General features: G+C 44.9%; 41 protein-coding genes, 4 pseudogenes and 1 CRISPR repeat array. Of the genes and pseudogenes, 16 read left to right on the forward strand and 29 right to left on the reverse strand.

What is annotated here, in order from left to right; all coding sequences use genetic code 11:
* Positions 1-121: 121 nt before the first annotated feature.
* Positions 122-475 (forward strand): annotated as a pseudogene (locus AC2VDX_RS00550) (transposase); the annotation flags it as partial.
* Between the two features lie 475 nt (positions 476-950).
* On the opposite strand, the gene AC2VDX_RS00555 reads toward AC2VDX_RS00550, so the two are convergent.
* The 6 genes from AC2VDX_RS00555 to AC2VDX_RS00580 all read right to left on the reverse strand — a co-directional run bounded on the left by AC2VDX_RS00555 (position 951) and on the right by AC2VDX_RS00580 (position 7,339).
* Positions 951-1,157 carry a hypothetical protein gene (locus tag AC2VDX_RS00555; RefSeq protein WP_378173168.1) on the reverse strand — a complete coding sequence of 69 codons (207 nt, stop codon included), beginning with the start codon at positions 1,155-1,157 and terminating at the stop codon, positions 951-953.
* On the reverse strand, positions 1,158-2,900 hold the full coding sequence (locus tag AC2VDX_RS00560; protein WP_378173163.1) for an RAMP superfamily protein: 1,743 nt from the start codon (positions 2,898-2,900) through the stop codon (positions 1,158-1,160).
* A gap of 167 nt (positions 2,901-3,067) precedes the next feature.
* Complete coding sequence (locus tag AC2VDX_RS00565; RefSeq protein WP_378173160.1) at positions 3,068-3,496, reverse strand: hypothetical protein; 429 nt, start codon at positions 3,494-3,496, stop codon at positions 3,068-3,070.
* The gene (locus AC2VDX_RS00570) at positions 3,496-4,506 is read right to left on the reverse strand and encodes an RAMP superfamily CRISPR-associated protein (RefSeq protein ID WP_378173157.1); all 1,011 of its coding nucleotides are present in this window, start codon (positions 4,504-4,506) and stop codon (positions 3,496-3,498) included. The genes AC2VDX_RS00565 and AC2VDX_RS00570 overlap by 1 nt, the downstream gene beginning before the upstream one ends.
* A 35-nt stretch (positions 4,507-4,541) precedes the next feature.
* On the reverse strand, positions 4,542-5,588 hold the full coding sequence (locus AC2VDX_RS00575) for a type III-B CRISPR module-associated Cmr3 family protein (protein ID WP_378173154.1): 1,047 nt from the start codon (positions 5,586-5,588) through the stop codon (positions 4,542-4,544).
* 44 nt (positions 5,589-5,632) lie between these two features.
* Positions 5,633-7,339 carry a Cas10/Cmr2 second palm domain-containing protein gene (locus AC2VDX_RS00580; protein WP_378173152.1) on the reverse strand — a complete coding sequence of 569 codons (1,707 nt, stop codon included), beginning with the start codon at positions 7,337-7,339 and terminating at the stop codon, positions 5,633-5,635.
* Positions 7,340-7,581: 242 nt separating this feature from the next.
* Here AC2VDX_RS00580 and AC2VDX_RS00585 point away from each other — a divergent pair, with 242 nt between their 5' ends.
* On the forward strand, positions 7,582-7,800 hold the full coding sequence (locus AC2VDX_RS00585; protein WP_378173149.1) for a hypothetical protein: 219 nt from the start codon (positions 7,582-7,584) through the stop codon (positions 7,798-7,800).
* A gap of 7 nt (positions 7,801-7,807) precedes the next feature.
* Here the strand turns inward: AC2VDX_RS00585 and AC2VDX_RS00590 are convergent, their stop codons facing one another.
* From AC2VDX_RS00590 to AC2VDX_RS00630, 9 genes and pseudogenes are all read right to left on the reverse strand, one after another.
* Positions 7,808-9,157: a HesA/MoeB/ThiF family protein gene (locus AC2VDX_RS00590; protein WP_378173146.1), complete on the reverse strand. Its 1,350-nt coding sequence runs from the start codon at positions 9,155-9,157 to the stop codon at positions 7,808-7,810.
* Positions 9,158-9,346: 189 nt separating this feature from the next.
* A complete protein-coding gene (locus AC2VDX_RS00595) occupies positions 9,347-9,832 on the reverse strand; it encodes a hypothetical protein (RefSeq protein WP_378173144.1) in 486 nt (161 codons plus the stop codon).
* An 8-nt stretch (positions 9,833-9,840) separates the two neighbouring features.
* The gene (locus tag AC2VDX_RS00600) at positions 9,841-10,155 is read right to left on the reverse strand and encodes a hypothetical protein (protein WP_378173141.1); all 315 of its coding nucleotides are present in this window, start codon (positions 10,153-10,155) and stop codon (positions 9,841-9,843) included.
* Between the two features lie 89 nt (positions 10,156-10,244).
* Positions 10,245-10,598, reverse strand: coding sequence for a hypothetical protein (locus AC2VDX_RS00605; RefSeq protein WP_378173140.1), 354 nt, complete (start codon positions 10,596-10,598; stop codon positions 10,245-10,247).
* A gap of 112 nt (positions 10,599-10,710) precedes the next feature.
* Positions 10,711-11,283 carry a LabA-like NYN domain-containing protein gene (locus AC2VDX_RS00610; RefSeq protein ID WP_378173137.1) on the reverse strand — a complete coding sequence of 191 codons (573 nt, stop codon included), beginning with the start codon at positions 11,281-11,283 and terminating at the stop codon, positions 10,711-10,713.
* Between the two features lie 888 nt (positions 11,284-12,171).
* Positions 12,172-12,963 (reverse strand): endonuclease/exonuclease/phosphatase family protein, encoded by a 792-nt coding sequence (locus tag AC2VDX_RS00615; protein ID WP_378173135.1) that lies wholly within the window; start codon positions 12,961-12,963, stop codon positions 12,172-12,174.
* A gap of 64 nt (positions 12,964-13,027) precedes the next feature.
* Positions 13,028-18,584: direct repeats of the CRISPR family, unit length 36 nt; unit sequence GTTTCCAACTAATCCGATTTAACCCAATCGGTAGGG.
* Positions 18,585-18,802: 218 nt separating this feature from the next.
* Positions 18,803-19,078 (reverse strand): CRISPR-associated endonuclease Cas2, encoded by a 276-nt coding sequence (gene cas2 / locus AC2VDX_RS00620; protein WP_378173132.1) that lies wholly within the window; start codon positions 19,076-19,078, stop codon positions 18,803-18,805.
* A pseudogene (cas1, locus tag AC2VDX_RS00625) lies at positions 19,079-20,083 on the reverse strand (CRISPR-associated endonuclease Cas1).
* 321 nt (positions 20,084-20,404) lie between these two features.
* Positions 20,405-21,394 (reverse strand): annotated as a pseudogene (locus AC2VDX_RS00630) (reverse transcriptase domain-containing protein); the annotation flags it as partial.
* A gap of 135 nt (positions 21,395-21,529) precedes the next feature.
* Between AC2VDX_RS00630 and AC2VDX_RS00635 the strand changes: the two are divergent.
* Positions 21,530-22,939 (forward strand): TIGR03985 family CRISPR-associated protein, encoded by a 1,410-nt coding sequence (locus AC2VDX_RS00635; RefSeq protein WP_378173129.1) that lies wholly within the window; start codon positions 21,530-21,532, stop codon positions 22,937-22,939.
* Here AC2VDX_RS00635 and AC2VDX_RS00640 read toward each other — a convergent pair.
* The 6 genes from AC2VDX_RS00640 to AC2VDX_RS00665 form a co-directional block, all read right to left on the reverse strand.
* Positions 22,936-23,556: a hypothetical protein gene (locus tag AC2VDX_RS00640; protein ID WP_378173127.1), complete on the reverse strand. Its 621-nt coding sequence runs from the start codon at positions 23,554-23,556 to the stop codon at positions 22,936-22,938. The two genes, AC2VDX_RS00635 and AC2VDX_RS00640, sit on opposite strands and share 4 nt — an antisense overlap.
* 47 nt (positions 23,557-23,603) lie before the next feature.
* Positions 23,604-23,789: a hypothetical protein gene (locus AC2VDX_RS00645; protein WP_378173124.1), complete on the reverse strand. Its 186-nt coding sequence runs from the start codon at positions 23,787-23,789 to the stop codon at positions 23,604-23,606.
* 155 nt (positions 23,790-23,944) lie between these two features.
* Positions 23,945-24,517, reverse strand: a complete 573-nt coding sequence (locus AC2VDX_RS00650; protein WP_378173121.1) for an HD domain-containing protein — start codon at positions 24,515-24,517, stop codon at positions 23,945-23,947.
* Positions 24,518-24,605: 88 nt separating this feature from the next.
* Positions 24,606-25,508, reverse strand: a complete 903-nt coding sequence (gene crn3 / locus AC2VDX_RS00655) for a CRISPR-associated ring nuclease Crn3/Csx3 (protein WP_378173119.1) — start codon at positions 25,506-25,508, stop codon at positions 24,606-24,608.
* A 21-nt stretch (positions 25,509-25,529) separates the two neighbouring features.
* Entirely contained in the window at positions 25,530-25,859 is a 330-nt protein-coding gene (gene crn3 / locus AC2VDX_RS00660; protein ID WP_378173116.1) for a CRISPR-associated ring nuclease Crn3/Csx3, read from the reverse strand.
* A gap of 166 nt (positions 25,860-26,025) precedes the next feature.
* Entirely contained in the window at positions 26,026-26,616 is a 591-nt protein-coding gene (locus AC2VDX_RS00665) for a Uma2 family endonuclease (RefSeq protein ID WP_378173113.1), read from the reverse strand.
* 165 nt (positions 26,617-26,781) lie between these two features.
* Here AC2VDX_RS00665 and AC2VDX_RS00670 point away from each other — a divergent pair, with 165 nt between their 5' ends.
* Positions 26,782-27,894 carry a putative CRISPR-associated protein gene (locus AC2VDX_RS00670; RefSeq protein WP_378173110.1) on the forward strand — a complete coding sequence of 371 codons (1,113 nt, stop codon included), beginning with the start codon at positions 26,782-26,784 and terminating at the stop codon, positions 27,892-27,894.
* Positions 27,895-28,282: 388 nt separating this feature from the next.
* On the opposite strand, the gene AC2VDX_RS00675 is transcribed toward AC2VDX_RS00670, so the two are convergent.
* On the reverse strand, positions 28,283-29,149 hold the full coding sequence (locus AC2VDX_RS00675) for a hypothetical protein (RefSeq protein ID WP_378173108.1): 867 nt from the start codon (positions 29,147-29,149) through the stop codon (positions 28,283-28,285).
* A 109-nt stretch (positions 29,150-29,258) separates the two neighbouring features.
* On the opposite strand from AC2VDX_RS00675, the gene AC2VDX_RS00680 reads away from it, so the two are divergent.
* Entirely contained in the window at positions 29,259-29,387 is a 129-nt protein-coding gene (locus AC2VDX_RS00680) for a hypothetical protein (protein WP_378173106.1), read from the forward strand.
* 96 nt (positions 29,388-29,483) lie between these two features.
* Here the strand turns inward: AC2VDX_RS00680 and AC2VDX_RS00685 are convergent.
* A pseudogene (locus tag AC2VDX_RS00685) lies at positions 29,484-30,314 on the reverse strand (IS1 family transposase).
* Between the two features lie 142 nt (positions 30,315-30,456).
* Here AC2VDX_RS00685 and AC2VDX_RS00690 point away from each other — a divergent pair.
* The gene (locus tag AC2VDX_RS00690; RefSeq protein ID WP_378173104.1) at positions 30,457-30,903 is read left to right on the forward strand and encodes an NACHT C-terminal helical domain 2-containing protein; all 447 of its coding nucleotides are present in this window, start codon (positions 30,457-30,459) and stop codon (positions 30,901-30,903) included.
* 42 nt (positions 30,904-30,945) lie between these two features.
* On the opposite strand, the gene AC2VDX_RS00695 is transcribed toward AC2VDX_RS00690, so the two are convergent.
* A complete protein-coding gene (locus tag AC2VDX_RS00695; protein ID WP_378173102.1) occupies positions 30,946-31,677 on the reverse strand; it encodes a carbonic anhydrase in 732 nt (243 codons plus the stop codon).
* A 220-nt stretch (positions 31,678-31,897) separates the two neighbouring features.
* Here AC2VDX_RS00695 and AC2VDX_RS00700 point away from each other — a divergent pair, with 220 nt between their 5' ends.
* Positions 31,898-33,331: a carotenoid oxygenase family protein gene (locus tag AC2VDX_RS00700; protein WP_378173100.1), complete on the forward strand. Its 1,434-nt coding sequence runs from the start codon at positions 31,898-31,900 to the stop codon at positions 33,329-33,331.
* 378 nt (positions 33,332-33,709) lie between these two features.
* On the opposite strand, the gene patX is transcribed toward AC2VDX_RS00700, so the two are convergent.
* The gene (gene patX, locus AC2VDX_RS00705; RefSeq protein WP_378173097.1) at positions 33,710-33,940 is read right to left on the reverse strand and encodes a heterocyst-inhibiting protein PatX; all 231 of its coding nucleotides are present in this window, start codon (positions 33,938-33,940) and stop codon (positions 33,710-33,712) included.
* 374 nt (positions 33,941-34,314) lie between these two features.
* On the opposite strand from patX, the gene miaB reads away from it, so the two are divergent.
* From miaB to ndk, 4 genes are all read left to right on the forward strand, one after another.
* Entirely contained in the window at positions 34,315-35,679 is a 1,365-nt protein-coding gene (gene miaB, locus AC2VDX_RS00710; protein ID WP_378173094.1) for a tRNA (N6-isopentenyl adenosine(37)-C2)-methylthiotransferase MiaB, read from the forward strand.
* A 29-nt stretch (positions 35,680-35,708) separates the two neighbouring features.
* Positions 35,709-36,314, forward strand: a complete 606-nt coding sequence (locus AC2VDX_RS00715) for a hypothetical protein (RefSeq protein ID WP_486928074.1) — start codon at positions 35,709-35,711, stop codon at positions 36,312-36,314.
* A gap of 122 nt (positions 36,315-36,436) precedes the next feature.
* Positions 36,437-37,528 (forward strand): D-alanine--D-alanine ligase family protein, encoded by a 1,092-nt coding sequence (locus AC2VDX_RS00720; RefSeq protein WP_378173089.1) that lies wholly within the window; start codon positions 36,437-36,439, stop codon positions 37,526-37,528.
* A gap of 270 nt (positions 37,529-37,798) precedes the next feature.
* On the forward strand, positions 37,799-38,248 hold the full coding sequence (gene ndk, locus AC2VDX_RS00725) for a nucleoside-diphosphate kinase (RefSeq protein WP_378173086.1): 450 nt from the start codon (positions 37,799-37,801) through the stop codon (positions 38,246-38,248).
* Between the two features lie 78 nt (positions 38,249-38,326).
* On the opposite strand, the gene AC2VDX_RS00730 is transcribed toward ndk, so the two are convergent.
* On the reverse strand, positions 38,327-39,043 hold the full coding sequence (locus AC2VDX_RS00730) for a TerC family protein (protein ID WP_378173083.1): 717 nt from the start codon (positions 39,041-39,043) through the stop codon (positions 38,327-38,329).
* A 255-nt stretch (positions 39,044-39,298) separates the two neighbouring features.
* On the opposite strand from AC2VDX_RS00730, the gene psaM reads away from it, so the two are divergent.
* Entirely contained in the window at positions 39,299-39,394 is a 96-nt protein-coding gene (psaM, locus tag AC2VDX_RS00735) for a photosystem I reaction center subunit XII (RefSeq protein WP_378173080.1), read from the forward strand.
* A gap of 247 nt (positions 39,395-39,641) precedes the next feature.
* Positions 39,642-40,028 carry a slr1601 family putative cell division protein gene (locus AC2VDX_RS00740; protein ID WP_378173078.1) on the forward strand — a complete coding sequence of 129 codons (387 nt, stop codon included), beginning with the start codon at positions 39,642-39,644 and terminating at the stop codon, positions 40,026-40,028.
* A 40-nt stretch (positions 40,029-40,068) separates the two neighbouring features.
* Here the strand turns inward: AC2VDX_RS00740 and AC2VDX_RS00745 are convergent, their stop codons facing one another.
* A complete protein-coding gene (locus AC2VDX_RS00745; protein ID WP_486928075.1) occupies positions 40,069-40,785 on the reverse strand; it encodes a tetratricopeptide repeat protein in 717 nt (238 codons plus the stop codon).
* Between the two features lie 437 nt (positions 40,786-41,222).
* Between AC2VDX_RS00745 and AC2VDX_RS00750 the strand changes: the two genes are divergently transcribed.
* Positions 41,223-41,687 (forward strand): hypothetical protein, encoded by a 465-nt coding sequence (locus AC2VDX_RS00750; protein ID WP_378173072.1) that lies wholly within the window; start codon positions 41,223-41,225, stop codon positions 41,685-41,687.
* 10 nt (positions 41,688-41,697) lie between these two features.
* Complete coding sequence (locus tag AC2VDX_RS00755; RefSeq protein WP_378173069.1) at positions 41,698-42,255, forward strand: glutathione S-transferase family protein; 558 nt, start codon at positions 41,698-41,700, stop codon at positions 42,253-42,255.
* A gap of 89 nt (positions 42,256-42,344) precedes the next feature.
* On the opposite strand, the gene AC2VDX_RS00760 is transcribed toward AC2VDX_RS00755, so the two are convergent.
* Positions 42,345-42,482, reverse strand: coding sequence for a photosystem II reaction center protein K (locus tag AC2VDX_RS00760; protein ID WP_190413748.1), 138 nt, complete (start codon positions 42,480-42,482; stop codon positions 42,345-42,347).
* A gap of 106 nt (positions 42,483-42,588) precedes the next feature.
* Positions 42,589-42,933, reverse strand: coding sequence for a hypothetical protein (locus AC2VDX_RS00765; protein WP_378173067.1), 345 nt, complete (start codon positions 42,931-42,933; stop codon positions 42,589-42,591).
* A 163-nt stretch (positions 42,934-43,096) separates the two neighbouring features.
* On the opposite strand from AC2VDX_RS00765, the gene AC2VDX_RS00770 reads away from it, so the two are divergent.
* Positions 43,097-43,171 (forward strand): helix-turn-helix domain-containing protein (locus AC2VDX_RS00770; RefSeq protein ID WP_378173165.1); only part of this gene is annotated, 75 nt, incomplete at its 3' end.

Consider the following 43,171-nt stretch of genomic DNA (forward strand, 5'->3'; position numbering starts at 1 on the left):
TTCTGACCATTTTTATTAATATGAGTTGACTGACATTCAGGGCATTGCATAATATTGCATCTTCATGAGTGTTTTTTTTGGCGCTCGCACGATCGCTCGCTTTATCATACCCTAATTCAGCAACGCCGATTATTTCAAAGCGAAACCCGTCAATATTCCTAAGATCACGATCCTGCTAGACCACGGTGATCACATTGACGCTTTGATTGAGGCGTTAGAGCAGGTTTATCCCGATATCATGACGAAAATCAGCTTTGAATTGTCAACGAAACCCTCGAAACAAGAGAAAGCAGCACAAGGCAAAGCGGGCTTTGTCCCAGCAGTGGCTCGCTGGGTCATCGAACGATCGAATGCTTGGATGGAGCGCTGTAAAAGTCTCGTGAAGAACTTTGAGCGCACTTTATCTCATGCCACGACCAAGATCAATCTCTGCTTTGTCAGGTTAATGCTGAAGCGGCTTGCAGCCCCTTCCTGAGATGTCAAATGGGTTCTATAGGCCAAGCGCTCTGTCTGCGTAGGTAAAATCTGCACTGTAACTCAGGTCGCTTTCGGGAATAGGTAGTTTAAAACCTTGATAAATATGATGGGGAAAATACCTTTCCAAGTAATGTTTAAATCGAGCCTCCGATGCTCCCTGCTGAGCCGTACTATAGCCCTGTGTAAGAACGAGCGATTGGGTTAGTCGGGCGTGTAATCTTCTTCTATGAGCGTCAATAGTTTTGTTGTCGAAAAGCAGTTGCAGTTCGTACTCTTTTTTCTGGTTTGCTTCTCGGTCAGGAAGGGATTTTGGATAAAACCGACCGACAGCAAGTTTTTTGAGAGCAACTATAAGAATGCAGCAACAGCTTAGTAAAAGCGGGAGTAATAACCAAGTAGGTAAGTTAGTAAAGAATATAGCTCCAACTAATAGCAGGAAATTGATAGCCAGCGCTAGTTGTAATAGTGCGCTGCTAATCCCCTAAATACCTAAGTTTCCTTTTTTCCAGTTCCAGTAGGAACTTTATGTTATTGCCGTAGCCAGCATCAATTAGTACGATACCTGGTCGATATCCTCTCTCTAGGCTTCGGTCAATTAACTCTCTTCTAGCTCTGGCTTTATCAATTGGCGATCGCTCAAATTGTCGCCATGACCGAAGTTTAGGTGTAGGAGATGTCACTTACTCAGCCAACTCACCCCAAAGCCTTTGAAAAGATTTTCCTGAAGAATCAATTTCAGCTTGCTGATCGAGAAAACCTAGAAAATCTTGGCATTCATCAGAATCATCAGGAAAAATCGTTAACAGTTCCAGATATTCGCGGGTTCGGCGCGGCACGTTTCTCCCATTTGGGTCATTAGGATTAGTGCCTAGAATAACCTTGGGATACATCCGATGCCAAATCCGACCCACTTGACTCATTCGACCGACAAAACCAGTTACGGATGAGCGTTTAATACTAAGTTCAGGTTGTCCTAGGCTACCGTCATTACGTTGATAAGGTTGATGAAACCATTGAATCGCCAAAGAATCATCTTCATCTTCCGCAATCCGTCCCCAAACCTCCACATTTTTAGGATGCCAGATTTCTCGCCAAGGAGCTTTATTGTTAGGTTTAGCCGTAATCCCTTGCAAACTCATCCACTCTTTTGCTGTCTGTTGCACTGCTTCAATAAAAGGTGCAACCTGGTTTAAATTTCTAACCGGAATTGCTTCAGCCAAAGAGTTTCCATGCCATTGCCAATGACAACCGATTAACGGTTTTTTCTTGTTTCGGTAATAGTTATCATAAAATTCCCGATGATCTGCCCGTCGCCAAGACTTACCAAACCCACCGAATAACATGGTAAAGCGCATCAAGCCACGAATCAGTTTCTTTAAACACTCCTGTTGTGCTGCTGCTAAAGATTGAGTCAACAACCAACGCAGTTCACCTGTCACCTGATAAGTTGGTTCACCATAGCCAGCCTGGAATGGTTCAATCTTTAAATGAGAAGATTTAAACGCAATTGCCAATAACCCTTGTGTGCCCTCTCCCCGAACACCACCAAACAACGTATCGACTAAATCCTCCGCTGTTTTATCTCCCGTCAAACCGCCAAAAATGCGTAAAGCATGACCCCGCACAGCTCCTCTAAAAATGTTAGGACGAAATTCTCCGTCTTCACTATCTAGTAACTTAGGGGCTTGTCCTTTTCCTGTTAGATGACATTTATAGAGTAAATTACCTTGAGTTGGGAGTGCTTTTTCTTCCTCTCCCTCCAAACGGGCTTGGGCTAAACCATAGCCACTACTTACCCGACACCCCAGCCCAAACCCTAATGCTTTTTCCCAAATTTGCCATACTTCATCCCAGTTAGTATCCGGCAGTAAACTAGAAATCCCAAATTCAAATGTGGGTTGATAAAGGGAAATGAGAGCAAAAGCACTTTCTCCTCTTGGTTTATCGCGGGTATCGGTTGTTTTGACTTGCCATCCTTGCTGCGGATGGACAATATCAAGCAGATTTTGCGTCCAATCATTAACGGGATAGCCCCCATGAAACCGCAATAAACTGGGTTCATCTCCATTTTTGGTCAGTCGATAACGTTCTCGTTGTTCGGACGTACAAGCTTGACAAAATATCCCTTTCATGGAGCTACCGGGATAAAACGGGAACCCATAAGCCCCCATGACTGGGCGAATAATTCCTTCATCTTGCCCGCCGTTGGTAACAAATCGCCAAGGAAAGGTATAGGTATGGGTTTTGACATCTTCGCCAAATTCTGGCTGTTTAGTATCTACCCGTTCAATCCATTCAGATACCCAACGTTCACTATCTTGTTCCTGTTTATTTTGGTCAATAAAGTGAAGTTGCGATCGCCCTTTAATTTGGGCGCGAAACATCAAAGGAATTTTCTGCTCTGGATCTGGAAGATGAGACATAGGATTTACTCAATTCTATCTGAACAAATTTAACTGAAATGGTATTGACTTAAGCAAAAACTCTGGAGGTTAGGTCAAGGAAAAAACGGCAATTTCTATAGGTGTTGGGTTTAGCTATTGCTCAACCCAACCTACAAACAACCCTGTTTGCTGTTCCCTGTTCCCTGTTAACTAGATGAGGATGTCCCTTTATAGCGTTGTGTCCACCAAACAAGGGCATCGCACAACTGACTCAACACGGCTAAGATAATGCGTTGATCTTCAAGATCGAGTTTCCACAATTTCTGCGCCATAGCTTCAACGGCTGAGGTGTTGTTGACATTAACAACATCGTTGGGAATTTTAATTCCGGCATTTTTCATTATCTCGACTAAAGCATCCCAAGTTTCTTTCCAGTAGAGAGATTTATTAAGTTCTTTAGCTTGTAGTCGTAAATGTTCTCCCCAAAACCGTTCTAATCCATAGGCGACGGTTTCTCGCATTTTAAACGCTTGATTAAGGGAATCGCGATCGCGTTTTTTCGCATCTAAAATTAGCTGTTGGGCTGTTTGGTCTATGTTAGCTGTGCGAGTTGTGGTATAAGATTTCCAAGCCATTAGTGATTAGCCTCCTGTGTTTCCGTTTCAGTTTCAGATACGTTGAATCCATCCCCTGCCAGGGTAACTTTACACCGACCAAACCCAATAGATTCCAAACCACCAAAATACAGTTCTTCTGTATAAGATTGATTGGGTTCAGAAGCCTTGAAAGGTTTCCAGCCCTTTTGTTTTAAAGCAAGGGGAAAAATTAAGATACTTCCCACAGGTAAAGCTTCTACATTGAAGAATGCACCTTTCTCTGTATCAACTTTTTTCATGTCATCTAAAAGTTTGACTCGACTTTGCCGATAGAGCGCCATATCATGTAATTGAGCGATGTCGTTGTTATGAACAACTACTAACTGATTAGGGTCTAAATCTGTCCCAGTTGGAATCCAAGGAGATAGATCAACTTCATGGTCAATTTCTAAAAAACCGAGATTGAAAAATAAGACTTTTTTCCTTTGGTTAACTCCTGGCTTGGCTTGACTAACTCCTGATTTTGCTTGATTAACCCCTGATTTTGCTTGATTAACTCCTGGTTTGGCTGGGCTAACTCCTGGTTTGGCTTGGTTAATCTCTTCGTTAACCTCTTCTGGCACAACTCTCGCTTTTAACCCTGGAGACGCAGTATAAGGAAGAGGAATGGACGTTTCAATCTTCGTAATTTGCTGATAGCGTTTCAGGAGTAAAGGACAGCTAACCCAAACAATCGGTTGACCAGGACAAAATACAGGTAGCCAAACAAGGGAAGCATATTCAAATTTAACCATAGCTTCAGTTGTGCCGCCGTCTTTTTGTCCAGGTTCAGCAATAGCTTCATGTCCGTACCACTTATTTGTTTCAGTTGAATTTTGCCCTCGCATATCTGCCCGAAACCGTCCCCGAATCGAACTGCCAGGAATTATTCCGGTTTGGGTAAATTGGTCTCGAAAAATTAGGTTGAGATTGCCGCTTTCTTCTCCCGCACTTGCACCCACATGCAAGGGCGCTTGAGTTTCAATAATTCCGTAAGCTTTATGATACATCGTTAAGTCTCCAAACTATATTAAATGCGCGATTTTTACACAGGTAAAGCTAAGCCACAGCCCCAACGTTTATAGGAATAACCTTCACAAGGGAACCAAGACTTATTCCATTCAAACCAAGGTTGGGAAATCCCCGTTTCCAAAACATAGACAGTTCCAGCGGGGACAGCGTAACGTCCCCTAGCGAGGCGTTTGGTTTCACCCGTTCCTCCTAGCCGATAACGAAAGGGAATAGGACGTTCGGTGAAAATTTGGGCTTTTTCCCATTCTGGTGCTGTTTTCCAGTCCTCTTTTTGCCCAATGGTGGGAAGTCGGTAAGATAAGCGATTAGAACCCCAGACCGCAGGCGAAATCAGGGCAAAATTACCTCCTACAGGTTTATGTAATAGTTTTAAAAGCGTTTCATTAGTAATCTCCTGACACTGTACATCTACCAAATGTCCCTCACCTCCAAAACGGTACCAACCCTCATCAATGGGTGTATTAGTCAAATAAACTAAACAAGTATCCGGATGCATTTGAATTGAATTTTCCAAGAACAAACTGCCCCGTTCTAAACTTGTATCGACCCGACGCTGGTCAATTTCTAAACGCGGATGTAAATGAGGTAAATACTGCCAAGGCACTTCAGAAACGGTCTCAGACTTCTCCCATTCGTTAATTGGTAGCCAGGTTTTAGTATCAAACTTGCCAACTTTTAGCGGTTGCCATTGCTGATTTTTGCTGTTCCAAGCTAATTTTTCGGTAATTTTCCCTTGACGAATTTCTTGCCCATCTTGCGGAGGATTCATCTCGGCTAAATAGTTAAATGGAGTTGGAACGTAAAAGTTTTGTGGATTCTCGGTATAAGCCCAAAAAGGACCCGCTAGAATTAAATCTGGTAGATCTAATCTTTGGGTAGTTTCGCCTCGTTCATTGGTTCCAGGTTTGCTGTATCTAGCAGCATATAATCCCGATACTGTTGCTGCACTGGGGGGAAAGCTATTTCCCGATCGCCCCACTAAGTTATCTGGCGAAAGAAATGGACCAGCACTGCCATATAGAAAACCGAGAGGTTGGATAATAATCAGGTGACAAAACATAATAATGAAATCTTACTTGAGGACAGAATTAAATTAGATGCAGACTAGAACAAATGGAACCCAACTTTAGCCAGGTTAATTACCCACTTATTTAAAGCTTTGATGTTTTGTTTTTCCTCGTCATGGGGTTGATTGCCTAAAATTCCAGTTTTACCCTCTTTATCCCACAGATGAGTTTCTAAACATTGGCGATTTTCTTTACCCAAGTAAATCTCAAATAGACCAAGTGCAATTTGTGTTTGTCCCTCAAAAGCATGGTGAGATTCTAAAGTCGCAACATCATTATAAAAATGCGTCCAGTTGTTTTTTTTCTTAGGGTTATTTTGCTTTTCCTTCAAAGAGACTAGTATATCTCTTTGTCTGTCTTGGTAACTTTCTAGAAAATTTTGCAAACACCACCAAGGACAAACCCATTCTAGGTGATTCCCGCTATTAAATAGGATACGGATAGCGAGGCGATCGCGTCCTTTTTTCTTAGCTGATTTCTCTGCATCTCGACAGTGTTGCAGCACATCCCGTTGAGGTACATTAGGGGCAGCCCAAACTAAGCCTACACTCACCGTAATTTTTTGATCATGCTTTTTCCAACAAGTTTCGGGGAATTGATAGAACCAATTAAGGCATTCTTGCGGCTTTAATGCAGTCTTATCCTCTCGGTAGAGGACACCAAAAAAATCATCTCCACCTGCATAAATAATTCGTCCATCCGCCGCATCTAAATTCTGGCGTTTAACTCTATCTTCTTGAGAAGGCGGTAAATAATACTTCAGCTTTTTACCCCATTCCATCATCGCTTTGCTAAAAGTCTTGAGAGATTCAGCTTCATCTTTACCTTGATCTCTCAACTGCCGCAGATACTCGCCAATCTTATCCCCATCCCCTTGAAACCATCCTGTCCATAATTTATTTTCAAATCGGTTTAATTCAACAAAACTTTCTGGAACTTCAACGCTAGGAAGATCTGTTTCTGCAAGATTTAATTGCTTGGCAATTGCATCTAAGGTGATTAACCGCTTAATTAGTTCAGGAATACTCAATCGTTCAGAAGGGTCGAGAATAGCTTCCCCTAGTTTCTGACTCAGACTTTCATGAAATTGCTTAATTTCCTGAGTTTGTTCTGCCATACTAGAGGAGAGGGGATGAGTTTTATCGGTCATGCGAGGGTATGCGATCGCTTCCGTCCCCGATAGTGTTGAACTTTCTCCCTGCCAATTAATCCCTGTCCAATTTCGTTGAGTTTTAATTTGATTCAGTTTGCGGCGGGCATGAGTAATTAGAGTGGCATCTTTTTCAGTGACTCCAGCTTCTTTTTCTTGACAGAGTTCTTCTTCTTTGCTTTGCGCCCAAAAAAACTCCCAGCCATGATTTGACCAAGCATTCCATTGTCGCTGCCATGTATAAGTAAAGGTCTTTAATTCCTTCTTGATGGTAAAGGTTTTTACTTCCTTCTCGATGTATCCACGGCAGGTTTCTACAACAGTTCGCCAAGCCGTATTAAAAACTTCCTCTGCTGTTGTTTTCGGGAAATCTCCTGCAATAATAATTTGGTTGGGTGTTCCTTGCGTCAGATTAATTAACGCTGGAGACACAACAGAACAACCATTTTTTTTGGCGGCATTGCAAATCGCACAAGCTAAATAAGAGAGGAGAAAAGAACTGCCATATAAGTCCCGCAGTTTGCGCGATTTTTCGATAAATGCTTGAATTGGAGCAAAAGTAATGATGGTGTAACACTGATTAGCTTTTTCCATGTTCAGTTACAGCGTTTGGCTATTTGCTTGTGATTGCTGATGTCATTAGTATAAACATGGCTGGAAAAACCCTTTTCCAAAGTTTGATATTCGCAGCAGCTTAAGGACTTGACCAACTGACACCCTACGAGTATATGATTCCACGATGACAGCCCTTTTCAACGAGGGTGATAGCAGCCAACGGTTGAAAGCGATTCGCCGATTAATCCATTCAACGTCAAGATTCCAATGAGGGAATGATTATGCAATCCGCCACACAGACACATCACCTCGATCCAATAACCGCTCAAGCCTTCTTGGAAAAGCTACCAGAACATATCAGGGAAGCGCTTTTAGCACGTGCTGCCGAGATCGACTATCCAATCGAGGCGGTTCTAGAGTCAGAGATCGCCTCATCCCTCGATCCAGATGCTCTCAGCTTTGCCGATTGCCTTCCCTCCTCAAGTCGCACCAACGCCTAAGCGATACTCAACCCCCACAAAAATAACAACCAGAAGTACCTAAATAGTTGGTATCTGCCTTAAGCCAATTAGACCCAGGAAACTCATAAACCCAGTCAAGACCATTATCCACATTCAGAAAGCCACTGAGCATACTGTGGATGATGCCAACTCCCGTACTCGCACACAGGCTATTCAACCAGAATACTGCCGGATTGCTGATGCCTTCTACATAACCAACTTTGGCAGCTAGATGATTAATCTCGTTTGCGGCAGACTCTAGGGCAGCGCGATGCAAGTTAATAATATTGCCGCACATTAGACACCACCCACCCCCAAGCGGTGGGACGGTGACGCGACAATACATTCGCGGTGTATTATTCGGTTGCATGTCGATGTGAGTACCCAGACAAACCAGGGGACGCATATATGCTAGGGCTAATTCTTGGGCAACTTGCCGAGAGGAGTGATTGTCAGTTGCTACGACAATCAAATCAGCAGCAGCTACTTCCTGTCTCGCCGCTGCATCAGCAATTGAGGCGGGTATGGCTTTGACAGCAGAACCAGTGGCGTAGATGCGTTTGATCAGGTGCTTGACATAGTGAACCTTATGCCACTGCTGGTCAGCCATTTCCTGGGTGGCAGCAGGTAGGCGATTGAGGTTAACTGATTCTAAGCGATCGGGGTCAATTAATATCCATTTTTTCACCCCCAAACGCCCCAGCAGTTCGGCAAAAATTGAGCCAATGCCGCCACAGCCAATCAAGGCGACGGTGAGTTCGCCAAGCTGTTTTTGCACCCCTTCTCCAAAGACTTGTTGACGGGCAAACATCAATTCTGTCCAATCGCGATTCGCCTCTTGGGTTAGTTCAAACCAAGATTGAGTGCAGTTAATGCTCTCGAATGATTTGCCTTTTCTGTCCCAAATGCGGAATTGAGAGTGTTGGAATGTTTCGTCAAAAACTCCAGAGATTAAACGCGGCTTTTTTTTGAAGTGAGACGAGAGAAATTTAGCATATGCTGATTCATAAAGGTCATCAACGCAGGAAAATTCAGGTTTGTGGCGATCGCTGTGAGTATGAATGTGAACGACATCTAATTGTTCCTTTTCCAAAAATGTCTCAAGCAAGTACTCATGAAATTGCTGTTTCATCACTAATTCACTAGCCGATTGACGTTCGTAGCAATCGGGAGAGGGAACAACCCAAGATTGAGGTAAATATCTAATTTTCTGTTTTGAGACCTGATGGCATTTACAGAATAAGAATCCAATTACTTCTTCATTGTTTGTGCGAGCATCAAGCAAGGTGTGGTGAAATTGATGCCACATTTTTGGGGGAATGTGGAGAGAAATCTGGGGAGATTTTTTGTTGTTCATGATTTTTTTCGGTAATGAGGTGTGTATCGGGAGTTGTAGTTAGGTAAAACTGAGATGTTGCACTATTCTTAAGAAAGTCAATTGTAGGGTGTTAGCGTAGCGTAACGCACCATTTTTTAGGCTTTGGTGGGTTACGGCGATCGCCTAACCCGCCCTACAATTTACTACCCATGTTGTGTTTATTTGCACTCAATCATCTGTGTTAATTGCGTGGCGGGCGGTGACAAATAAAGTTGAGAGATTGTGTCCTCGATCGGGTTGATTGCTAGGTCGCCAGGAGTTAAGCCATCTGTCTTGATTAAAGCCGCCACCCAGTCCGACGCAGTACCAGTACCAGCCTTCATCACTTAAAAAAGGTGCGCCATAGTGACTCTGGTGGGTGAAGTGATGATCTCCCTCGCCAACGGTATTCCAAGGGTAGTTAAGATAGCAGCCAATTGGGGGAAGACGCGGGTAATCTGGTGGCAGTAGGAATAAGACATCGGTATTAGAAACTGTAAATTTCCGAGAAGACAATGGCATTCCTTTAACCAGTACGGCTGTGTATTGAATGCCATCAATGGTTTTACTGCCAACGTGTACGTTTTTTGCTGCTTTTTCTAGAAGTTTGAGTTCGGCAAGTAGTCTCGTGTTGGGTTGAAAACCTGTTTGATTACGATTGATTGCTATTGTCATAATTTCTTTTATCCTTTTACAATTTTGGGAACAGTCCAAACTTTGGAACCTTCTTTGAGGGCTTCATGTTCTTTTAAGGGCTTAGTGCCGCCAAACCCTTCTTCCATAACGTCATCGTTGCCAATTTCTGGCAGTTTAGATCTCAAATCTTCAACGGTTGCGCCATTAGGTAAATTTACTAATTTACCGTTGACAATTGCTCTCACGGTAGTCTCCTTTGTGGTGTTTGAGTTAACAAGAGTTGGCTGTTGATCGCTAACTTTTTGCGGCTCATTTAACTGAGGCGATCGCCACTTTTGGATTCGCTTGAAAATTGCTTTCATTGCAATCTCGTTAATGGTAGTTGAGTTAACAAAGATGAAGAGGATGTTTGTCAAGTACCTTTTAAAACATCCTCTAAGAGAGTCGCTTACTAACGGTTTGCAGATGGTTGAGTTAAGGCGCTGTCTACTGTGGAATTTACCTGTTTAATTGGGGTTTGGTCATGATTAAAACCTAAGACAACAGACCAACTTGCTAAGCCGATAGCTGCCACAATAGTTGTCGATAGCAAGCGGTTATAAATTCGTTCTAACTTTTGTAAGGACGTTTCGACGGAAACAATTTGTTTGAGATAATCTGTTTTGTCATTTTCACTGTTCTCGCTGATTGTTGTCATCTGTAGTTCTAAGTGTTCAAACTGTTGGGTGAGATTTTCAATTTCTTGCTTAATTTTATCTAACTCGGATGGATCTTCGGTGATTAATTTACCGTTGAGGGTCTGCATAATTCTCCTTGGATGAATTGAGATAAGCTTAGAAAAAGTAGAGCGGTAGGCGGGGAGGTGGCGAGATAAAATGTTCATGTTTTGTAGAGATAGCATGGTTTTTGACTCCTTTTTAATCAAAGATATTAGTGTGACCAATTCGGTGAAAATTTTGCTGGTTTTTTTTTTGTTCAAAGCTATCGAAGACTCCAATCAAATCGACGATACTACTGGCAGCAACTTTGAGATCGTTGCCGAGAGATTGTTCGACAGAGGCAACTTCTACCCGCATTCCCCGCCTTCTCAGTTTTTCGGCAAGGTAGGCAAAGTCAGAATCTCCAGTGACTAAGACAACAATATCGGGGCGAACGTCTAAGGCGAATTCAATGGCATCCATCGCCATGACAATATCAATGTTGGTTTCATATTCATCACCCTTGGTTTTACCTTCTTTATGAACTACTAAAAACCCATTACTTTTTGCCCAGTAAATGAATTTTTCTTTAGTTTTTCGTTGTTCTTCAAATCGCTCTCTGGCTGGTGGTAAACCGATATAGATCACCATTTCAATTAGTTCTCGACCTTCTTGCGGGTCAGCAAGATAGTCTCGGATTTTCTGCCAGTCCAGCCTCCTGTTAAACCTTTGTGCAGCCAAGAAGGTATTGTCGCCATCGGCAAGAATTAGTACCCGCCGGGTTGTTCCCATAAATGTTTTGGAATCCTTTTCTTGTTTGTTATTTGTATTAAAACTCAACGGTGGAAAAGGGGTTTTCTTGTTTGAGTGGGAAGTTAGAATATAGAAAGGCTCTGTTATGCAATGTAGCGGTTTGCAGTTGAGTCTAAAAGCGATCGCTAAAAAGCTAAGATCCCCGACTTCTCCAAGAAATCGGGGATCTCCTACCTGATTTTCAGACTTCTTGCTTCAAGTCAGGAAAATCTATAGTTAATTATGTAAATATCACTAACCTACCAATTCTCCACCACAGCGACAGGAACTACCTTCTACACAACGATAGCAATAGGAGCACTCGCATTCGACACATATTGATAAGTTTTCTAATTTATAAGTTGTACTGCAACGACTACAACATTCTCGCACGTTCAGCATTTCGTGGTAATTATTATGACCGAGTGCTTGGAAATTTGCTGATCCAAGGCTGGGGATATATTCACTGAATTCTTCGGATTTTCTAGCTTCGCGACTAGACCATAAAAAAGCCCGTAGTTGATCGTACTCTAGCGGAAACACTAATACTTGTCTATTGCTTTTTCCGCTATTTATCCATTCAGTTAGTCTAGCTTCAGCTCGTTCTCTAAATGTTGCCACTGGAAGTACCTCATAAACAAAACCTGGTTAATTCCGATTTAACTCAATCGGTAGGTTCAATATAACAAGTGCTTGGAATGGGGTCTTTCTAACTAATCCGATTCAATCCAATCGGGAGAAACTTCTCATTTTCATCTACTTAAGCAACAGCAAAACCTGTAAACTGTCGCACGAAAGGAGAGCGAAAAGCTAAAACAATATCTGCTGTCGAATGTCATTGAGTCGGGATTTAGAAAGTGAGCGATCGCAAATGTAATGACTGATCGCTCAAGATGATTCCCTGACTATTTCAAGTTCAGCAGCAATGCCAAAATGGTCGGAGGGGTAAAGCCTGCGGTCATTGGGGGCAGGGGAGGTGAGAATGAGTTGGCAATGGCGCACTCGCAAATGCTGGTTGATAAATATGTAGTCTAACGTACCATGCCAAGGTTGCAAGGTGCGGTTAAGCCACGAGCTGACTAAGTATTTGCGTAACTTGTACTGCCAACTGCGTTGTTTTTTTAAGGGTGTGGGACAGGTATACTCTGGCTCACGATCGTTATATGCGGCGTAAGCTGAGGTAAATTGTTCGCGCATCAGTGCGATTGCAGGTGTTTCGGGCATTCCGTTAAAATCCCCTACGGCTATGATTGGCATATCGGGTGGTAATTTACCCAGCCAGTCGAGGAGCAACTGCACTTGTTTTACCCGTTCGGGATTGGGACCTGGATACCAGTAATAATGGCCGTTACAAAATACCAATGGCTGACCATTCACTTCAACCTGCACGTATTGTGCTATGCGTTCCTGACTTCCCAAATCAAGGGTATCTTGTTGCGTGAAGGGATAACGGCTGAGAATTGCCGCTCCATAATTGTCTGGTCCTTTGTAGGGTACTAGCTGCACGTAAGGCATATTAAGTTGCTGTGCCAACCAAGCGCTGTTGTCTTCTGGAAGTATGACCTCTTGTAGTCCAATTAAATCTGCCTGTTGTGCTGCCAAACCCTCCACCAAAAGTTCGCGTCGCTGTGCCCATGTTTCTCTTTCAAACAGAATGTTGATCGTGACAACTTTGACCACTCTACAATGCTCCTAAGTTCGGACAAAATCATAGGTCTAGAGTTTATTTATTTTCGTTGGGCAAGTTTCTAACCTTACCGATTTAACCCAATCTGTAGGGTTTATTAATGGCCGGGGTGGATGTTGCCTCTGCCCAAGAGTTTCCAACTAATCCGATTTAACCCAATCGATAGGGTCCAATGCTAACAACAACCGCACTGGTGACGTTTCTGTTTCCAACTAATCCGATTTAACCCAATCGGTAGGGATGACGGAGTGCGCCATCAGGTGCCACAGCATTTGGTTTCCAACTAATCCGATTTAACCCAATCGGTAGGGTGCTTTGGGTTTCTGTAATCTCGACAACGAGAATACGGTTTCCAACTAATCCGATTTAACCCAATCGATAGGGTCCAATGCTAACAACAACCGCACTGGTGACGTTTCTGTTTCCAACTAATCCGATTTAACCCAATCGGTAGGGATGACGGAGTGCGCCATCAGGTGCCACAGCATTTGGTTTCCAACTAATCCGATTTAACCCAATCGGTAGGGAAGTAATTCCCGGAGCGGACATGAATGTCGGTGCTTGCACTGTTTCCAACTAATCCGATTTAACCCAATCGGTAGGGTCAAGCCTCGCTCAAAGGTGGAAACCAAGAACAGGCTCAACGTTTCCAACTAATCCGATTTAACCCAATCGGTAGGGCGGAAAAGCCATTCTTTCGTCAGACAATGGCGAACGTTGGTTTCCAACTAATCCGATTTAACCCAATCGGTAGGGTTGCAACTGAAAAAAACCCCTCTTCGGAAGGGAATAAAGTTTCCAACTAATCCGATTTAACCCAATCGGTAGGGCTAAAAGTTTTCTAGTTTTTAAAAGTTGCAAAAAAGAGTTTCCAACTAATCCGATTTAACCCAATCGGTAGGGCTGATTTTCTGGGTAGGAGGTTGAGCTAGAGTTGGACAGTTTCCAACTAATCCGATTTAACCCAATCGGTAGGGTGTTTGGAAAGTTGTTGTCAAAGATTTGACTTCAGGTTTCCAACTAATCCGATTTAACCCAATCGGTAGGGCTAAAAGTTTTCTAGTTTTTAAAAGTTGCAAAAAAGAGTTTCCAACTAATCCGATTTAACCCAATCGGTAGGGCTGATTTTCTGGGTAGGAGGTTGAGCTAGAGTTGGACAGTTTCCAACTAATCCGATTTAACCCAATCGGTAGGGTGTTTGGAAAGTTGTTGTCAAAGATTTGACTTCAGGTTTCCAACTAATCCGATTTAACCCAATCGGTAGGGCGCAAGTTCGTACTCAAGCTGGCGTTGCCCAAAGTTTCCAACTAATCCGATTTAACCCAATCGGTAGGGTCCTGCGCCCAGCTCTGGAACCATTCTTTAACGTCTTTCCAACTAATCCGATTTAACCCAATCGGTAGGGGTTAGAAGCTTTCAATCCCCCTCAACGTTGAGAACTTTCCAACTAATCCGATTTAACCCAATCGGTAGGGATAAACCCATCAGGTCTCAGCGAAAGCGAGACCTGGAAGTTTCCAACTAATCCGATTTAACCCAATCGGTAGGGCTGATGACAAAGGGGCGGGTCGGCGCGATGCATGAAAGTTTCCAACTAATCCGATTTAACCCAATCGGTAGGGTAAGGGACACATTCCCCTTCGTACTTGCCCAGCCCAAAGGAGTTTCCAACTAATCCGATTTAACCCAATCGGTAGGGCATACACCTAAAAGGAGAAAAAAATGGATCTAGTACTTTCCAACTAATCCGATTTAACCCAATCGGTAGGGGGAAGAGATACTCGGGGAGGTAGAAAGACAACTAAAACTTTCCAACTAATCCGATTTAACCCAATCGGTAGGGCTGTAAAGTGACCGGCAAGGTCGATATTTCCAGCTTTCCAACTAATCCGATTTAACCCAATCGGTAGGGAATACGGCTTCCGTGAGGTCGCCTACAACAATGGCCTTTCCAACTAATCCGATTTAACCCAATCGGTAGGGGGAAACGGCATACTGTGAGTTTGCCCAGTTCTGGTTCGCTTTCCAACTAATCCGATTTAACCCAATCGGTAGGGTTTACTTTCAGGGTGTCAAGCAAAGGTAAATGAAAATCTTTCCAACTAATCCGATTTAACCCAATCGGTAGGGTTTTCACTGGGTGGACAGATTGGTGACAATTCTGTCCTATTGTTTCCAACTAATCCGATTTAACCCAATCGGTAGGGTCGAATAAGCCGATCACCACCACCTCTGGCTCCAATGCCACTGGTTTCCAACTAATCCGATTTAACCCAATCGGTAGGGTACTCAAACTTTGTTGATTTGGTTTTTCGGTTCCTCCTTTTGTTTCCAACTAATCCGATTTAACCCAATCGGTAGGGTACTGCTCCTGCTTACGGCACTGCAGATGGAAACACCGTTTCCAACTAATCCGATTTAACCCAATCGGTAGGGGCGGTCGTACTTTCCAAGCGGAAAGCACAGGTACTACGTTTCCAACTAATCCGATTTAACCCAATCGGTAGGGTTCCTCAAACTCCGTTTCCAATGTTTCCACAACTTTCGTTTCCAACTAATCCGATTTAACCCAATCGGTAGGGAAGTTTGCCGAATGTTCGAGAACAATTAGGGATAGTGGTTTCCAACTAATCCGATTTAACCCAATCGGTAGGGAATGCCATTGTGGGTGTTCCATTTATATAGCAGAGGGAGTTTCCAACTAATCCGATTTAACCCAATCGGTAGGGACTACAAAGCTGGGGGGCTTGGTCACAATTCACAAAAGTTTCCAACTAATCCGATTTAACCCAATCGGTAGGGGGCTTAATTTTCCTTGCTGGTTGCCATGGTAGTAAATCGTTTCCAACTAATCCGATTTAACCCAATCGGTAGGGTTAAATAAGCAATTTCGTTCGGCGACCACTAACAAGTGTTTCCAACTAATCCGATTTAACCCAATCGGTAGGGTTAAAAGGAACTAAAAAAATGAACGTAAGATACAACCACAACCGTTTCCAACTAATCCGATTTAACCCAATCGGTAGGGAAACATTAGTTTCTTCAAAAAGGACAAGTCCATGCGTTTCCAACTAATCCGATTTAACCCAATCGGTAGGGTGACTACCCATCGGAGTGCAACGGCGGGGATGCCAACGTTTCCAACTAATCCGATTTAACCCAATCGGTAGGGGTAAAAACAACGGGACAGCAACCGCTGCCCCCGTTAGTTTCCAACTAATCCGATTTAACCCAATCGGTAGGGGCGATTCTCAAGGCAGATTGCACAATCAATCCAGGGTTTCCAACTAATCCGATTTAACCCAATCGGTAGGGACAACGATTTCTTCAAAGGCCCTGGGTTAATCCTTTTTGGTTTCCAACTAATCCGATTTAACCCAATCGGTAGGGTTTCCCCTCGTTTACTTGGATTGAAGGCGGCGCTTACAAGGTTTCCAACTAATCCGATTTAACCCAATCGGTAGGGTTCCACTGTTGCTCTTCGGACAACTGGTGGAGGACTGAAGTTTCCAACTAATCCGATTTAACCCAATCGGTAGGGGAAATTTTTCTAGTAGAGGGCGTCCTGTCCTTACCCGGTTTCCAACTAATCCGATTTAACCCAATCGGTAGGGCACAGCTTACAAGCCTATTCCAGCTAGCACGAGCGACTCAATCGTTTCCAACTAATCCGATTTAACCCAATCGGTAGGGACCCTGATTTTAGGGATCGAGCGATCGCGCGGGGAAACAGTTTCCAACTAATCCGATTTAACCCAATCGGTAGGGACGTGGCGCAAGAAAGCCCAAGAAGCAGAATATGTTTCCAACTAATCCGATTTAACCCAATCGGTAGGGTCCAGCTCTGGACATCTGGATCTGGGAGTTGCCAGAGAGTTTCCAACTAATCCGATTTAACCCAATCGGTAGGGTTCAACACCTCCAGTGCTGAAGTTCCAAGGTGCTGTTCCTGTTTCCAACTAATCCGATTTAACCCAATCGGTAGGGGGCTAACGTAACTGTTTCCTCCGTTATTTCTGGTTTCCAACTAATCCGATTTAACCCAATCGGTAGGGCTGCATCTCAAACGGGACAGCTCAGTAGTAATTCGTTTCCAACTAATCCGATTTAACCCAATCGGTAGGGGCGCTGGAATTGAATGGTCGGGAGAAGTCCGAGGTTTCCAACTAATCCGATTTAACCCAATCGGTAGGGGTTTTGTTTACCAAGCTTCTCCACAATATAGCTTGATAAAGTTTCCAACTAATCCGATTTAACCCAATCGGTAGGGCTTCTCCACAATATAGCTTGATAAACAGACGAAAAAGTTGTTTCCAACTAATCCGATTTAACCCAATCGGTAGGGCGGTGAAAAGCAAAGCTAATTCAGTTTTGTTTACCAGTTTCCAACTAATCCGATTTAACCCAATCGGTAGGGGAAAAGCAAAGCTAATAGTTTTGTTTACCAAGCTTCTCCGTTTCCAACTAATCCGATTTAACCCAATCGGTAGGGGAAAATTACGCCTCATCGAAATGAGAAAAGTGTTTTTTAGAGTTTGTTTCCAACTAATCCGATTTAACCCAATCGGTAGGGTGGGCAGGCTTCTTTCAATCTGAAGCCCGGAATGGTGGGTTTCCAACTAATCCGATTTAACCCAATCGGTAGGGTTTGGAAGTATTAGAGGGAAATCAATGTCAATCTTAAGTTTCCAACTAATCCGATTTAACCCAATCGGTAGGGTGAAGATATAGTTATTTACAAGCATCAGCCTGGTGAAAAGTTTCCAACTAATCCGATTTAACCCAATCGGTAGGGAAAATGAAGAAAAGTGTTTTTAGAGTTTTGCTAATTGTTTCCAACTAATCCGATTTAACCCAATCGGTAGGGTTTGTGGTACTGTCAAAACTGCCGGCGAGATGTGCCGGTTTCCAACTAATCCGATTTAACCCAATCGGTAGGGAATCTTAAAGTTGAAGCCTAGTGACGAGTTAAACTTGATGTTTCCAACTAATCCGATTTAACCCAATCGGTAGGGAAGTGATATCGTTCAGTCCCAGTGGAGGATTATATCCGTTTCCAACTAATCCGATTTAACCCAATCGGTAGGGTTCTGTAACCCTCCGGGGGGTAAGGTAGATAATAAGTCACAGTTTCCAACTAATCCGATTTAACCCAATCGGTAGGGGTTTTTACATTAGGTAATTTAAATACTAACGGTAATACAGTTTCCAACTAATCCGATTTAACCCAATCGGTAGGGCGCTTCGTGTCCTTGGGATTGCGACGGTCACTGCTAATTCGTTTCCAACTAATCCGATTTAACCCAATCGGTAGGGCTTACCGCCCTTCAGTGGTAGGAAGTGGCGCAGTAGAAAATGTTTCCAACTAATCCGATTTAACCCAATCGGTAGGGCTTGATTCTTTAGCTTCACAAATAGAAAGTATCAAGTTTCCAACTAATCCGATTTAACCCAATCGGTAGGGATAACTGTTTTAGGACTTGGAGCACTATTAGCTCTGCGTTTCCAACTAATCCGATTTAACCCAATCGGTAGGGTTAACTTATTGACTGCTGCTAGTTTGCTTGCTACTGTAGTTGTTTCCAACTAATCCGATTTAACCCAATCGGTAGGGAGTTCGTCTAGCAGCCCAAACCCAGTAAAGGTTTCAGCCGCCGAATCGACACACCTCTTAAAAGAGTAACATATCTTTCCCAAAATTGCTCAAAACACATCCCTCAAACCCTTTCCCTGTAAGGCATCGACACACCTCAACGAAAAATATAGGGTTTCGACGATTTGCCGAGGTGTGTAGATGAACATCTGAAAACTCTCCTTAAAATGTCCTCAAACCTAGATAACATAATACTTTGGCGGTGGTTGGGGTGCTTCCCCACCAATAATTAACGACCTCGATACAGCTTCCTGCGATATCCAATAAAATCGCACATTATCCTCAATCGGCTTAACTAACTTTTGCACCTTTTCAAAAAGCTGCCGCATTTCCTCCAAATTTAAGAAACATTCAAACACAGAAAGTTGAACTCTTCGCCCATATCCCTCTAAAAAATTGGACAACTTAGTACGTCTTTTATCATCAGGAATATCATAAACAACAACGACTAACATTTACGTAGCTCTTAAAAAAGCTTCATAGCCAGCCCCAGATAATAAACTACGTTTATATCGTCTGACTTGTAATTGAATCGCATGACGATAGGTGACTGGAGACTGCAAATCTGGATGGGAAACTTCTTCATTCATCCGAGTTTCAAACTGTTTGAGAAAAACCCGTCTTGCTGATTGATTTAAATAGACCCCTCCCGTACTAGCGGCTACATCAAAATCTTGTGGTTTGAACACAGAATTATTAATAATCATTAAAACCAAGCCATCAACAACAACCGACCTCATTTCCTCCATCAAATCAAAAGCTAAATAAGGCTTTTGCTTTTCCCCATAATGAAAATTACCTAAATAAGGAGAAAGCCCCTCAGCGATAATAAAACTCAACACATTATTAAACAAAAGCGTGTAACCAAAACTCAATAAAGAATTAACTGGGTCTGTTGGCGGTTGACGGTTACGCAGACAAAATTCAAACTTAGAATTAGTAATTAACTTCCCAAACGCTGGAAAATACCTCGCCGCCCCTATCCCCTCATAACCGCGTAACGTATCTAAATTATCCACCAACTCCAACGACTCAATATCTTAATTGATGCCAAAAATCGCCTTCTCCACCTCCCTTAGTTTGCGCTTGCGGTTAAAACGCAACAATAGCTGCTTAGAATTCATCAACTTACCATAGACAATCGCCTTAGACACATTAAATTGAAAATCCGCATCACCGCGTTTCTCAACTTGTACCAACTCATTCTCTAAATGCCTTGACTCAGCACTCCATAAATGACCGTGATATTGACCGCTTTGACTAAGAAACAACACCGCTATTTCTGATTGCAAACAAGCTTGAATCACCGGAGTGGATAATTGAATATTGCCAAAAACCAGAATTTGCTGCACTTCTCGAATCGGTACTTCAACCTTCTGTTTTTCAGACACATGAATGATAAAACGTTGGTAATCCTTATAGATACTCGTGCCTTGTTCGATTAGATAAATAGCTGCCATTTCTCGATGCCAAATATTTTTTTGAAAAACACTATCATCCTCCTCGCTTTGAGGAAGTAATTCCGTTTCTACTTCTGCCAGAAAAGGTTGATGTAAAGTCGCAATATCTCTTACTTCCTCGTCATTGTCCTGACCTAACCCTCCAACTTCCTTCCCTTGTAGAGAAGGGGAAGAAAACTGACTTTCCTCTCTTTGTAAGAGAGGGTTTGGGGGAGAAGTTTCAGCGTTAGGACTTTTTTTTGACCTTGCTGAATGAAAGCGGTGGGGGGCAACTGCGGGAGGATTGCCCCTACAGATTTCATCCCCCAATTCAGCAACGCCTTTTTTTTTACGTTTATTCTTACGTTTAGTTAGCCCTAGAATTATGCCCTTAACTTTCTCTAAAGCTGACTTCAGACTCACTTCATTTGCATCGATAGGAAAAATAGCATTTTCAAAAAAACCATGACCTAAAAACCGAAACCCACGCTCAAAATGAGTAATTTGGGTTTTCTCGGTATGCATCGTCAATCCTATTGATTCCAATAAATTGACAATTTCTAACTTGGCTTGTAAAATCCGCTCTTGAGTCCGGGCTAAAACCAGAAAATCATCCGCATAGCGCACCAGCTTTAAATCTGTTGCCGTAACCAACTCATCAAACTCATGCAAATAAACATTCGCCAAAATGGGAGAAACAACCGCACCTTGAGGAATACCCTTTTGTGGCAATATCAACCCTTCCTCCGTTAACACCCCAACTGATATCCAAGATTTAATCAAACATAAAATTCTCGGATTATCGATGTGTAACCTAACTTCTTTTAATAATCTGTGGTGGTCAATATTATCAAAAAACTTGACAATATCTGCATCTAACACCCAACGATATCCCAGATCTCGCCACTGTGCAACTTCCTCCACCGCATTGATGTAAGATAAATTAGGACGATAGGCAAAACTGGCTTTATTAAACTTCTCCTCCATTAACGGATAGAGTACATTTAATAAAGCCTGCTGGACAATCCTGTCCCTGACGGTGGGAATTTTTAACTCTCTTTGCGTGCCATTTCGTTTAGGAATAATCACCTGCTTGCAAGGGAAAGGTTGATAAGTGACATTAGCAACCGCATCGCGTAATTGATAAATATTAAGAGTTTGATTGCGAGCAAATCTATCAATAGTTTCCCCATCTCCCCCCGCACAACCGCGATTTTCGGCTACCTTTTCCCATGCACGTTGAAAATTTTCTAAACGGAGGAATTCATCCAGGATTGCAGTTGGAGAAAATTCTCCGCTGTGGTAAGACTCGTTAGGAATTGTAGTAGTCATAAGCTGTTCAGCATTCAAACTATGTATTGTCTGTTCCCCATTCCCCGTTCCCTTTAATATGACAGGCAGTAAGAAAAGGGGCTTTCCAACACCTGAGATAATCAAAAAAAAGCAGATGGATAAAAGGATTAACTTATGTCTACCGAACAATTTTTTCCGACGGTACAACGTTTAGAGAAACTTGTGCCGGAATTACTACAAGTTTCTAATAATCTTTCCCCTCAAGCCAAATCTAATTGCCTCATGCTTTTAGCAAGTGGTGCGAGACGATGGGTAATTTTACGGTCATTATACGACCCCGATAGTCATTTCTTTATCGAATTTGAAGCCGAACTATTTAACTGTGCTGATTGGTTAACTAAGTTTAAGCAAATAATTAGTAATTATCAATCTCATACCTTAGAATATTGGTTGTTTGCTGACTACACTGGAGTAGTTAAAAGCCAGTTTATTTCAGTCTTAAAATCTAGATATAACCTAGAAGATAATGACATTCAAGAATTATTATCAATTTCGATATTTGCTACTACAGAGCGCACCTTCCGCAATCAATTTACTCAGTTAGCTACCCTCAAAAATCAGATTTTAGAACGAAAAGTTATTAATGAAAAGACTAATTCAAAAAAGCAGATTCACAAATTTCGCAAGCGATCGCCTGCTGCTATACTTGAAATATTAGCAACCAACCAAAGCTTTGATTCTGACGTAGCTTTAGAGATTTTTACCAATGAAGTATCAGCGATCGCCGAGCTTTTACTCACAAAAATTAATGGCGAACAGCGCTTATTCATACATCACGAATATGTAGTCAATGAAGAACTCCGTGAGGCATCAGCCGACTCAGCAGATCGATTAAAAGAACTTTGGAAGATTGCTCCTACCCCACCCATTCAAATTACTTATTACAGTGCTTACTTAAATAAAACCACAAAGTACATCGTTTACCCAGTCTGTCTTTATTATTATCAAAGAGCTTACTACCTTTGTGCATTTGGTCAAAGACCGCAGCGAACTGAGGCTCAACCGCAAATAGGATGGTATAATTACCGTTTAGAACGGATAACCCGACTCAAAACCTTATCCTGGGATACTGCCAATTTACCATTTCTACAATCAGAAATTATTAACCACCCTGAAAACTACAGTCCTGATTATATCCAACAAGAATTAGACTCTGCTTATGGCTTTGATTTTTATGAAAATGTCGGTTTAACTCTCCTCCGTTTTGAGGCAAATTTTGCCCAATGCTACATTGACAACTCCTTCCGTCATCCTACCTTTGAGAAGCTGGATAGCCATAAAGATGCAATAGCTTTAATTAAGCAATTAGAGTTACCAAATCAAAGAAAACTCATAACACACATTAACCAGTATCCAGATGCAGCTTACTATACCCTTCGCTATCGCCAAAATGAAAATAATGTAATCATGCGACTGCGAGCCTGGGGACCTAAAGTAGAAGTAATTTTCCCCCAACAGTTGCGACAGTGCATGAAGCAGGAAATTGAACAAACCTGGCAACTCTACAAAGATTCTCTAGATTAAGCTGCTACTTTCTCATCAAGTTGCAATTCACACTGTCTGAAAACATAGTTAATAGCACTAAACAGTTTCTCAAGCTCCTGAATGCTATAAAAAATAATATTTCTGGCAAATGTATTGGCTTCTAGTTTACCAAATTGCCAGCGATCGCCGTTAGAAACAATCCCGAAAACCGTCATTTGTAGGTCTTCATTCAGTTGTTGTGCGGCAATCATTTCGGCTAGACACTGACCCCATCCTTCTTCAAATTTATCTTGCTTTGCTTCAATTAAAAGGAAGTAAGGTTTATCAAAGACAACCTTTCCCAATGGAGAGCGTTTCGCCAAGATATAGGCGGGAAATCCTGAAAGATTTTCATCACAGGTGAGTGACTCGTGACTCCACAAAAGGAACTTGCTGCGATCGCACTTCCAGACTTCTTTTAAAACGGGATAAATTAAATTTTCACAAATGGCAAATTCTGAGTTATCAACAACTTCTTCCCCCATGACGGTTTGTAAGTCTTCTCGGAAGTAGTCAGAGATGTTAAACTCTATTTCACCGATGAAATTTGCTTCGGTATAGGTAATCTGAAATTCTTGGACAACTGCACCAATACTCTTGTAGCTACTGAAAGCCATATTGACCTCACAATTTTAAGCGTTTAACACTTGTTCCACGACTAGGCTCAGTTGTGGGAAAATTCGCGAGACTGTTGCTTAACACGACCTTCCATAGCAGCAAGCTGCAACATAAAAAAAGCATTTAGATCCTCAGAATCATACTTAATCTGAAGCAGCCGCCGCAGTTTGTCTTCGTCTTCAAGGGTTAAGTAACCCACACTCAAGGCTTGTTGGACAACTTCACGAATCATAATTCAGTAGACCTCCTGTATGAACACACCCTGATTGGCGTTTCGGACTATTTAAAAGAACAGAGCTATTGTGGCATGGTACTGGAAGAGGAACTTTCCAACGAGCTATGCTATCCAATGGGAGCCAAGGCGGTTATTGCGACAGGTGCAAGATCTCATTCCAACGCACCAATAACCCGCGCTAGTTCCTCCACCATCGGACTTGAGTTTGTCTGGCGAAACAAACTTATCAGCGAATGGTAAAACCACAATATTCCTTCCCTACCAGCACCAAATACCGACCAAATTGCCTCCCCTTGTTGTTGGTAATCGCTGAGGAGCGATCGCCCATTGTGCAGCTTATCCGCCAACGCCACCCGACGTACAGAAGCTGAACCCTGACGCAACTGTTCGAGATACCGTAGTTTGCGCTCTTTCCACGGCGGCTTAGGCAGGCTATCGAACTCAGTGCAACCATCAACAATTGTGACTACCCTCTCTCCAAACAACTTCAGGATTTCGGCGCGTGTAGCTACCCCCCCTTGGTCTTCTACCGCATCATGGAGTAAAGCCGCGATCGCTTCATCCTCATTCCCCCCATCCTCTAGCACCAGCGCTGTTACACTCAACAGGTGAGAAACATAGGGAACACCAGATACCTTGCGGATTTGTTCGGCATGAAGATGGTTGGCGTAAACTAGCGCCTTTTCAAATCGCTCTGTAAGTTTGACTGTGACTGTCTTGACCATGTGTTTAATTCTCCAAATTCTTTGTAGGGGTTTAAATCCCCATCGAGTTTCCTGTCCCTATTCCCTATTCCCCGTTAATTCCACACACCTAGCGAGTTAGTAATTTCAGCACCGCTTCCAGTAGTTCTTTCGGTATCGAGAGTGCCTCACCACGTTCCCAAGGTCCAGCAACGATTTCCAAGAACTTGTCATTGGGTAACACCTCAAAGCGCTTCTCCCGGACACTGTGAATCACAACTAAGGGTTTGAGTCCACCTCGCTTGCCGCAGAAGTCATGCCATTTAGAAATCTCCTCTGGCTGACTACTGATAATGATGTAGTGAGTACAACGGTGCAGCAGAACGACATCTTTTGGCTTAGGCATACCACCAAAATCTACCAATACTAGCTCCATCCCTTCACGCATACTACTAACAGCATTGGCATGATAAAGAAAGAACTGTTCTGAACCTTTGGCACGAGCACGCTTACTGAGTTCCTCTGCTAAGGGTCGATTTTTCATCTGGGCAAACCAGTTGCCTTCCCCATCCCACTGCGCCCGCTGCAAGAAGATGTTTTTGTTGGCTATTTCTTGCTTAAAAGTGTGGGCTAAAGCATAGCAGAGAACACTCTTGCCACTGTTTGGCGGTCCCCCAATTAAAATCGCCGAGCATTGTGATTTATTCACCAACTGAAACGCATCACCAGCGACCATCTCCTTGCAGCGGCTAGCTACTACGATAAATGACCCTAAAGGCACGCTGTAGCAGCCTACCCAAGGCAATGCTTGGCAGCGCTTAACCAGATAGCTGTATAGCCAAATTGGAGCTGAACCCCACAAGACTAACCCCCGGCTTTTGTCTAACTCAGCTGGCAACTCTAGCTCACTTAAGATAGCAGGCTTAAGTTCGGTTACAGTAATATCAATTTCTAAGCATTGGTAGCGATCGCCATTGCGATCGGTAACTTCTGTCACCGTCAGTTGCAACGGTTTATTGAGGCAGGCAACCATCGTCAATGACCTCCATAAATCCTAGTTAGGCAGCTTTAACTGGACAACAGACCCCACAGAAACTTTGGGTGTGTGGGTTTCTACTACTACAGCCCCTTCCAAACGAGGGTCGTAGCACCCCACCCAGGCTGTTGCATGACATTCGTGGACTAGGTAGCCATACAGCCAAATTGGTCCTCTGCCTTCAATCACAACACCTTGGCTTGATAGAATACCTTCCGGCAGTTTCAATCCCTTCAAGTCTTCTGGTTCGATAATGCCATCTAAGCTAGGAAGGTGGATTCGCAGATGCCCATAAGGCAAACCGTCTGCGGTTTGATGGGGAATAAGCTGAAGTTGAATCTTATTCATCAGTATCGGTAGACTCAGCAGTAGGAATATTGGTACTCTAACAGCTATCTGGAAATACCCCTTTCCGAAGAGTCCTGCCAATGACAAAATTGCAAATGTTTGGTAGTAACTAATCATGTTCCCCGTCCCCTTCCACAGGCTCAGGGCGTTCCCGACATCTGGGAGACTACCAAATCTCGCTGAGATCCAAAATAAATCTAGGTAATTCAGGATCGCCGCTGACACTATTAGGGTTGTCAAGACATTCCACTGGAATTCCAGGGCGATAAATGTAGATTTTTCGCTGTATGCGGTCAATCAGCCAACCCAACCTCACCCCATTGTCAATATACTCTTGCATTTTTTCTTGCAAATCTTTTAGGCGATCGCTCTGGCTGCGTAGCTCTACAACAAAATCGGGACTGATGGGAGCAAATTTTTTCTGCTGTTCTTTAGAGAGAGCATCCCATCGCTCCAGTCTTATCCAAGCAGCATCAGGGGAAATTTTTGCCCCGTTAGGAAGAGTAAAACCAGTGGATGAGTCAAATCCCTTACCCGTCCCATCCTGCTTAACCCAAACCCAAAGCTGTCCATTTAGACTAAAGTTTCGCTCTCCTGTTTCCGATCCGGTTGGCGACATAACTACCAGTTCCCCTGATGCTTTGCGTTCGATGCGTAATTCCCGATTGAGTTGACACAAGTCATCAAACCGCTCGCCTGTTAGATGGATAACTGGCTCCAGATGCAAAACTAATGAGAACTCTTGAAATTCAGGCATAGTACCATCTACTCTTAATTCTTCATTTTACCTATGCACTTAAAATATACCTTAGACTTCTTGCTCCCAGTCGGGAATGGGGTACTTCCAAGAAAGGAGTAGACTGGAAAACACGGGCGGCATTGATGCGCTCGAAGTCAGAAGATATTTTTAGAGGATATAAAGATGAGAAGTACACTCATTTGTACGGTCGGTACTAGCCTGCTTAATAATCTCAAATATGCAGAAGATGCCATTAAGCAGGTCTTTGAGGCACAAAACTGGAATCAGCTAGCTTTGCTACTGCTCGACCGAAAAAACTCTGACCGTTTGTGTGGTGCAGAAATTAACTCAATTACTAGTATTTGTGAAAAAGGATTACTAGCAAAACGAATACGTTTAATTTTTTTAGTCTCTGATACAGAAGATGGAAAGAAAATAGGTGAGATTCTCAAACTATATTACAACAATACTAATAATCCCCTGCGGTTCGAGTTTGTTGACGTGCGAAAGCTTGAAGGGTTACGAGATGATAATGTCAAAGCATTTAAGCAACAAGGCTTAAAAAATCTCGTCCGTGAGATTAGCAACGAAGTAAGGAATTTCTCGTCGGAAGCGATCGCTATTAATGCCACAGGTGGATATAAAGCACAAATCTCTTTCGCTGGCATGGTTGGACAAGCTCTAGAGATTCCAGTTTACTATCTATTTGAGAAGTTTTCCGAAGTGATTGAGCTACCGCCACAGCCTGTTGCTCTCGATTTGGCATTTTGGCTGAATAACTATGTATTGTTTGAACAGCTAGAGAACAGTCAAATCCTTGAGAAGTCACAAGTTGAGCATAGCCTTGAAAGTGAGTATTTCCAGTCTCTCATTGATGAAGAGGAGATGAGTGAGGGGGTATCAGTCGTTAGTCTTTCAGCAATGGGAATGCTGTTTAATGAGCGCTGTAGACTGCAATTTGCCAAGCAGGAGACTACGCTCCTCTCTTTAATTCCCAAAGATGAAACTAAGCCCGAACACAAGCCTATCAGCCTCAGAGATGACCACGGGAAAGATATTTTAGAAGCGTTCGCGAAAAAAATCCGTCGCTCTCTTTATGTCAAAAAGATTGTTAATTCTCTGCCCTTCAATCCGGCTCAGATTAACCCAATTCGGCGAACTTATCCTGATGGAATTGTGGAATTTGTGCTGACTTGGGAAGATAAAGGACTCGGTTTGTGTATTCAAACAACGGGACGCAATTTAGCGGAAACTAATAGCATCGCCTTACATCTACGAAAAGAGTTTGCCGCTTAATGTTAGGAGCATCTCAGTTTTGCTTTTGTCATATCCCTCTTCTGTCACTCTCCGGGTATAATTAATGCAGAAGTTAGAAGATAAAAACTCTACAACTGAGGTATAGCAATGGATGTAGAGCTACAAATTTTAAAACATTTAGCTTTCTTCTGCACACTCAGTAGCACCAATAATAGACGAATATTGTGCAGAGTATAAAGAGGTATTTAAAGAAAGAAATGATTGAGCTACGAACAGTCTGACAGATATGATAAGTGTTCAACCGAACTTGATATAACGAGTTTCCTAGTTTCTCTAAAGATAGTAATCTAGCGTCTAGTAAACTAGATTCTGGCAGACTAGAAACAAGATTTACATAGACGCATACGGGAGTTTCTAAAGTTAATTGTCAGCTTAAGTATTCCTCTTCCAGAAGTCCGAGAATTTTTTCTTCCAAGCTGGTGAGTCGCGATCGCTTGAGCCTTCCTAAGCCTTCTAGAACTCCCATAGCGGCAGATTCCAAGTCATGCGTTCTTAACCGGGTGATGCGCGAACAGATTTGTTGGGCTTCCCGGCATTCAGTGTCGGTATAGTCAAAAGATTCTAAATTTTCAGGTTTCACCGCAGGATAGTCTCCGTTCCAGGTGCGAATACAACAACTCAGAGCGCCAGCATTCAGAACTATACCCCAACAGCCGCTCAGCGAGCGCAATTCCCAATTGCCTTTAGCAACAATCTGGCAGATTTCGCCTTGGCGGTATGGATTGGGAGTGGGAGTACGTTCTTTGATGCGCTCTACTATACTTTTTACAACCCTTCCCGATGGGACTTTCCCACCAGATGACTCCACCGATTCAAGCCAAACCTGGCGGTACTCATCTGGGGTCAGACCGCGCATGTTCCTAACCTGTCGGTCGCTGGTCGGTAAAATTTGCCGACCATTGGTCGGCATTTTTTCCAGTTCGTCTACAACGTCTGCGGCAAATACCTTCAAGTCTGCTGAGTCGCGTCCGTAGCCGAACCGCCGCTTGCAGTATTCCTCCCAAGTTTTAGGTCGGTACAGCTTGCGAACGCGTAGTTCTCGCAAAGCCGCCCATGCTTCGTACAAGCCCCGGTCTACCTTAGTTTCCAGAAAAGAGCGGGAGCGTTCGTCATCATAAGTTAGTTCGTCACTCTCCACTATGAGGGCGTCAATAGCTTTATTCTGTCGTTCGTTGGGGTGAAGTATGTTAGGAGTTAACTCTTCTCTTGCACCCTCTATGCGGGCAACAACCATAAAATGATTCTCCTCTCGATTTCTTCCAAATAGCTGTAGCGGCTCTTACTACGTCAAGTTCTTCGCTCTGGGGGTTTGAGACTTCAAGCGGGAGCATCGATTAAGTACTATGAAAAATAAACTTTTAAAAAACTATACGCCGGAGTCACGGATGAAACTATACGCCGGAGTCACGGGTGAAAAGGGGTCTTTATACGCCGGAGTCACGGATGAAACTATACGCCGGAGTCACGGATGATTGTTAAGATTCGTTACATTCGTGGGCTACTTGTTTTTGGAATGTTGAGACAACCGCCTGGGACGGCGGACTTCTGATAAAATTTTGGGTTGTGCCTCAGATAATGGTGGGGTAGGCTAAAAGATCATGCCAAGTCCAAGGTCGCAATGCTAATCCCGCACGTTGGGTGGCTGTTGTCTTAAACCGACTATGCTGCCAAATCCAATTGAAGTAGCTCACGACTAATCGGGTCGTCACCTTCGTTTGTTCCCACATCTTGCCAAACTTGTTTTGTCTACGGTGCCAACGTCCGGTTTGTTGTCTGACAATGCCATTCGTTCGCTCTAGTCGTTGCGTCTGATCTTTGCCAATGTAGTGGAGGATCTCAGGGGGCAAGACTCGCTCCTAGCCTCCCCAATCATCACTATTCCATTGTTTACAATCCGTTTTTCCCTCGCTGCTGACGACCAACTCTTCAATCAATTCATCAGTGTGTTTTCCAACTCTTGCAGCTTTAATCAGCCCACTGGAATCAGCTAGACTGACCCCAATCCAGCAATCCCCTACCTCGAATTCACCAGGGAGACATTGTTTTTGTTTTTTGCGACAAATGACCACAATTCGTCCCCACTGACTGCCTCCGTTTGCACCGCTTGAACCTGAGCGTTATGAACCAATTGAGCCTGCTGACTGGCTGCACGAACCAGGCTGACAACGGTGTTGTAGGCAAGTCCACTGGTGCGGCTAATGCCTCTGAGACTGCTCCCCTCACTATGAGCCTGTAAGACCTGCCGAATCTGCTCTTCACTCACATGGCGATGATAGTACATCGTGTCAAAGCGTTCGTTGAAGGTCTGCTTACACTGAGGGCAAAAATCCCGTTGGCTACCGTTCGGAGCAAAGCCCATGTTTATGGGTGCTTGGACAACCGCAGAGCCGACATTCCATAGATTATGCTTGGGAGTAGATGTTTCTCTAGTTTTAATCGACCCACCAAAACTTGACGCACCACCGGTTGATGCGGGGTGGAGCCGATGAGTTATTGTTGCGGATGTAAAAAGAGGCGCAAAAGTACATCAATACTCCTAAATTGAAAGCTTTATTAGAATGGGCGGAACAGGCAACCGCTGGCTCGGAAAGCGATATTAAACCTGTGGGGAAAAGGGCGATCGCCAACGCCAATGCCATCGCCAACGCCATCGCCTACGCCCGTAAACTTGAGCAACTAAAAATCTTTAAGGATGTAAACTTTACTGTGCTGATTGCCCGACTGGAAGCACTGAAAGCTAAAATTCCTGACGATCAACTCCCCTTGAAAGTGCGTCAGGAATTTGTCAACCGTCTCCTGCAAACCTTGCTCAATGCTTTCAATCTCAGCTCAGAAATGGTCAATTTAACTGAGGAAGAAATAAAGGCATTCGACAATTATTTCTATGCCAATTACCTCATAACTCAGTGCAAACAAGCAGCAGTGCGGGTATCACCCAAAACCTGGGAAGAGATAGAGGAGAGAATGCTGCTGGCTCCTAATAATTGAAATTGCAGATACCAGCAGATAAACGCTTGATAACCCACACTTTTATCGCGCAGCAGAACCTCTGTAAATTCGTTCTGCTTGCTCAGGGGATAACAACATTGAGGCAACTCGCTCAGGATGAGACTCTACTGACTCATCCTGATTGGTGGAAAGCTGGCTGTAGAGTGGCAGATACTCCTGACGAATCGGATCGTACCCCCAAACATCTCCCGTTTCGATGTGATAAATCCAGGCGTGGAGAGACAGTTTGCCTCGGTGAAGTTTAGCGCGAATCACTGGATAAGTCCGCAGATTTTCGATTTGCGTTAGCACGTTTTCAGCAATCGTGGCTTCCAGAAGTTCTTCACCCGCAAGCTCTGTGTAGTTTTCTTTAATCAGCCTACGTGTCGCTTCTGCGTGCTTTAACCATTCGTAAACCAAGGGCATCTCTGCCGCCAAACCGCTCAATTTTAACAGCCCCTTCATGGCACCGCAGTGAGAGTGACCGCAGACAACAATTTGCTGAATATCTAACGCATGAACGGCGTATTCAACTGTTGCGCCTTCGCCACCATTGGTTGCACCAAACGGCGGAATCAGGTTGCCAGCATTGCGGATGACAAACAGTTCGCCGACAGCCGCTTGAGTAATCAAATTCGGATCGATGCGAGAATCAGAGCAGGCGATGAACAGCACCCTCGGTTTCTGACCGTGAGCGAGTTGCTCAAACAATTCCTGGTGTTCGCTGAAGTAGTTGCTTTGAAACTCACGCAGCCCTCTAATCAGTTTCTTCATATAAAGCTAATTTTTGCTCTAGCGATCGCGATCCCTTCCCTCTAAATCATAGGAGAGCGCGAACCACCAGGTCGGCGCAACGCGCGAACTGACAAGTCAGCGCAACGCGATCGCACTTCCGAAAGATAGCAGCACTCCCGCAAAATCGTTCACACTAAAGAAGGAACTTGCTTAACATTACTTAATTTTATCAAGTTTCGGTGCCTTCTATTCCTGAACCATGACAACAGTCACGAAACCGTCAACCCGTAAAGCTTGGGCAAAAGCGATCGCCCAACCTGCACAAGAATTTCCCCTCACTCCCCTCCCACTCCTTTCTGGCAAAATACCGGAAGGTTTGCGCGGCACCCTCTACCGCAACGGCCCCGCCCGATTAGAACGTGGCGGCATCCGGGTGGGACACTGGTTTGATGGGGATGGTGCAATTCTGGGGGTGCAGTTCACCGATGCCGGTGCCTCTGGTGTCTATCGCTACGTCCACTCAGAGGGATACCAAGAGGAAGCCAAAGCGAATCAATTGCTCTATGGCAACTATGGCATGACCGCACCAGGCCCGATCTGGAATCAATGGCTCAAACCGATTAAGAATGCCGCCAATACCTCAGTACTGGCTTTGCCGGATAAACTGCTGGCACTGTGGGAAGGCGGCAAACCCCACGCCCTCGACCTGCAAACCCTGGAAACTTGGGGATTAGATAATTTATCGGAACTGGGTGACGGATTACATTATTCCGCTCATCCCAAGCGCGACGCCCAGACTGGGGAAATTTTTAACTTTGGGGTTTCACCCGGACTGAATGCAACGCTGAATATTTACAAAAGTGACTCCACAGGCAAGATTCTGCAAAAGGTGGCAGTTCCACTAGATGGCATCCCAGTGGTGCATGATTTTGTTTTAGCTGGGCAGTATTTAGTCTTTTTCGTGCCGCCAGTGCGAGTGAACTTGCTCCCGGTGCTAACAGGCATCAGCAGCTATAGCGAGGCGCTAGAGTGGCAACCAAGCCTCGGTACTCAGTTTTTGGTTTTTGACCGCGAAACCCTCTCGTTGGTGAGTCGTGGCGAAACTGAACCCTGGTATCAGTGGCACTTTGCGAACGGCTATGTAGATGCCAGCGGATCGGTGATTGTGGATGTTGTCCGCTACGAAGACTTTCAGACAAATCAGTATCTCAAGGAAGTAGCGACGGGTGAAACCCGAACTCCTGCCAAGAGTACGCTGTGGCAAGTGCATCTCAACCCGGCAATTAGTCAGGTAACAAGCATACAAGAAGTCTTAGATCGGCACTGTGAGTTCCCGGTTGTGCCACAGCATCTGGTTGGTCAAGCTTCGCCCCATACCTATCTATCAGTACATCGGCAGGGTGTAGAGATTAGCCAAGAACAATTTGGGGCGATCGCTCGTTTTGACCCCAAAACTGGCACCCTAGAGGAAGCAGATTTGGGTGATAATCGCTATCCCTCAGAACCCATCTATGCCCCAGATGCCCTGAATCCCGAACAGGGTTGGGTATTAACGGTGGTGTATGACGGCAACACCGATACCAGCGAAGTCTGGATTATGAATAGCGATCGCCTTTCGGAGCAACCCGCGTGCCGTTTGGGATTACCCAGTGTGATTCCCCATAGCTTCCACGGCACCTGGAAACCAGCCTAGCGGTCTATCAACGTTGTTTTGAGTTTTGTAGAGGCACTCTTGTGCGCCCCTACAAAACTCAAAACAGGATTGACACCGCACTCAAGGCGCGAAATCTCGCCTTTCTCTATCATCCGGGACTCCTTGATTAACCCAGAGAGCGATCGCCCTCTTCGCTGATTTTCAGAGTTACATCTACAATTTTTTGGCTAAGTAATTATCTAATTTTCCTAAAATAAGGCAAAGTAGGTGAATCCAAAAATATCATATAAAAAGCCCGTTTTATTCAAGAAAACGGGCTTTTAGAATTCGGCGATTATTTGGCTGATGTTGACTGTTTTAATCCTCGTAGAAACCAGAAAAACCGACCTGTGGAACTGTGCGCTCCTGGGTTGACTTCTATGTCAAGTTAAGTTGAAACAACCTCCTCATAGCAGCTTCAGAATTTCCTTCTCCTCTTCGTCCGCTACCGCGATGGGCGCTGTCCTGACTTGAATCATGAGTAAATAAGTATTTTTGGGCTGAATCTGCTTGGTGCAAATTTCCTGAGCGATCCCGAACGTTTGGGAAATTCACCGCTAAGCCAGTAACTAACAGGCTTGATAAGAGGAGGGAGCTGTAAAGGCGCATAGTAGATGTCTCGTCAGAGCTTCTATTGCCTGATTCGGACTCTATGATGCATAATCAGGATAAAATTGCAAAACAATCTGAATAACTGATTTGGGAAGGCTGTAATTTATTTCTTAATTCGTAGAATAAACGCCCTAATTTGTTGCCAGAATTTTTTACAAGCGTCAGAAAATATATGGCTCTTGCCTAAAGGTGCAAGAAGTTCGCCGACTCATTGCGGCTTGGGCACCGTGGGAGCAATTGGCTGAGAGCTTTCGCAACGTTTACAGGCAATTCTTGCAGTTTTAGATGTAAAGACGCGATAGCTGTATTCTCCAGATAGGTACTATAGATATACAGTTCCGATTACTTTCATTGATTTGTTGTAGCCGTCCATGACCACTTCTCCCCGCCGGTATCACATCACCACCTTTGGCTGCCAGATGAACAAAGCCGACTCAGAGCGTATGGCTGGCATTCTGGAAAATATGGGCTTTGAATGGTCAGAAGAACCTGAAAATGCAAACCTGATCCTCTACAACACCTGCACCATTCGGGATAACGCCGAGCAAAAAGTTTATTCCTATCTAGGCAGACAGGCGAAGCGCAAGCACGAGCAACCAGATTTGACACTGGTTGTGGCTGGTTGCGTCGCTCAGCAGGAAGGGGAAGCACTGTTGCGGCGGGTGCCAGAATTAGACTTAGTAATGGGACCGCAACACGCCAATCGCCTCCAAGATTTGCTGGAGCAAGTTTTCAACGGCAATCAGGTGGTGGCGACTGAGGCAGTTGATATCATTGAAGACATCACCAAGCCGCGCCGCGACAGTAGGGTGACAGCTTGGGTGAATGTAATTTACGGCTGCAATGAACGCTGTACTTACTGCGTGGTTCCCAACGTTCGTGGCGTCGAGCAATCGCGGACTCCAGAAGCGATTCGCGCCGAAATGGAGGAAGTGGGGCGTCAAGGATATAAGGAAATCACCCTGCTGGGGCAAAATATCGACGCTTACGGGCGGGATTTACCAGGAATTACGGCAGAAGGGCGTCACCAGAATACGCTCACAGACTTGCTGTACTACGTTCATGATGTGCCGGGAATTGAGCGAATTCGCTTTGCAACTAGCCATCCCCGCTATTTCACCGAAAGATTAATTCGAGCTTGTGCCGAATTGCCCAAGGTGTGCGAACATTTCCACATTCCCTTCCAGTCGGGAGATAACGACATTCTGAAGGCAATGGCACGGGGTTATACCCATGAGAAATATCGCCGCATCATTGACACGATTCGCCGGTATATGCCAGATGCCTCGATTAGTGCAGATGCGATTGTCGGCTTTCCTGGAGAAACCGAGGAACAGTTTGAGAATACGCTGCGGCTGGTGGAAGAGATTGGTTTTGACCTGTTAAATACGGCTGCATATTCTCCGCGTCCGGGAACACCAGCAGCCCTGTGGGAGAATCAGCTGAGCGAACAGGTAAAAAGCGATCGCCTTCAACGTCTCAATCACTTAGTTTCAATTAAAGCAGCTCAAGCGTCGCAGCGTTACTTCGGTCGCATCGAAGAAGTCTTGGTAGAAGATCAAAATGCCAAAGATCCCACCCAAGTGATGGGGCGCACGCGGGGCAACCGTCTCACCTTCTTTACCGGTAACATTGCCGAACTCAAAGGTCAAGTGGTGAAAGTCAAAATCACAGAAGTTCGCGCTTTTAGTTTGACCGGAGAACCAATGGAAGTGCATCAGCCAGTGCCGGTATAAGATTTTTAGGTGGCTCAGAGGATTTCGCGGTGCTAGCATCTGCTATGAAAACATTTATCACCTTGTGGAAACTTGAAGTAAATTCCCGCCTCCCACTCCTCCGGCGAGACTTACAAGAAGCGGTTTATCTTCCCCCTCGAATTGCTTACACCTTATACAACACTCTGATATTGGTGTATTGGACGGCAATTGCGGCTGGAAGCATTGCTTGGTTGACTTGCCGCTTTACTTACTTACTCGGTGTTAGCACTCGTCAACTGATTCTTCCTAAACAGGAATCGCTTCAGCTCAAGGGTAAAAAACCCCCGATTCAGGCAATTGTGACTTCTACAGCCACGGCACCCCTCCCCACCGCCAAACCAAGCCTCCAGACTTCCACAGCCACGACGCCAGTCGCCACGGCACCCACCATTCCGGCTCCCACAGACACGACGCCAATCGCTACCGCATCTCCCGCCGTGGAAAAAATCGCCCTCAGCGAGTTGACAACTACGGCGGCTCAAAAGGTCAAAGCAGCGAATCCCGATCGGGTAGTCCTGGCGCGACCTTGGGGCAGAGGATGGCGGATTGCCGTGCTGGAGCCGGAAGAAGCGAGGAGTATCCAACGCCCCTGGAAACTCGTTGTACGCTCCTGAGCGAGGCAAACAACACTGGCATCATAAGAAAGAGAGTAGAGGCAGTTCCGGTATCGGGGTTCGTCTCACGCCTCTAGGCTGTAGTAAACTATCGGCGGTGTGCAGTGTCAGGAGTATCCGAAATGAATAAAATGCGGGTTGGATTGCTGTTTGGGGGTTGTTCGGGAGAACATGAAGTTTCGCTAAGTTCGGCACGAGCGATCGCGATCGCTTTGAGTGCCAACCAAAACAGCGCTAAGTACGAACTCCTGCCTTTCTACATCCACAAAGATGGACATTGGCAAGCAGGGGAAAAAGCTCAACAACTTTTAGCATCTGGAAGACCCCCGGAATCCCAACTCGCCTCAGAAAATTCTCAGCAACAATTACCCAGTAACGAAAACGCAACTCGTTGGCAATTTCCCCACCAAGCGGCTGAGGTAGATGTCTGGTTTCCTATTCTCCACGGCCCGAATGGGGAAGATGGCACCGTTCAGGGGATGCTTAAATTAATGCAGGTGCCTTTTGTCGGGACTGGGGTTTTAGGTTCCGCGATGGGAATGGACAAAATTGCCATGAAAATGGCATTTGCCCATGCCAGATTGCCTCAAGTGAAATATATCACCGTTAATCGATCGCAAGTGTGGTCGAATCCTAGTGTTTTCCCCAAACTTTGCCAACAAATTGAAGCGACACTCGGCTATCCCTGTTTTGTGAAACCGGCGAATTTAGGCTCATCGGTAGGAATTTCCAAAGTGCGATCGCTCTCGGAGTTAGAAACCGCCCTTGATAACGCCGCCAGCTACGACCGTCGCCTGATTGTGGAAGCAGGCGTCGTAGCGCGGGAGTTAGAATGTGCCGTTTTGGGGAATGACAATCCCAAGGCTTCCGTGGTTGGAGAAATTACCTTTGAAAGTGATTTTTACGACTACGAAACTAAGTACACCGAAGGACGAGCGGATTTAGCGATCCCGGCGAGAGTGCCAGATGCCATTGCCACTCAAATCCAAGAAATGGCTCTCCAAGCGTTTGCCGCAGTTGATGGTGCTGGTTTGGCACGAGTAGACTTTTTCTACGTTGAAGCCACTGGCGAAGTATTGATTAATGAAATCAATACCATGCCCGGTTTCACTGCAACAAGTATGTATCCCCAACTTTGGGCGGCGACGGGTGTTTCTTTCCCAGAATTAGTCGATCAACTGATTCAACTGGCGCTAGAACGGCATAACGGGTAGTAAACTTTTAACGCTCTCGGTACGCCAAGGGGGATTTGGGTGAGATTCTCAATCTAGTGGTGTCAAAGCAATTGGATTTAACTCAAACAGGACTTACGCAAAGCTTATACATATAGCGTTTTGTAGGGGCAATCCCCCTGTGGTTGCCCTTACTATGTGGTGATGTGCGGCGAGTCCTATCAAAGTTAATCTTCGCGTACCTTTGCGTTAAAAAGCCTTCTAGTCTAATCTGTGTTTTGTATCAGTTTGTAAAATCTAAAGGAGATAAACTTGGAACGGACTTTTGTCATGGTCAAGCCTGATGGTGTACAGCGCCACCTAGCGGGTGAGGTTATCCGGCGTTTTGAAGCTAAAGGTTTTACTCTGGTTGGCTTAAAGTTGATGAGTGTAAGCCGGGAACTGGCAGAGCAGCACTATGACGTACACCGAGAAAGACCGTTTTTTGCGGGTCTGGTCGAGTTTATCACTTCAGGCCCAGTAGTCGCGACGGTATGGGAAGGGGATGGGGTTGTCGCAGCTGCCAGAAAAATGATTGGTGCGACTAACCCACTGACCGCTGAAACAGGTACAATTCGCGGCGATTATGGAGTCAGCATTGGTCGCAACCTCATCCACGGTTCCGACGCTATCGAAACCGCGCAGCGCGAGATTGCTCTGTGGTTTAAAGATGAAGAACTGGTCAGCTGGAAGCCGAGCTTGACTTCCTGGATCTACGAGTAAATAGCCAATGGCTAATCGCGAACGGCTCTTAAACAATAATGTGCTATCGGCGATTAGCCATTCCCAGTGCTTTTTTGCCTAACGTTGCTCTTCCTTCTGCTGACTCTGTGCGGTTTCCTCAGCGGGGATGCGCTGAGAAAATCCCCAGGCAAATATCACTCCAATACAGACGATGGTTAACCACTCTGGCGGCACTAAATCTGGTTGAATCGCTTTGCATAGCAATCGCAATCCTACAAGGGCAACGGTGATATAGCCAGCATCCTGAAGATGGACAAATTCATCGAGCCAACGGATGAATAATCCAGCCATAAACCGCAGCGTAATCACTCCAATCGTACCTCCGGTGAGAACCAGCCAGGTATCTTTGGAAACAGCGATCGCTGTAGTGACGCTATCGAGGGAAAAAGCTAAATCGGTTATGGCGATTATCGGAATTGCCTGCCATAGGGAAGTAAATCGCGGTCCATGATGTTCCCGACCTGACCCTTCATCGGAAGTAAAATACTGGAACACCAGCCAAAGCAGATATAGTGCCCCCAATAACTCAAACTGCCAGAACTGAATCACCCAGGTTGCTGTCAGAATTAAAGTGATTCGCAGGATGTAGGCAACTGCTAATCCGAAGTTAAGGGCGCGACGCTGGAGCGTGCTGTCTTCTAAGCCTTGGGCAATAGCTGCTAGGGCGATCGCGTTATCCGCTGACAGCACTGCCTCTAATACAACTAGAACAAGCAGTACAAGGGGAGCTTCAAGTCCCGGATTGAGCGGAGAGTTCAGGATTTGGTCTAGCATTCACGCAAGCTTCAAACTGGAACTATCAAACTAAAAGCAAAAATTAACTGGCTAAATTGTGCCAAAATGATTGCTGTCTTAACTAAGCTTAACCTTTGTCGGGAAAATTTAGTCGAAAATTCCCATTCATCGATCCAAACGGTGAAGCGAGAATTTTTACGCAGGTGTGTTGCATCTTGTTACAAGATGGTTATGTTGGGCATAATTTAGCCGAAATTGTTGAACTATAAACCTGAAATAAGGAGTTGGTAAACGATGTCGATATCCGATACCCAAGTGTATGTTGCTTTAGTTGTGGCGCTGTTTGCTGGCATCATGGCAGTCCGGCTATCAACGGAACTGTACAAGTAGATGTCACTCGCTGCTAGGGACTAGCCGCTGATGGCAAGAGAGAGTGAGGGGATGAAAGGGCTTCAGTATACATCGACTTCCCTTCTCCCGCTCCCTCTTACCCTAGTTTCTAGTCCCTAGCACCCAATACCTAGCTTCTTAATTCACTTGCAGCAACTCTAGGCAGGTGTACATCCCTTTGAAGCCTTTGACAGGCATCCATTGACAGACATAGTGGCGCAAGCGTCCAGAGTGGTATCCTGACACCATGAATGCTATTGAACCCTCTCAACCTTTGCAACCGGCACCAAGCCGCCGGATAGTTCCTCGGACGCGGCGACAACAGCGACGCCATCCTAACCGGGCGATCGCAATAGAAACAACAGCTAAATTAGCGGTAAATGTAGTGCTTTCATCGGCAGCGATCGCCGCTCTCGTGCAACTTTTGCCTTATCATCTGTCCCAGCAAGCAAAACTGGGAGAAATCCGAGAAGAAGTGAAGCGCACAGAAAAACGTGTCAATCGTTTAAGTAATAACTTCAGCCGCTACTTCGATCCCCAGCAAGCCAAAAGCGTGATGCAGGAACAAAGCCATCGAGTTGACCCCTCTCAGCGTCAAGTTGTGTGGCTGGATAATAATACGACTGATGAGTAAAAATTCAAAATATTTTAAATTTTGAATTTTAAATGGTTCCTCAAGCGCTGATCGGTTTCAGCAGTTGGTTCATCCAATTTTCGACTTGCAAGCGCAAGCGTCCAGCAGAACCAAAAGGAGTCAACACAGCCAGAGCGTTCCGATAATCAGCGATCGCGCAGTTCCAGTCGCCCCGCAGATGATAGGTACGACCTCGCTCTGCATAGATATTACCTTGTAGCTGACCTAATCCCAGCACTAAGTCAAAATTCTCTAACGCCAAGTCGTAAAGTCCCAGATCCCGAAAGGTGATCCCTTGGTTAATCCAAGCGCGAACGTTGCCAGGGTTGAGATCCAGGGTCATCTCGTAGTCGGCGATCGCTTCTGCCAACTGTCCCAGAGAAGCGTAGTAGTTGGCGCGATTGTTGTAAACACTGTCCAAGTGGGGATCGAGTTCCAAAGCCGTGTTATAGTCGGCGATCGCTTTATCCTTTTGACCGTTCTGGAAATAAATCAACCCCCGGTTATTGTAGTCAGCGGCACTGGTGGGGTTAAGTTCTAGGAGAGTCGTTAGGATAGCGATCGCGCCATTGCGATCGCCGTGTTGAGCTTTTTCCTGTGCTAAGGCGCGTAGAGAGCGAACGGATGAGTTTTGGTGTCCTCCAGATACCGAGGTGACTGGATGGAAACGCCTTGGAACCGCGCCGGTGGTCGATGAAACCGGCGAACCGTGTTGGTGTCTTGCCTGGTCTTGAAAATTGATTGCGCGAGCGTTCATAATCATCCTCAAGGGTACCTTAGACTTATCTGGAATCACTTTAGCGGCTTCCTCTCAGTTGCCGGGGATGTTTTGTGTCACTGAGTAAAGCGTCTTCCAGCAGGGGAGCGATCGCCTATACCTTCAATTCGGTTTGGATGTCCTTTATGAAATCTACAGTCCCAATTTGCAACATTACTGAAACCATCTGTAGAGACTCGCCTTCATCTCGGATCTACCAGTCTGGGAGAACAGACTACTGTGAAGCTTGCAGGATTGGCATCGGAGTAAAACTATGGATTTTGAGTTGGGGATGCGAGGGGAAGGCTTGTACAAGGGTGCAGGGGAAAATTTGAAGCGATACTCCCCACTGCCCCAACTGAATAGATGCTGGTAGAATGCAAGCGATACTTACGCGCTCTCGCTGGTGTTTTGCAATCGTTCATTAAAACCGTCCTATGACAACTGCAACTTCTTATCCCAATGCTGCCGATCTCGGCGAAGATGACTACCTGCTACTTGGCTTAGCCACTTGTTTCTTCAAGGAAGATGGCGAAGTCCAAGAAGTCAACATTATTGAACCCATCCCCTCAGCTGCTCTTGAAGCGATTCTTAAAGGGATTCCCACCTCTTACAAGATGGCTGTTGCGACCACAATGGGTGCAGTTATCGTCGGCGATAGCCTCCAGAAGCCAGCGGATTTTCCAGAAGAGGCGCAATTTAGCGATGAGTTTGCTTTTCGGGCGATCGCATCTGCTCGCACCTATAAGAACAAACCAGAAGCCAAATCCCATATTCCTCTAGGCGCTACCCGCAATGACTTTAACTATTCTGTCGAACGCAAGCGAGTGCTGAATGCTCAGCGCGTTGTCCGCAAAGAAGACAACGTGAAACAACACTCTCACACCCATAAGGTTCTTTAGGATATTTGTGATGTTGAAACTCTATGGCGGTGCCTTTAGTCGGGCATCAATTGTCAAATGGTATCTCGAAGAGTTGGGCGTTCCTTACGAATTCGTCCAGCTCGATATGCAGGCAGGCGCTCATCGGCAACCAGAGTACCTAGCGATTAACCCGATGGGAAAAGTCCCGGCAATTGTAGATGGGGATTTTAAGCTTTGGGAGTCGGGGGCAATTTTACTCTATCTCGCCCAAAAGTACACTAAGATGCCAGCCACTCTGGAGGAACAAGCACAAATCACTCAGTGGGTAATATTTGGCAATGCCACCTTGAGTACAGGGATTTTTGTGGAAGCAAATCGGGAACGCGAAATGCCCAAGTTGCTGACACCGCTGAATGAAATTTTGCAACGACAACCGTTCTTCTTAGGAGAGGAACTAACTGTTGTCGATGTAGCGGTAGGATCGGTTCTGGCTTTTATACCAGTGATGCTGAAGCTCGATCTGAGCGAATATCCAGCGATTGTTACCTATATCCAGCGACTCTCGGAACGTCCTGCCTTTCAGAAAGCGATGGGACCACAGCGTTAAACAAGTTTTAGGGATAAGCCTTGTGCCTACCCTGAATAATGAAAGGGCACCCAAGAGAGGTGCCCTTTCAATTTTTTGGCAGTTCAGGTTTACCGGAAACCCACAGATGCTTGCCAAACGAAAGCTAACAACAAGAAGAACACGGGGATGATCGGGAGAACGTCTACCAGGGGGTCAAAGAAGGAGTAAGCTTCCGGCAGTTTTGCCAACAGCAGCGCTGCTTCCATATTAAAATCCACCTTTCCAACACAGTTTTCAGAATTGACAAGTATCTTAACATGACTCGGCTGTTAGCTGGACGCGATTGTTAGCCTACACGGAAATTTACTTTTACTAAGCTGTGGCGATCGCTATTTTGGCAGACAAACCCGTCCAAAATTTCCAAAAACCCAGAAAAAAGTAGATAATCCCTAATAAGAGCCATACAAAACGTAGCGGTAAAGCGTAGATGCTGGAGGAACTAGGGGGTTCAACTACACCACGATCGGCTCGTTTCCAAGCAGTAAAAATAGCATCGCCTGAAAAATAATCTCCACACCGACTTGCCGCTAAAATTGCTGAAAACCATAAAAGGTGATGATCGCGATCTACCTTTCCAAAGAATTGGGGAATGCCAAGCGCATAGAACCCAATGAACGCAGTCAGCAATGCGGAGGTACGAGAAAAAAGACCAATCATTGCTGTAAAAGCGAACCCCCGAAACAACGTTCCAGAGATGGTTGCTAATGTCTCATCGAAACCTCGAGGGAAACCCTGCTGCTTTAGCACAGGGAGGGATAGCGACGGCGCGGTAGCGCCAATCTCTTAAGCGTCTCACAAAATATCTGGTACACTGTGAGACATGACGCAGAAAGCCTTCAAGTACCGCATCTATCCGACTCCTGAGCAAGAAACCTTGCTCAAGAGGACGATGGGC

It is taken from the genome of Coleofasciculus sp. H7-1 (assembly GCF_057473865.1).

Coding starts and splice junctions, on each gene's coding strand:
- AC2VDX_RS00560 (WP_378173163.1), bottom strand. CDS start 2,900: ATGTCTCATCTTCCAGATCCAGAGCAGAAAATTCCTTTGATGTTTCGC.
- AC2VDX_RS00565 (WP_378173160.1), bottom strand. CDS start 3,496: ATGGCTTGGAAATCTTATACCACAACTCGCACAGCTAACATAGACCAA.
- AC2VDX_RS00570 (WP_378173157.1), bottom strand. CDS start 4,506: ATGTATCATAAAGCTTACGGAATTATTGAAACTCAAGCGCCCTTGCAT.
- AC2VDX_RS00575 (WP_378173154.1), bottom strand. CDS start 5,588: ATGTTTTGTCACCTGATTATTATCCAACCTCTCGGTTTTCTATATGGC.
- AC2VDX_RS00580 (WP_378173152.1), bottom strand. CDS start 7,339: ATGGAAAAAGCTAATCAGTGTTACACCATCATTACTTTTGCTCCAATT.
- AC2VDX_RS00585 (WP_378173149.1), top strand. CDS start 7,582: ATGCAATCCGCCACACAGACACATCACCTCGATCCAATAACCGCTCAA.
- AC2VDX_RS00590 (WP_378173146.1), bottom strand. CDS start 9,157: ATGAACAACAAAAAATCTCCCCAGATTTCTCTCCACATTCCCCCAAAA.
- AC2VDX_RS00595 (WP_378173144.1), bottom strand. CDS start 9,832: ATGACAATAGCAATCAATCGTAATCAAACAGGTTTTCAACCCAACACG.
- AC2VDX_RS00600 (WP_378173141.1), bottom strand. CDS start 10,155: ATGAAAGCAATTTTCAAGCGAATCCAAAAGTGGCGATCGCCTCAGTTA.
- AC2VDX_RS00605 (WP_378173140.1), bottom strand. CDS start 10,598: ATGCAGACCCTCAACGGTAAATTAATCACCGAAGATCCATCCGAGTTA.
- AC2VDX_RS00610 (WP_378173137.1), bottom strand. CDS start 11,283: ATGGGAACAACCCGGCGGGTACTAATTCTTGCCGATGGCGACAATACC.
- cas2 (WP_378173132.1), bottom strand. CDS start 19,078: ATGTTAGTCGTTGTTGTTTATGATATTCCTGATGATAAAAGACGTACT.
- AC2VDX_RS00635 (WP_378173129.1), top strand. CDS start 21,530: ATGTCTACCGAACAATTTTTTCCGACGGTACAACGTTTAGAGAAACTT.
- AC2VDX_RS00640 (WP_378173127.1), bottom strand. CDS start 23,556: ATGGCTTTCAGTAGCTACAAGAGTATTGGTGCAGTTGTCCAAGAATTT.
- AC2VDX_RS00645 (WP_378173124.1), bottom strand. CDS start 23,789: ATGATTCGTGAAGTTGTCCAACAAGCCTTGAGTGTGGGTTACTTAACC.
- AC2VDX_RS00650 (WP_378173121.1), bottom strand. CDS start 24,517: ATGGTCAAGACAGTCACAGTCAAACTTACAGAGCGATTTGAAAAGGCG.
- crn3 (WP_378173119.1), bottom strand. CDS start 25,508: ATGGTTGCCTGCCTCAATAAACCGTTGCAACTGACGGTGACAGAAGTT.
- crn3 (WP_378173116.1), bottom strand. CDS start 25,859: ATGAATAAGATTCAACTTCAGCTTATTCCCCATCAAACCGCAGACGGT.
- AC2VDX_RS00665 (WP_378173113.1), bottom strand. CDS start 26,616: ATGCCTGAATTTCAAGAGTTCTCATTAGTTTTGCATCTGGAGCCAGTT.
- AC2VDX_RS00670 (WP_378173110.1), top strand. CDS start 26,782: ATGAGAAGTACACTCATTTGTACGGTCGGTACTAGCCTGCTTAATAAT.
- AC2VDX_RS00675 (WP_378173108.1), bottom strand. CDS start 29,149: ATGGTTGTTGCCCGCATAGAGGGTGCAAGAGAAGAGTTAACTCCTAAC.
- AC2VDX_RS00680 (WP_378173106.1), top strand. CDS start 29,259: ATGAAAAATAAACTTTTAAAAAACTATACGCCGGAGTCACGGATGAAA.
- AC2VDX_RS00695 (WP_378173102.1), bottom strand. CDS start 31,677: ATGAAGAAACTGATTAGAGGGCTGCGTGAGTTTCAAAGCAACTACTTC.
- AC2VDX_RS00700 (WP_378173100.1), top strand. CDS start 31,898: ATGACAACAGTCACGAAACCGTCAACCCGTAAAGCTTGGGCAAAAGCG.
- patX (WP_378173097.1), bottom strand. CDS start 33,940: ATGCGCCTTTACAGCTCCCTCCTCTTATCAAGCCTGTTAGTTACTGGC.
- miaB (WP_378173094.1), top strand. CDS start 34,315: ATGACCACTTCTCCCCGCCGGTATCACATCACCACCTTTGGCTGCCAG.
- AC2VDX_RS00720 (WP_378173089.1), top strand. CDS start 36,437: ATGAATAAAATGCGGGTTGGATTGCTGTTTGGGGGTTGTTCGGGAGAA.
- AC2VDX_RS00730 (WP_378173083.1), bottom strand. CDS start 39,043: ATGCTAGACCAAATCCTGAACTCTCCGCTCAATCCGGGACTTGAAGCT.
- psaM (WP_378173080.1), top strand. CDS start 39,299: ATGTCGATATCCGATACCCAAGTGTATGTTGCTTTAGTTGTGGCGCTG.
- AC2VDX_RS00740 (WP_378173078.1), top strand. CDS start 39,642: ATGAATGCTATTGAACCCTCTCAACCTTTGCAACCGGCACCAAGCCGC.
- AC2VDX_RS00745 (WP_486928075.1), bottom strand. CDS start 40,785: ATGAACGCTCGCGCAATCAATTTTCAAGACCAGGCAAGACACCAACAC.
- AC2VDX_RS00750 (WP_378173072.1), top strand. CDS start 41,223: ATGACAACTGCAACTTCTTATCCCAATGCTGCCGATCTCGGCGAAGAT.
- AC2VDX_RS00755 (WP_378173069.1), top strand. CDS start 41,698: ATGTTGAAACTCTATGGCGGTGCCTTTAGTCGGGCATCAATTGTCAAA.
- AC2VDX_RS00760 (WP_190413748.1), bottom strand. CDS start 42,482: ATGGAAGCAGCGCTGCTGTTGGCAAAACTGCCGGAAGCTTACTCCTTC.
- AC2VDX_RS00765 (WP_378173067.1), bottom strand. CDS start 42,933: ATGATTGGTCTTTTTTCTCGTACCTCCGCATTGCTGACTGCGTTCATT.